This window comes from Moraxella tetraodonis (genome assembly GCF_022359095.1).
Taxonomy (GTDB): domain Bacteria; phylum Pseudomonadota; class Gammaproteobacteria; order Pseudomonadales; family Moraxellaceae; genus Faucicola; species Faucicola tetraodonis.
The window spans coordinates 2,133,845-2,191,515 of sequence record NZ_JACSYB010000001.1; the positions used below are offsets into that span (position 1 = coordinate 2,133,845).

46 protein-coding genes, 2 tRNA genes and 1 pseudogene (1 of these 49 cut by a window edge) are annotated in these 57,671 nt (G+C 44.6%); 16 read left to right on the forward strand and 33 right to left on the reverse strand.

Annotated features, from left to right (window positions below; all coding sequences use genetic code 11):
- Positions 1-30 precede the first annotated feature (30 nt).
- Entirely contained in the window at positions 31-3,798 is a 3,768-nt protein-coding gene (metH, locus tag H9W84_RS09395; RefSeq protein ID WP_239743231.1) for a methionine synthase, read from the forward strand.
- A 133-nt stretch (positions 3,799-3,931) separates the two neighbouring features.
- Here metH and H9W84_RS09400 read toward each other — a convergent pair whose 3' ends face one another.
- The 9 genes from H9W84_RS09400 to epmB form a co-directional block, all read right to left on the reverse strand.
- Complete coding sequence (locus H9W84_RS09400) at positions 3,932-4,903, reverse strand: Abi family protein (RefSeq protein ID WP_239743233.1); 972 nt, start codon at positions 4,901-4,903, stop codon at positions 3,932-3,934.
- A gap of 227 nt (positions 4,904-5,130) precedes the next feature.
- Positions 5,131-5,913: an SIMPL domain-containing protein gene (locus tag H9W84_RS09405; RefSeq protein WP_239743236.1), complete on the reverse strand. Its 783-nt coding sequence runs from the start codon at positions 5,911-5,913 to the stop codon at positions 5,131-5,133.
- Positions 5,914-5,985: 72 nt separating this feature from the next.
- A complete protein-coding gene (locus H9W84_RS09410) occupies positions 5,986-8,082 on the reverse strand; it encodes a transglutaminase TgpA family protein (RefSeq protein ID WP_239743238.1) in 2,097 nt (698 codons plus the stop codon).
- Positions 8,052-9,068, reverse strand: coding sequence for a DUF58 domain-containing protein (locus tag H9W84_RS09415; RefSeq protein WP_239743240.1), 1,017 nt, complete (start codon positions 9,066-9,068; stop codon positions 8,052-8,054). The genes H9W84_RS09410 and H9W84_RS09415 overlap by 31 nt, the downstream gene beginning before the upstream one ends.
- 96 nt (positions 9,069-9,164) lie before the next feature.
- Positions 9,165-10,121, reverse strand: coding sequence for an AAA family ATPase (locus tag H9W84_RS09420; protein ID WP_420846658.1), 957 nt, complete (start codon positions 10,119-10,121; stop codon positions 9,165-9,167).
- Positions 10,122-10,208: 87 nt separating this feature from the next.
- A complete protein-coding gene (locus tag H9W84_RS09425; RefSeq protein ID WP_239743242.1) occupies positions 10,209-10,649 on the reverse strand; it encodes a c-type cytochrome in 441 nt (146 codons plus the stop codon).
- A gap of 42 nt (positions 10,650-10,691) precedes the next feature.
- The gene (locus H9W84_RS09430) at positions 10,692-12,881 is read right to left on the reverse strand and encodes a GGDEF/EAL domain-containing response regulator (protein WP_239743244.1); all 2,190 of its coding nucleotides are present in this window, start codon (positions 12,879-12,881) and stop codon (positions 10,692-10,694) included.
- A gap of 223 nt (positions 12,882-13,104) precedes the next feature.
- Positions 13,105-14,868 (reverse strand): hypothetical protein, encoded by a 1,764-nt coding sequence (locus tag H9W84_RS09435; protein ID WP_239743246.1) that lies wholly within the window; start codon positions 14,866-14,868, stop codon positions 13,105-13,107.
- Positions 14,869-15,022: 154 nt separating this feature from the next.
- Positions 15,023-16,024: an EF-P beta-lysylation protein EpmB gene (epmB, locus tag H9W84_RS09440; protein WP_239743249.1), complete on the reverse strand. Its 1,002-nt coding sequence runs from the start codon at positions 16,022-16,024 to the stop codon at positions 15,023-15,025.
- A 154-nt stretch (positions 16,025-16,178) separates the two neighbouring features.
- Here epmB and efp point away from each other — a divergent pair, with 154 nt between their 5' ends.
- Positions 16,179-16,751 carry an elongation factor P gene (efp, locus tag H9W84_RS09445; protein WP_065253446.1) on the forward strand — a complete coding sequence of 191 codons (573 nt, stop codon included), beginning with the start codon at positions 16,179-16,181 and terminating at the stop codon, positions 16,749-16,751.
- Between the two features lie 302 nt (positions 16,752-17,053).
- Complete coding sequence (locus H9W84_RS09450) at positions 17,054-18,283, forward strand: toxic anion resistance protein (protein WP_239743251.1); 1,230 nt, start codon at positions 17,054-17,056, stop codon at positions 18,281-18,283.
- 79 nt (positions 18,284-18,362) lie between these two features.
- Here the strand turns inward: H9W84_RS09450 and H9W84_RS09455 are convergent, their stop codons facing one another.
- The 4 genes from H9W84_RS09455 to H9W84_RS09470 form a co-directional block, all read right to left on the reverse strand.
- Entirely contained in the window at positions 18,363-19,520 is a 1,158-nt protein-coding gene (locus H9W84_RS09455) for a 5-(carboxyamino)imidazole ribonucleotide synthase (protein WP_420846670.1), read from the reverse strand.
- A gap of 155 nt (positions 19,521-19,675) precedes the next feature.
- Complete coding sequence (locus H9W84_RS09460) at positions 19,676-19,981, reverse strand: hypothetical protein (RefSeq protein ID WP_007117138.1); 306 nt, start codon at positions 19,979-19,981, stop codon at positions 19,676-19,678.
- A gap of 324 nt (positions 19,982-20,305) precedes the next feature.
- Complete coding sequence (locus tag H9W84_RS09465; protein ID WP_239743254.1) at positions 20,306-20,944, reverse strand: MarC family protein; 639 nt, start codon at positions 20,942-20,944, stop codon at positions 20,306-20,308.
- 142 nt (positions 20,945-21,086) lie between these two features.
- The gene (locus H9W84_RS09470) at positions 21,087-22,898 is read right to left on the reverse strand and encodes an ABC transporter ATP-binding protein (RefSeq protein ID WP_420846671.1); all 1,812 of its coding nucleotides are present in this window, start codon (positions 22,896-22,898) and stop codon (positions 21,087-21,089) included.
- A 369-nt stretch (positions 22,899-23,267) separates the two neighbouring features.
- Between H9W84_RS09470 and H9W84_RS09475 the strand changes: the two genes are divergently transcribed.
- A complete protein-coding gene (locus H9W84_RS09475; protein WP_239743256.1) occupies positions 23,268-25,088 on the forward strand; it encodes an acyl-CoA dehydrogenase C-terminal domain-containing protein in 1,821 nt (606 codons plus the stop codon).
- A 101-nt stretch (positions 25,089-25,189) separates the two neighbouring features.
- The gene (locus H9W84_RS09480; RefSeq protein WP_239743258.1) at positions 25,190-26,095 is read left to right on the forward strand and encodes a polyprenyl synthetase family protein; all 906 of its coding nucleotides are present in this window, start codon (positions 25,190-25,192) and stop codon (positions 26,093-26,095) included.
- On the opposite strand, the gene H9W84_RS09485 is transcribed toward H9W84_RS09480, so the two are convergent.
- From H9W84_RS09485 to H9W84_RS09495, 3 genes are all read right to left on the reverse strand, one after another.
- Positions 26,096-26,722, reverse strand: coding sequence for an RDD family protein (locus tag H9W84_RS09485; protein WP_239743260.1), 627 nt, complete (start codon positions 26,720-26,722; stop codon positions 26,096-26,098).
- Between the two features lie 293 nt (positions 26,723-27,015).
- Positions 27,016-27,092: transfer RNA gene (locus tag H9W84_RS09490), tRNA-Arg, on the reverse strand.
- Between the two features lie 103 nt (positions 27,093-27,195).
- Positions 27,196-27,285, reverse strand: a tRNA-Ser gene (locus H9W84_RS09495).
- Positions 27,286-27,622: 337 nt separating this feature from the next.
- Here H9W84_RS09495 and H9W84_RS09500 point away from each other — a divergent pair.
- Together H9W84_RS09500 and H9W84_RS09505 are read left to right on the forward strand one after the other, a co-directional pair.
- Positions 27,623-28,432 (forward strand): hydroxymethylpyrimidine/phosphomethylpyrimidine kinase, encoded by an 810-nt coding sequence (locus H9W84_RS09500; protein ID WP_239743755.1) that lies wholly within the window; start codon positions 27,623-27,625, stop codon positions 28,430-28,432.
- Between the two features lie 10 nt (positions 28,433-28,442).
- The gene (locus tag H9W84_RS09505; protein ID WP_239743262.1) at positions 28,443-30,095 is read left to right on the forward strand and encodes a phospholipase D-like domain-containing protein; all 1,653 of its coding nucleotides are present in this window, start codon (positions 28,443-28,445) and stop codon (positions 30,093-30,095) included.
- A 32-nt stretch (positions 30,096-30,127) separates the two neighbouring features.
- On the opposite strand, the gene H9W84_RS09510 is transcribed toward H9W84_RS09505, so the two are convergent.
- The 5 genes from H9W84_RS09510 to H9W84_RS09530 form a co-directional block, all read right to left on the reverse strand.
- Complete coding sequence (locus H9W84_RS09510) at positions 30,128-30,760, reverse strand: YggT family protein (RefSeq protein ID WP_060994533.1); 633 nt, start codon at positions 30,758-30,760, stop codon at positions 30,128-30,130.
- Between the two features lie 105 nt (positions 30,761-30,865).
- Positions 30,866-31,705, reverse strand: coding sequence for a pyrroline-5-carboxylate reductase (gene proC, locus H9W84_RS09515; protein WP_239743265.1), 840 nt, complete (start codon positions 31,703-31,705; stop codon positions 30,866-30,868).
- Positions 31,706-31,914: 209 nt separating this feature from the next.
- The gene (gene tilS, locus H9W84_RS09520) at positions 31,915-33,369 is read right to left on the reverse strand and encodes a tRNA lysidine(34) synthetase TilS (RefSeq protein WP_239743268.1); all 1,455 of its coding nucleotides are present in this window, start codon (positions 33,367-33,369) and stop codon (positions 31,915-31,917) included.
- Positions 33,370-33,505: 136 nt separating this feature from the next.
- A complete protein-coding gene (locus H9W84_RS09525) occupies positions 33,506-34,315 on the reverse strand; it encodes an acetyl-CoA carboxylase carboxyltransferase subunit alpha (protein WP_239743270.1) in 810 nt (269 codons plus the stop codon).
- Positions 34,316-34,421: 106 nt separating this feature from the next.
- Complete coding sequence (locus H9W84_RS09530; protein ID WP_239743272.1) at positions 34,422-35,945, reverse strand: Ppx/GppA phosphatase family protein; 1,524 nt, start codon at positions 35,943-35,945, stop codon at positions 34,422-34,424.
- 519 nt (positions 35,946-36,464) lie between these two features.
- On the opposite strand from H9W84_RS09530, the gene trxA reads away from it, so the two are divergent.
- Together trxA and rho are read left to right on the forward strand one after the other, a co-directional pair.
- Positions 36,465-36,788 (forward strand): thioredoxin, encoded by a 324-nt coding sequence (trxA, locus tag H9W84_RS09535; RefSeq protein ID WP_239743274.1) that lies wholly within the window; start codon positions 36,465-36,467, stop codon positions 36,786-36,788.
- 405 nt (positions 36,789-37,193) lie between these two features.
- Positions 37,194-38,462, forward strand: coding sequence for a transcription termination factor Rho (gene rho / locus H9W84_RS09540; RefSeq protein ID WP_007117155.1), 1,269 nt, complete (start codon positions 37,194-37,196; stop codon positions 38,460-38,462).
- 123 nt (positions 38,463-38,585) lie between these two features.
- Here rho and ypfJ read toward each other — a convergent pair whose 3' ends face one another.
- Positions 38,586-39,470 carry a KPN_02809 family neutral zinc metallopeptidase gene (gene ypfJ / locus H9W84_RS09545; RefSeq protein ID WP_239743277.1) on the reverse strand — a complete coding sequence of 295 codons (885 nt, stop codon included), beginning with the start codon at positions 39,468-39,470 and terminating at the stop codon, positions 38,586-38,588.
- A 588-nt stretch (positions 39,471-40,058) separates the two neighbouring features.
- On the opposite strand from ypfJ, the gene H9W84_RS09550 reads away from it, so the two are divergent.
- Positions 40,059-40,388, forward strand: a complete 330-nt coding sequence (locus tag H9W84_RS09550; RefSeq protein ID WP_239743279.1) for a hypothetical protein — start codon at positions 40,059-40,061, stop codon at positions 40,386-40,388.
- Between the two features lie 204 nt (positions 40,389-40,592).
- On the opposite strand, the gene ccmE is transcribed toward H9W84_RS09550, so the two are convergent.
- The 5 genes from ccmE to ccmA form a co-directional block, all read right to left on the reverse strand.
- Positions 40,593-41,078, reverse strand: coding sequence for a cytochrome c maturation protein CcmE (gene ccmE, locus H9W84_RS09555; protein WP_040404183.1), 486 nt, complete (start codon positions 41,076-41,078; stop codon positions 40,593-40,595).
- A gap of 87 nt (positions 41,079-41,165) precedes the next feature.
- Positions 41,166-41,372, reverse strand: coding sequence for a heme exporter protein CcmD (ccmD, locus tag H9W84_RS09560; RefSeq protein WP_239743281.1), 207 nt, complete (start codon positions 41,370-41,372; stop codon positions 41,166-41,168).
- A 113-nt stretch (positions 41,373-41,485) separates the two neighbouring features.
- A complete protein-coding gene (gene ccmC, locus H9W84_RS09565) occupies positions 41,486-42,277 on the reverse strand; it encodes a heme ABC transporter permease CcmC (RefSeq protein ID WP_239743283.1) in 792 nt (263 codons plus the stop codon).
- A gap of 105 nt (positions 42,278-42,382) precedes the next feature.
- The gene (locus H9W84_RS09570) at positions 42,383-43,051 is read right to left on the reverse strand and encodes a heme exporter protein CcmB (RefSeq protein ID WP_007117161.1); all 669 of its coding nucleotides are present in this window, start codon (positions 43,049-43,051) and stop codon (positions 42,383-42,385) included.
- An 11-nt stretch (positions 43,052-43,062) separates the two neighbouring features.
- Positions 43,063-43,725, reverse strand: a complete 663-nt coding sequence (gene ccmA / locus H9W84_RS09575) for a heme ABC exporter ATP-binding protein CcmA (protein WP_239743285.1) — start codon at positions 43,723-43,725, stop codon at positions 43,063-43,065.
- 284 nt (positions 43,726-44,009) lie between these two features.
- Between ccmA and H9W84_RS09580 the strand changes: the two genes are divergently transcribed.
- Positions 44,010-44,792, forward strand: a complete 783-nt coding sequence (locus tag H9W84_RS09580) for a YbjN domain-containing protein (RefSeq protein ID WP_239743286.1) — start codon at positions 44,010-44,012, stop codon at positions 44,790-44,792.
- Positions 44,793-44,860: 68 nt separating this feature from the next.
- Here the strand turns inward: H9W84_RS09580 and H9W84_RS09585 are convergent, their stop codons facing one another.
- Positions 44,861-46,966: an NADPH-dependent 2,4-dienoyl-CoA reductase gene (locus tag H9W84_RS09585; RefSeq protein ID WP_239743288.1), complete on the reverse strand. Its 2,106-nt coding sequence runs from the start codon at positions 46,964-46,966 to the stop codon at positions 44,861-44,863.
- A 321-nt stretch (positions 46,967-47,287) separates the two neighbouring features.
- Here H9W84_RS09585 and H9W84_RS09590 point away from each other — a divergent pair, with 321 nt between their 5' ends.
- From H9W84_RS09590 to H9W84_RS09605, 4 genes and pseudogenes are all read left to right on the forward strand, one after another.
- A complete protein-coding gene (locus tag H9W84_RS09590; protein ID WP_239743757.1) occupies positions 47,288-48,124 on the forward strand; it encodes a DegV family protein in 837 nt (278 codons plus the stop codon).
- A 157-nt stretch (positions 48,125-48,281) separates the two neighbouring features.
- Positions 48,282-49,922 (forward strand): annotated as a pseudogene (locus tag H9W84_RS09595) (acyl-CoA synthetase); the annotation flags it as partial.
- Positions 49,923-50,379: 457 nt separating this feature from the next.
- Complete coding sequence (gene recA, locus H9W84_RS09600) at positions 50,380-51,435, forward strand: recombinase RecA (protein WP_100285146.1); 1,056 nt, start codon at positions 50,380-50,382, stop codon at positions 51,433-51,435.
- A 105-nt stretch (positions 51,436-51,540) separates the two neighbouring features.
- A complete protein-coding gene (locus H9W84_RS09605) occupies positions 51,541-52,173 on the forward strand; it encodes a regulatory protein RecX (protein WP_076776466.1) in 633 nt (210 codons plus the stop codon).
- An 8-nt stretch (positions 52,174-52,181) separates the two neighbouring features.
- On the opposite strand, the gene H9W84_RS09610 is transcribed toward H9W84_RS09605, so the two are convergent.
- Together H9W84_RS09610 and ffh are read right to left on the reverse strand one after the other, a co-directional pair.
- Positions 52,182-53,270, reverse strand: coding sequence for a sulfate ABC transporter substrate-binding protein (locus tag H9W84_RS09610; protein WP_239743292.1), 1,089 nt, complete (start codon positions 53,268-53,270; stop codon positions 52,182-52,184).
- A gap of 179 nt (positions 53,271-53,449) precedes the next feature.
- Positions 53,450-54,916: a signal recognition particle protein gene (gene ffh / locus H9W84_RS09615; RefSeq protein ID WP_065253465.1), complete on the reverse strand. Its 1,467-nt coding sequence runs from the start codon at positions 54,914-54,916 to the stop codon at positions 53,450-53,452.
- A 165-nt stretch (positions 54,917-55,081) separates the two neighbouring features.
- On the opposite strand from ffh, the gene H9W84_RS09620 reads away from it, so the two are divergent.
- Positions 55,082-55,879: a cytochrome C assembly family protein gene (locus tag H9W84_RS09620; RefSeq protein WP_177343782.1), complete on the forward strand. Its 798-nt coding sequence runs from the start codon at positions 55,082-55,084 to the stop codon at positions 55,877-55,879.
- 99 nt (positions 55,880-55,978) lie between these two features.
- Here H9W84_RS09620 and acpP read toward each other — a convergent pair whose 3' ends face one another.
- The 3 genes from acpP to fabD all read right to left on the reverse strand — a co-directional run.
- The gene (gene acpP / locus H9W84_RS09625) at positions 55,979-56,221 is read right to left on the reverse strand and encodes an acyl carrier protein (RefSeq protein WP_007115622.1); all 243 of its coding nucleotides are present in this window, start codon (positions 56,219-56,221) and stop codon (positions 55,979-55,981) included.
- A gap of 183 nt (positions 56,222-56,404) precedes the next feature.
- Positions 56,405-57,133 carry a 3-oxoacyl-ACP reductase FabG gene (gene fabG / locus H9W84_RS09630; protein ID WP_100285149.1) on the reverse strand — a complete coding sequence of 243 codons (729 nt, stop codon included), beginning with the start codon at positions 57,131-57,133 and terminating at the stop codon, positions 56,405-56,407.
- Positions 57,134-57,150: 17 nt separating this feature from the next.
- Positions 57,151-57,671, reverse strand: partial view of an ACP S-malonyltransferase gene (gene fabD, locus H9W84_RS09635; RefSeq protein ID WP_420846672.1) — the 3' portion only. 427 nt of this gene lie beyond the right edge of the window; 521 of the gene's 948 nt are visible here — the last part of the coding sequence; its start codon lies off the right edge, out of view; it ends in the stop codon at positions 57,151-57,153.

Here is a 57,671-nt window from a genome sequence, read left to right on the forward strand (position 1 = left end):
ATGACAATTTGAATCAGGACAAGCCTTTCGATGAGTATCAGCACCAGTAACGCACCTACCAGTCACAAACCCCACGACCCAGCCAATTTTCAACTCACACCCCCTGCCAGCTTTCCGTATCAAGACCGTCAAGCCACCAATAGAGTCCGTTTAGCTGACCTGTTAAAGCAGCGGATTTTGTTCCTTGACGGGGCGATGGGGACAGAAATCCAAAACTATAAACTCATCGAGGCAGACTACCGTGGTGAGCGATTTGCAGGCTTTGGACGTGATGTCAAAGGCAACAATGACTTATTGGTACTGACCCAGCCGCATATTATCCGTGATATTCACCGCTCGTACCTTGAGGCAGGCGCAGATATCATTGAAACCAACAGTTTTAATGGCACGCAAATTTCGATGGCAGACTACGGCATGGAAAATCTCGTTTATGAGATTAACAAATCCGCCGCTGCCCTTGCCCGCCAAGTGTGTGATGAAGTCACTGCGACAAACCCAGACAAACCTCGGTTTGTCGCAGGCGTGATTGGTCCCACCTCTCGCACTTGCTCGATTTCGCCCGATGTCAATGACCCCGCATTTCGTAACGTCACCTTTGATGAACTTGTTGATAACTATACCGAGGCGACTTATGCTTTGATTGAAGGCGGTGCCGATATCATCTTGATAGAAACCGTGTTTGATACCCTAAATGCCAAAGCAGCGATTTTTGCGGTGACGGGCGTGTTCGAGACCATTGGGTTTGAATTGCCGATTATGATTTCGGGCACCATTACCGATGCGTCGGGACGTACGCTGTCGGGACAAACTGCCGAGGCTTTTTATAATTCAATCCGCCACGCCAAGCCGATTTCGATTGGGTTTAACTGTGCGCTGGGCGCAGATGCGTTAAAGCCGCATATCAAAACCTTGTCGGATGTGTGCGAAACTTTTGTCTCCGCTCACCCCAATGCAGGCTTGCCCAACGAGTTTGGCGAATATGACGAAACCCCTGAGCAAACTGCCACCATGGTTGCCGACTATGCCAAATCTGGCTTGGTCAATATCGTGGGCGGCTGCTGTGGTACCACCCCCAAACATATCGCCAAAATTGTCGAGATGACGTCACCCTTTGCCCCACGCCAGCTTCCAGACTACAAGCCAGCTTGCCGATTGTCGGGACTTGAAGCATTCAACATCACCCGTGATAGCCTGTTTGTCAATGTCGGTGAACGTACCAATGTCACAGGTTCAAAGAAATTTTTGCGTCTCATCAAAAACGAAGAATACACCGAAGCGTTGGATGTGGCTCGTGACCAAGTCGAAGGCGGTGCCCAAGTCGTTGATATCAACATGGATGAAGCCATGCTAGATAGCAAGGCGGCGATGATTCACTTTGTCAATTTGGTTGCCAGTGAGCCAGATATCAGCCGTGTACCGCTGATGATTGACTCGTCAAAATGGGACATCATCGAAGCGGGTCTTAAATGCACGCAAGGCAAATCTGTGGTCAATTCGATCTCGTTAAAAGAAGGCAAAACAGAATTTGTGGAAAAAGCCAAGCTATGTCAGCGTTATGGGGCGGCGATTATCGTCATGGCGTTTGATGAAGACGGACAGGCGGACAGCTTTGAGCGTAAAATCCAAATCTGCAAACGCTCATACGATATTTTGGTTGATGAAATCGGTTTTCCAAGTGAAGATATCATCTTTGACCCCAATATTTTTGCCGTCGCCACGGGGATTGAAGAGCATAACAATTACGGCTTAGACTTTATCAATGCCACCCGATGGATTACCGATAATTTGCCCAACGCCATGGTCTCAGGCGGTGTGTCGAATGTGTCGTTCTCATTTCGTGGCAATCCCATTCGTGAAGCCATTCACGCCGTGTTCTTGTACCACGCTATCAAAAACGGCATGACCATGGGGATTGTCAACCCAGCCATGCTAGAGCTGTATGACGATATCGAGCCAGACGCTAGAAATGCCATTGAAGACGTGATTTTGAACCGCAATCAAGGCGAGTCAGGTCAAGACGCCACCGACCATTTGATGCAAGTGGCAGAAAACTATTTAAGCGGTAAGAAAAAAGACAGCACCGTCGATTTGTCATGGCGTGAATTGCCCGTAGAAAAACGCATTGAACACGCGTTAGTTAAAGGGGTAACCACCTATATCAATGAAGACACTGAAGAAGCACGGCTAAAATTCTCGCGTCCCTTAGACGTCATCGAAGGGCCTTTGATGGACGGTATGAATGTGGTCGGTGACTTGTTTGGGGCAGGCAAAATGTTCCTACCGCAAGTGGTAAAATCCGCCCGGGTGATGAAGCAAGCGGTGGCATGGCTTAATCCGTATATCGAAAAAGAAAAAGTTGCGGGCGAAACCAAAGGCAAAGTGCTCATGGCAACGGTGAAAGGCGATGTGCATGACATCGGCAAAAACATCGTCGGCGTGGTGCTCGGCTGTAATGGCTATGACATCATCGACTTAGGCGTGATGGTGCCTTGTGAAAAAATCCTACAAGTCGCCAAAGATGAAAACGTCGATATCATCGGCTTGTCAGGTTTGATTACCCCAAGCCTTGATGAAATGGTGTATGTCGCCAAACAAATGCAGGAGCAAGGCTTTAATCTGCCCCTACTGATTGGGGGTGCGACGACTTCAAAAGCCCATACCGCGGTAAAAATCGAGCCCAACTATCAAAACGATGCGGTTGTCTATGTTGCTGATGCCAGCCGCGCAGTGGGCGTAGCGACGACTTTACTATCCAAAGAAAAACGCGTCGATTTTATCAGTGAGCTGCGTCAAGAGTATGGCGAAGTCCGTGAACGCCTTGCCAATCGCCAACCCAAAGCGGCGAAGCTGTCGTATGCAGAATCCATTGAGCAAGGTTTCCAATACGACTGGGCAAACTACACGCCCCCTAAGCCCAACCAATTAGGACAAGTCATTTTGGACGATTATCCGTTACAAAATTTATTGCCTTATATCGACTGGACGCCTTTCTTTATCTCTTGGGGATTGGTCGGCAAATATCCCAAAATCTTTGATGATAGCATCGTCGGGGAGGAAGCCAAAGACTTATTTGCCAATGCCCAAGCCATGATTGATAAATTAATCAAGGAAAAATTGGTCACAGCTAAAGCGGTGTTTAGACTAAGCCCTGCCCAACGTCCAAGCTCAGACACGGTGCAGGTACTGGACGACCAAGGCAATGTCGTGCATACCTTTGAGCATTTACGCCAGCAGTCTGATAAAGCCAGTGGTAAACCTAATTACAGCCTAGCAGATTTTATCAGTCCTGAAAAAACCGATTATCTCGGTGGTTTTACGGTGTCATTGTTTGGCGCAGAAGCACTTGCCAATGACTATAAAGCCAAAGGCGATGATTATAGTGCCATTATGGTACAGGCGCTTTGCGACCGCTTTGCTGAGGCATTTGCCGAACATTTGCATGAGTTGATTCGTAAACAGTATTGGGGCTACCAATCCGATGAAAATCTCACCAATGAAGAGCTGATTAAAGAAAAATATGTCGGTATTCGCCCTGCGCCTGGGTATCCTGCCTGCCCTGACCACACCGAAAAAGGCAAGCTGTTTGACTGGCTTGATACCACCAATGCTATTGGGACGTATTTAACGGAAAGCTATGCCATGTACCCTGCCTCTAGTGTGAGTGGATTTTACTACTCGCACCCAGAGAGTGAGTATTTTAATGTGGGCAAAATCAGCGAAGACCAACTGCTCGATTATGCAGCGCGTAAAGGCTGGGATAAAGCTACCGCAGAAAAGTGGCTAAATCCGAATTTATAATGTTTACCTTTTTGTAAAAATGCTTGCAGTGATATAAACATTTTGTGTAAACTACTGTGTAACAGCACCACTACCGCTATCTATTCTCTCTGGAAACATTGGTTTAGAATATGTAGTGGTTTTCTATTGCCTATCAAAAAAATCCTTGAATAAACCCCATATTTTCAAATTTAACGGCATTATTCTTTGGTTTAGGAAAGCTTAAGAGCAAGTCTTTGATATTTTCTCGCCAAAATGTATCCTTGCTAATTATATTCAATAGATGGTCAATAACAATCAAATAAAAAAATAGTCTTTTATTATCAAGATTGTTTAATCCCTTAATTTGATGGTCTTTTTTTCCAATAACATCAATATTCACATTCCACAGACGACTATGATGGGCACAGATATTACGAATGTAATTGAGTGAACGTAGCCAGCTGGCGAACACATCGGCATTTCTCACTTGATAACTTTGGGCAATTAGGGTTCTTTGCTTATTAGGTAATCCTGTATAAAGTACCGACACTGCTCCAAAGTCCAAGTGATCAATCGCTACCCAAATAGGAATGGCTTGATAGTTTGTGGCATGGTGTATGATAGCAGGACTCTTTTTTGCTCTTTCAATCTGTTGGTCAAATTTCTCTTTCCACCTATCATAACTAGTTTTACCTTTTTTATCTTTGTATTGAGTAAAGCTTTTATCAAAGCTCTTTGGGTCTAGGTGAGCAATGGGGCTAGTTCTTCCCATGAGATGAGCAATCTGTGTTCTAACAGACATTTCTATGCTTTCTAATGCTTGTAAGACTAGCAGACGTAAGTGTTTATCAAAATTATATAGGTTTAGTACGTCTTGAAAATTTGTATCTCTAATAAATTTATCTTGTCTTTGTCCAGCATTGTCTGTTTGACGAAATGGATACCAATACCCACTAAGTCGATAATAATTGATTTGGGAAATGATGTGCTCTGCTGATTTTTTATCTTCAAAGCACATACCACGACTTTCGAGTAGTTGGATTTGTTGTTGATATGATTTCCAAGGTTTGCAGGGTTTTAGTGGGTTATTCGTCATATTGTTTTTGATACCACGCTCTTGCTTGTGTTTACTTGCTTGCTGCATCGCCAATTCGACAAGATTTTCGGGGTTATGAGGTTGTATTTTGAATCTCTTAAAATAGTGCAATCCTAATCACCCTCAAATCCATCATTTTGGCGATAATATCGTGTGTTACAAGATTTTAACATATTTGATAAAATAGTAGCTTTGAAAGCGCCAAAGATTAAAAATAATATTAACCTAAAAAAACCTGCGAAATTGCAGGTTATAAGCTTTTATAGAAATTTGAATTACTGCTCAATCGCATAATCAATGGTGACAACGAGCCGCACCAATTTATCCACGCCATCTTTATCATACGTCCCGCCATAATCTGAGTCATCGGTATCAGGGTTATGCGCATCCAAAATATTAAACGACCCTTGCGACGCTGAGCGCATCACCCCCACTTTGGCATGACCGGTTTTGGCAAATTCTTCGGCGCGTTTGTTGGCATCATCGGTGGCTTTGGCAATCAAATCATGCTTGATTTTCTCAAGGTCATTGAGCAGATATTGCGGTTTTTCAAACGTCACGGATTCATGGCTGATACGATAATTTTGCACTTGAGCGAGCATATTGGTGATTTTATTGAGTTCTTGACTGCTAATTGACAGCGTTTGCGTGGCTTTATAGCCATTTTGGCGGGTGCGGGTTTGTCCCTGCTCATCCACATAATCTTCATTATACGGCTCAACGCTTATGGGCGTGACATTTTGACTAGATACGCTAAAACCTTTACTTGCCACAAATTGCTGCAGCGCTTTAAAGTCATTTTTACCATTGGCGAGCGCACCTGCATAGTCTTGCCCCCAAGCACTGACGCCCATTTGGATTTGGGCAAGATTGGCTTTGTAAGGGGCTTCCGCCAAGCCTTTGACGGTAATCGTGCCGGACTGTTTTAGATTCTTAAACTGCGTACCCAGTACAAATGCCGCAGCGATGAGACCGAGTGCCAAGATAATGCCAAAGATAATCAGCGGTAATGAGTTTTTATTATCGGTTTGTAGCGGTGGCGTAGGTAAGTTATTCATATCTGGTGAACCCTATATTTATTTACTATATTGATTTAAATCCTATAGAGGATAGCAAACAAATATTGAATATTAATGGGATTTTTTTAGCGCGATGGTTTTCGCCAAATTGTCTAATTGCCGCATGGGTTGTTTGTTATCCGTAGGCTGCTGATAGCGGGTTTGTCGATAAAGCGCGGCAAGTGCTTGAAGGGCTGCCTTATCAGTAACTTTTGGCTCAAGTCGAGTAAGCCAAGCCAGCACCCCTTCACTATCCTGCCTTGCGAGCGTTTTGTCTTTTTTTGCCAAGCGATTGGATAACTGCACCATAATCCAATCATGTCTATCCCACACCCGGCGGCGACGCCACCACAGCCACAATCCCAATAGCGCAAGGACGCTCACAAGGGTGACAAACATCACCATCACTTGCTGATAGACAGATTGGATATTGAGCCATTTAAACAGCGATGACCGCTGGCGGTCTTGGTCATAGCCGACCACATCGCGTTGCCAATAGTAGCTAGCTTGGTCAAACAAGCGGCGCGCTCGCTGCAGCATTTGAAACTGCTGATAGCTAATTTGCCCTGCCACGCCCTCACCAAACATTTTTGCCCCAGCATATTGGGTGACAGTGTCCATACCCTGCTCGACCCGATTGGGTGCGACAAAGCCCGTAGGATCTACCCGCACCCAGCCGCGCCCTTGCACCCAAATCTCGCTCCATGCATGGGCATCCATTTGGCGCACTTCCCAACTTTTGCCATCACGCCCTAATTGCCCACCTTGATACCCGGCTACCACCCGAGCAGGCACACCTGCCGCTCGCATAAGGTAAGTAAAACTTGACGCATAATGCTCACAAAACCCTGCACGGGTAGCAAATAAAAAATCATCGATGCGATTACTACCCAAGGTAGGGGGCGATAAGGTGTAGCGAAACTGCTGGCTACGCATCCATTGGGCGATGGCATTGGTATAGGCAATCGGGTCATCGCCTGCTTGGTGGTAGAGTCGCTGGGCAAATTGGCGACTTTGCGGATTACCGCTTGCTGGCAATGCTAAATTGACCTGACGCTGCTGGGTGGATAAGGCTAAATTGATAGGCGCATCATCTAACCAATGCACTTGATAAGTAAAACGCTGATTGACAGTATCCCAATACCGTAGGGTAAAATCCGACGTCAGCCCAATGCCTTTTTGGTTGGTTATCGGATAATCAAGCCCAAACAACCAATTTTGTCCCGTCTGCTCCAAAATCACCCGATAGTCAGGGGTAACAGCCAAGGTAAAGCGTTTACTCAGCTTCAACGTCGGCAACAACCAATCAGCAATCGGCTGATCGGGCGTCCAAAGCGAGGCGCTAGGATTGGCTCGCCACGTGGTGCCATCAAAATCAGAAAATACCAAACCGCGCCAATATAAATTTTGTTGGCTTGGCTGCTGATTGCCAAATTCCACCCGAAACGCCAATTCAGTCGATTGGCTGAGGTTGGCAAAATCGCCCGGTGACATACTATCTGACATGCCGGTCTTTGCTTGCGCGCCGCTCAAATGCACCGACCATAATGGCGGCAATCTAGGAAAAAATAAAAACAGAATAATGGTCAGAGGAATGGCTTGACCGACCAATAAGCCAAGCGTGCGGTAGCGTCCTGTACCATCATCATTTTGCGCAATCATGGCAAACAGCACGACCATCGTGCCGATCGCTACTTGTAGCGTTGTCATCAAATCTTGGTTAATTAACAACAGCCCTGCCAATACAAACAGTGATAAACTCAGCACCACATAGCCATCACGCCTGGTATGCAATTCAAGTAGCTTACTAACGGCACACAATAGCAAAAACGCGATACCGACATCCAATCCAAAGGCGGTGCGATAGGTTAAATACAGCCCCACCAAACTTGCAATAAAACCAGTGTATTGAATCAGCTGCAGACTGCGCGGACGATACAGGGATTTGGGCAACCAACGTCGCAGGGGTTGCAATTGAAAGATGATAATAAAAAAGGCATACACCGATAGCCAAATGGGTAGATTTTTGACGTGAAAAGCCACAATCAACAGTTGAGACAGCAATATCCACTGATACGCCGAGATTTGGTTTAGGCGCTGAGATAAGCTTAAGCTAGGGCGATTTGGGTTAGGGCGACTCATGGCGTTTTTGCCAATCTTAGCAAACATTGCTGACGAAATGCTTGTCCTTCACCTATTGCGCCTTCACCATCAGGCAGTCGCAATTGAAAAGCGATTTGGCTTTGGGTCAAACTATCCACCCCGTAGCGCAGCTGGCTGAGTTTTTCTTCATGCGTCACCGCAGGCATTTGATAGTAATCAAGCAATTGCTGCTGCCCCACACTCTCCACAAAACGTTTTGACATGAGTCCTTGCCCGCGCGCGACATGCGCCCACGAAATACGCGCCAATGATTCCCCTGCGACATAATTATCCAACTGGTCAAAATCTTCCTGCCCTGCTTGGGTGTGTAAGGCAGCAGTTTGCTCATCATCAGATGGCACAAACTGACTGGCTTTCATCTCATAGCTCAGTGGCGCAGGATACACCCACGCGTGTCCTTCAAAAAACACATACGACCAAGCTTGCAAAATCCCTAAGGGATATACGGTGCTCACCGTAAGTCTGGGTAACACAAATTTGCCGCGTTTGTCGGCTGCTAACCATAAGCTCACCTGTTGCGGCGCTTGTATTTGACTGACCAATAGCCAATCATTTGGTTCGGACTGTGCATTGAGTTTGCGGTGTATCGGCTGTTTAAAATCAAAGGCGTTGTTGGCAAAACTTAACCGAATTTGCCGATGCGGCTGACTTGACTCACTACTAATTTGCAGTCGCACTTGCACTTTGTCACTCACTTGTGTATCGCTGATATCCACCAGTTTGATTTGCAACCCTGCTAAGTGGGCAAAGGTATAATGGATAGTCACCACGAATAGACTACCCAACAAAAAGCACAAACCCAACACCAAATTATTGGCATAATTAATCCCTGCGACAAAGGTAATGATGAGTAAAAAAGCGTACAGCAATCCTTCTTTACTCAAAAAAACATACACGTTGCGCAGGTTGAGGGTGATGTCGCGGCTAATCGGCGCTCGACGCTTAAACCATGTTTGCAAGTAGTTTTCAAGTCGCTGGCGAATGGCAAACATGATAGGCGCGGGCTCTTAATTGGGATAATTTAATCAAATAATAAAAATACAGCAATGAGAAAGTTTTTAACGCTAAAATACTTTATACATCATGGTTTACACCAGTACTGGCACTTGGCGTAACAACTGGGTCGCAATCGATTGCGGCTGCTCACCGCCCAAATGATTAAATGGTATAAAAGCTTGCCCCAAGCGATGATCGACGACGGCAGCAAATACCGCTTGGATATCTTCTGGCGTCACTTCATTGTAGCCACCCAAATAAGCAAAGGCTTGTGCCGCTTGCTTGAGCGCTAGGACACCACGGGTAGATAGACCATGATAGTCTCGGCTCTCACGCGTTTTTGCTACCAATCGCTGTAAGTAGTCAATCACAACATCTGCGATATATATATCTTTGGCTTGCGATTGTGCCTGCTGCAATGACTGGGTATCTAACATCGGGGTAATTTGGCTGAGCATTTGACGTCTATCTTTACCGAGTAGCAACTCTCGCTCTGCATTAACCGAGGGATAACCCAGCGATAAACACATCAAGAAACGATCCAGCTGTGACTCAGGTAAAATAAACACACCCGATTGCTGCGTCGGGTTTTGGGTGGCAATCACAAAAAAAGGTTCAGGGAGTTTTCGTGTTACCCCATCTTGCGACACTTGCCGCTCTTCCATCGCCTCTAACAGCGCAGATTGGGTTTTTGGGCTAGAGCGATTAATTTCATCGGCAAGTAACAGCTGACAAAATATCGGGCCTGGCTTAAATTCAAATGTGCCAGTATCGGTTTTATACAGCGAAATTCCTAAAATATCGGCAGGTAGCATATCGCTGGTAAATTGCACCCGATTAAACGATAACCCTAAATGGTTGGCAATCGCGTGCGCCAGCGTGGTTTTACCCATTCCTGGTAAATCTTGAAGCAGTAAATGACCATTGGCTAATAAACAAGCGACCGCCAGCTTCACCACCTCAGGTTTATCCAAGACGATCTCATTAATACTTACTAGCATGGCTTGCAATCGTTGTTGTAACGACTGATTGTCTAAGTTACCTATCAAAATGTGGTCTATCCTTTAAAGGTTTAAATTTTGTTTATCAATCATGTTAACTCAAAATATCGCTTAAAAGTATAGCCACAAAGCGATTTAACGAAGTGTCGAAATATAGGCAATAATATCTTGGCGGACTTTGGCATCAGCAATCGGGTCAGAACGCATACGCGTTCCTGCGATGGTTTGTTTTGGATGGGCGATATATTTATCCAAATTTTCCGCTGTCCACGTCATATTGCTGTTTTTTAGTGCGTCTGTATATTGATAATCGGTTAATAAGGCGGATTTTGCCCCATAAATACGCATTAATTGCGGGCCTTTCTCGTTATTTCCTGGCTGCAACTTGTGGCATTTGAGGCAGGCTTCTTCGTATTGCTTTTTACCGTTATCGGCATCCCCTTGGCTATAAACGGGCAAGGTAACTGCGGGGCGCTGAGCGGGTGGCTGATGTTGACAACCTGGCGCAATGACGATACAAAGACCCAATCCTAGCATAGCCAATGGTTTGGTTTTATGAATGATTGTTTGGTGCATTTTGGCTAACTCGTTTTTATCTTATAAATTTAGCGCTTGGATTTAGCTGGTTTCATTCTCGATGTACATGGTGTCACTGGCTTTTTGCAAATAGGCCCCTTGCAAATAACGCGCACCGACTGTCCACGCCGCTGACATGGCGGCAGGGTCTTCAATAAAGGGCATCAAACAACTGGAGCCGCGCTCAGTGATTTCGCGCACTACCGTTGCCACGGTATTGACATTGTCATTATTGCTCAAATCTTTGATATAGCTGCGATCGAGTCGTACTAGTTGCGGTTTGACAAATTCCAATACTTCCATCGCATTGACCGCTGAGCCAAAATTATAAATGCCTAAGTGACAACCTATTTGGTTAAGCTCATTACTTTGTTTGGCTGCCACCGCTAGATAATCAATTACCATGGTTTCATTAAACTGCAACGTCAACACCCCCGGCTCGCTGGTCTCTAACGCTTGCATCAATCGACTCATAAAGCTTGGCAAGGTGGCATCGGCTAGTGATGTCGGGCTTAAATGCACTAATAATCTGGCACTGGCATCGACCTCATGACGGTAACGTTTTAAGTCTTTACAGGCTTGAATCAACATCCCACGGTCGATTTTATCCATCAACTGATGTCGGGTGGCCACTTCTAAGAATTTATCAGGTGCCATTAAGCTGCCATCTGCTAGCGGCAGGCGTAAAAATACCTCAAACATGTTACTGACATCGTTTTCCACGTCATAAATCGGCTGATATAATAATTTAAATTTGCTGTGTTCTAGCGCATCACGTAGCGATTCGTACAGCGCGCTGTCATCACTGCTGGCAAAACTACTTGGGTCATATAGATAGAATGAATCTTTATCGTCGTTGCTGTCTTTATTGGCTTTGGCTGCCATGCCGACGGCTTGGATGACACGGTTAATAATACTATTGGTATCAGGTGCACTGGCGTTGACTAAGGTTGCACCAATGGTTACTGTGGTCTTAACCGTACGATGACCAATTTCAATAATGGTGCTATTAATATCGGCAACCAATTTTTGTCCCAATGCTGTCAAATCTTGTTGTCGCATATTAGGGATAATTAGCATAAACATGCTATCATTAAAGCGGCTCAAATAGCCATTTTTCACCCGATTTTCCCCAATAATCTCAGTGAGATGTTGCTCAAGAATATTGGCGACGGCAACCACTACCCCATCAATTCCTTCAATCCCCACACTGGCATGGATTTTACCAATATTATCGACGCGTAACGCCATCAAACCCACAGATAGGTTTTTCTCAACAATCGCGTCACGCAGTCGGTGAAACAGGCTTTCAAAACCATGACGATTAAATAGCCCGGTGATTGAGTCAATGCGTTCCATCGTCTCAAGTTTTTTGGCAAGCTCAGCACTATTGGCTTGTTCGTTGGGCTGGATAATGACTTGTAGACACGGCTGACCGTCATAGGTAGCAGCCGCTAACTGCAGCTTAGCCGCGAAGGTGGTATTATCTTTTCTAACACTTTCAAATTTAAATTCGACGTTTTTACGGTTGCCTTTTTCAAAGTCTTTTAAAAACGTTTTGAAATCTTGGATATTATTGCTCGCAATCAAGTCAACGACCGGCACCCCCATCAGTTCATCGAGCGTTTTAAACCCAAACATTTCAAGATAGGGCTCATTGGCATAAATATGTAAACCATCTTCAATATAAGCCACCGCACTCTTGGAGTTGGTGATAAGAATATTGGCACGCTGTTCGGCATCACTCAACACCATTTTTAGCCGCTCAAGCTCGCGGACGAGTTTATGATGCTCGTGTTCATGGCAGATACGAATAGCCATGCGCAATAACCTACTTTTGGGCAAAGCATCCGCTGCGCCCCAATAGGTATATAAAGGTAATAACTTATGAGTTTTATCATTGTCGCTAACAAGCTGGGTCTGGGCTTGCTCATTGGCAGTTAATGCGTCTGGGTAAGCAGTCGCGTCATCAGGCAACACAGCAATGACGGGGATGTGAGCATCGTGGGCTTTTAAAATCTCTTTGACGTCTTTAAACGATAAATCATACGCATTTCCCACCAAAACAATGTCCCAAGACTGGCGCAATAACTTAATCAGCTCGTCTTTGGCATCCAAAAATCCTAAATTAACCTGTCTATAATAATGTTTTTCTAATAACCCAACCAACTGCTCGGCATACAGCTGGTTATCATCAATGATTAACAGATTGAGTTGGTTGTGTTTTTGCATCGATTCACTATCCCATTAAACGCTTGCCCATTAACGCTTGGTTTATAGAGCCATGTGCAAGCTATTATAAGCGAACTGTTTGATAAATTATTTATAATATTAGATTCAATTTCTTATTATATGATTAATCTTTCAAAACGGCTACAAGGATATGAAAATCTTTTATTTTTAATGAGTTAGAGTTAAAATGGCAGATTTTGTTGCCATTTCTTAGCGGTTAAGTTTACGGAATTCTTACAAAAGCGTATTCTTCGATATCATCAGTCATATCAAGTAGCTCAGTCAGACGCACGTTAATTTCCTTGCTCTCAATACGCACCACTAGCTTGTCTGCCACATGGTAGCCAAAGCGTGCCATCAGCAAACGGGGCTGGGTATCAGCGTTGTTTGGATCGCTAGGGATAATAAATGCCGCAACAAAATGTGGCTGACGGCCACCCGCATTTTGAAAGCGCACGCCACAGGGAATGGCATTTTGACAATGCACTCGCACTTGTGCCTCAATTTCTAAGTAGGTCTTGTTGGTGGGTTGACCGGTTGGCGTATCGATAAAACCTTGACGGTTATCTTTAATGTAGCCGAGCTGCCAAGTTTTTGCGCCATTAACCTTTCGCAGCGCAATTAAGCAATTGACTTGCAATTGCCTCAGCGGATGATAGCTATCGCCACGGCTGCTGCTTGGATATGGGTCAACGATTTGATTGGCGTAGCTAAACACGTGCGACAGGCACATGGATTGGGGATTTTCTTTGTTCAGCTCCACAACGGTAGATTTTTTAAGATACGCCGTATGTTGAGCTTTGGGTTTTAACCGCTCAGGCAACTCATTGGCATGAATGAGATTGCCCAAACTGGTTTTATTGGCAAGCATGTAATGGATATTATTAAATCCAAGTACCACTTCACATTTTGAATGGTTCTGATGATAGTCTGCCGCTGGTTTTAACCCATCTTGGATATTATTCAATACCAATTTGGCCTGACGCGCATTATTTTTTATCTCAGCCTCGCTACTGTTTTGACCTTGGCTGATGGTTTGATGTAAGTGTTTAAACAACCGGCTAAACATGACAAACAGGCAGTTGCTGGCTGCTGCAAAGGGATTGAATGTACCATCGATTTCTAGCAGTTTGGGCGGCTGCTTACCTTCTAAATCAATATACAGGTAAGGTTTTTCTAGCAAGTCTTTGCTAATTATTAGCGCTTCAATCCACTGGGTACTTACTTTTTGAATGGCTAACATATCGGCACGCCGACAAGCATACGGATTGGTGACCGCTACCGTCAAGCAATGAAAATATATTTCCTCAATCGATAGCGGTGCACCTTGTTTGCTATACTCATTGGCAGAATGCAGTTTGATTGGCAAGGAGATAGACTGCCAATCATTGGTGACTGCAAATCGATAGCAGGCATTCAGATATTGCCAAATCACCTGTGTATCTTTACGATAGCCGATATATTTTTCAAACAGCGATTGGCGCAGTAATAGCATGGTACTGTAGAGGGAGCGCTGAATGACTTGAGTGGAGGTAAGTGATTGAGGTGTTTGGCGAAATAGGCTAATGATGCCTTTTTTCTCAGCCACTTCAGGTCGAGCCGCTGCCCGTTGCCAGATGACATGGTAAAACATGATGCCTAGATAAAGCACTGATAGCACGGTATCTAAGCCTTGCTGTTTTTCTTCATCCAAAATCCCCGGCTGGGTTTGGTAATTCACCCGCAATTTGCCAAGTAATACGCTGACGGCTTTATTAACCTCATCAAATAATGCAAAGCGTTTGACATCGTCAATATCGGCAAACATCAACTGGTTTATCACGAACTTATATTCGTTATACATCTCACACGCCGACATACGATTAAATTGTATCTGCCAATCGGTCGTATCCTGCAACGAATCCTGGGTAACTTTGAGTTCAATAGGACTGGTCGGTATATCGTTTATGCGCTGTAAGAAATCGTCTAGTGTGAGATCCGTAACCATTTTTTTGCACCAAAATGCACAACATTTTTCGACTTATTTAACAACAATAAATAACACAAAAGCCATGTTTTATCTAGATATTTAAGATAATTGTACTATTTATCAGATAAGTAACAGATAACCCGTTATTTTAGTTGTTGTGTTTCAAAATATGTTAGTGGTTATACAAGTCAATCGGTGTTTTAAATGGCTTATTAGGTAACTCTCGCACCAATTTTGGCACCAAGTAGCCAGCACATTTGGCAAGTAACTCCCAGTACAGAGCAACTGCTTGCTCATCTGAGATATAAAAATGGCTCGCCCCGGCAACTTTATCAAGCACATGCAAATAATAGGGTAAGACGCCCGCTTGCCATAATTTTTCGTTCAAGCTTGCCAGCGTATTTGCATCGTCATTAATCGACTTAAGTAGCACGGTTTGGTTAAGTAACGTAACACCCGCTTTTTTTGCCTTAGCCAAAAATATTTGTGTTTCTTGGTCGATTTCATTGGGGTGATTGGCATGAATGACCATGACGATGTGACAGCGGCTGTTAGCAAATAGCGCAAGTAACGGCTCATCTAAGCGCTCAGGAATCATCACAGGTACACGGGTGTGGATACGAATGGTCTGCACTTGGGGTAGTGCTTCAAGGGTGGTGAAAATCTCCAATAAACGGCGGTTGCTCAGCGATAATGGGTCGCCGCCGCTTAAAATCACTTCATTGATGGCGGGGTGCGCTGTGATGTAGGCACTGATGGCTTGCCAATCGTTTTGGGTTGGTAAATTCTCGTGGTAGTCAAAGTGCTGGCGAAAACAATAGCGACAATTGACCACGCAAGCCCCGGTGACAGGAATCAGCACCCGTGATGCGTATTTATGGATGATGCCTTTGACGGGATTGGCGTGTTGCTCGTCGAGTGGGTCGGTGACAAAGCCGGTGACTTGTACCGTTTCTTGAAACGTCGGTAACACTTGCTTAAGCAATGGGTCATGGATATCGCCTTTCCCCATTTTTTGCACAAAGCGGCGTGGCACTTTGAGGGGAAATTGACCGACCTGACTATCAAAACTATCCATCGGCAAATCCAATGCTTGCGCTAATTCAGCAAAGCTCGTGATGGTATCAGAAAACGCATTTTGCCAGTTTTTTTGTGTCGCCAAATAGTTTATCATATAGTGTTTATCCAATTGTCAATGCCGCTTGCTGATAACGCCTGTTGCGGATAGGGTTACAGTGTTGGCAGCGCATTTATGCAAATTGGCTATTATACAAAGATTTGATTTACCTCGGTTATTTTTTAGTCGCAACACCTTATTAGGAAATTTTATGGCAACTTACTCAACCAATGAATTTAAAGCTGGCTTAAAAGTCATGCACGAAGGCAACCCCTTTGCAATTTTAGAAAATGAATACGTTAAACCAGGTAAAGGTCAAGCATTCAACCGCGTCAAAATGCGTAACCTAAGAACGGGTAAAGTATTAGAAAACACCTTTAAATCTGGCGATAGCCTTGAAGGCGCTGACGTTGTCGATACTGAAATGAACTACCTATACAACGACGGCGAATTCTGGCACTTTATGCACCCAGAAAGCTTTGAGCAGCTACAAGCCGACAAAAACGCCATGGGCGATGCGGCAAAATGGTTAAAAGAAAATAGCAACGAAGAATGTACCATTACCCTATTCAATGGCGTACCTCTAAGCGTTGCTGCACCAAACTTTGTTGAGTTAGTCATTACTGAAACTGACCCAGGTCTAAAAGGCGATACATCAGGTGGTGGCGGCAAACCTGCAACCCTTGAAACAGGCGCAGTAGTACGTGTGCCATTATTTGTCCAACAAGGCGAAAAAATCAAAGTCGATACCCGCACTGGTGAATACCTATCACGGGTACAATAATATATTTTATTACCAAGAATTTTGAAAAAATAAAAGCCCAACTAACTGTTGGGCTTTTATTTTTTTAACAGGTGATTGGAAAATTTTTTGTCACGCTATCACACTGACGTAGCGTTATGCGATAAATCATAAAAATCATTCGTCAAACGCGCATGGAAAAAATGATTACCCAAATAGAACAACAAATGAAATAATTCACCAAGATAATCAAACTAGCGTTAGCTCAAACCGCTAAAATACAAACACAAATTAAAAGGCAAGTTAACATACAAACACCAATATAGACAACTCAAGGATATATCATGCCAGAACTCACCCCGCCAGAAACCAGCCCTGTCATCACCCTTGAAGCGCCGCAACCCGTTGCCGTTGTGCCACAAGACGAAGCCGACCAACTGGTCAAACTTGACCTAACCAAAGTGCCTGAGCTTGATGCCAAAGTGAACGATTTTGTGATGCATGTATTACAAACCCCTGTCAACACGTCTGTATTCGATGAGAAAGTCAACGCCATTCATCAGCTGGGTAGTGCCGAAATTCGCGCTTCCGCGCAGATTGCAAATCGCATGCTCGATCGTCCCGCCAAAAGCATGGACAAAGCCTTATTTGACAACTCCCCGATTGCCAAATCCTTGACTGAGCTACGCAGCGTGGTCGAAGACCTAGATCCAGCCCGACAAGGTTCGCTGTCAAGTCCACGCAAATTTTTGGGCATCATCCCGATGGGCAAATCCGTGCAAGATTATTTTCGCAAATACCAATCTTCGCAAACCCATATCAATGCCATCATCGAAAGCCTGTATCACGGCAAAGATGAGCTGATGAAAGACAATGCCAGCATTGAGCAAGAAAAGGTCAATATGTGGGCACTCATGCAGTCGCTCCGTCAATATATTTATGTCGGTCAAAAAATTGATGAACGTCTAGAGCACAAAATCGGTGAGCTTGAAGCCACCGACCCTGAAAAAGCACGCGTGGTCAAAGAAGAACTGCTGTTTTATGTCCGCCAAAAAAACATGGATTTTTTGACCCAACTGGCGGTGAACATCCAAGGGTATTTGGCGCTTGATATGATTCGCAAAAACAACTTAGAGCTTATCAAAGGCGTTGACCGTGCCACGACGACAACGATTGCTGCGCTACGTACTGCGGTGATGGTGTCACAAGCGCTGAGCAGTCAAAAACTGGTGCTTGACCAAATCAATGCGCTTAACTCAACGACCAGTAGCTTGATTGAATCAACGTCAGTCATGCTCAAACGCCAAACCGCGCAAGTGCATGAGCAAGCCAGCGGCAGCTCACTGGACTTGGAAAAACTGCAAAAATCCTTTAATCACATCTATGAGACCATGCATGCCATTGACGCCTTTAAAGTCAAAGCACTGGGCAATATGCAGCAAACGCTCAATGTACTGACCCAAGAAGTTGACCGCGCACAAACCTACCTTGACCGCACCAATCACCAAACGGTGAGTGAAGTTGCCAACGAGCTACAAATTGATGAGGAGAAACTGGGTAATGTCAAACTTTAATCCCCGTTTGATTTGACTATGCGCAACCTCACGAATGATTGCGGTGTTTTTGCTGACACATAGCCTTAGTCACATGGCTTTAGTCAGACAATTTATTGGGTAATTTTGCAACCACTTGCGCGACCGTGTTATCCAGTTGACTGCTATCACTCGGCATGACAGTGATATGAGCGATTTTGCGACCTTCGCGCTCTTCTTTATCATAATTGTGCACGTGCACGCCAGCGATGGCTAGGACTTCGTCCAGTTTTGGGTACTCTCCGATGACGTTCAGCATGACAGAGGGTTTGACGATGGCTGTGTCTCCCAATGGCAGTCCTGCCACCGCACGCATATGATTTTCAAATTGACTGGTTACCGCGCCTTCAATACTCCAGTGCCCTGAGTTATGTACGCGGGGCGCGATTTCATTGGCAAGCAGTTTTTCAGCGCCGCCTTCAGATGTCACAAATAATTCTAACGTCAGCACGCCCACATAATTTAAATGTTCGAGCAATTTTTTGATATTACTTTGGGCTTGTTCGGTCAATTGCTCGACGTTCGGTGCTGGGGCGGTTGATTTTGCCAAAATACCATTACTATGTTCATTTTGCACGAGCGGATAATAGCGGATTTCACCGTTTTGACCGCGCACGGCAATGATAGATACTTCACGCTCAAAATGAATAAAGCCTTCGGCAATAAGCGGCGCTGTTTTGGTTGCGTCACCAAGTTCTGCCCACGCGGTGTCAATTTGGTCAGCGAATTTGACCACAAACTGCCCTTTGCCATCATAGCCCCCGCGTGTGGTTTTGAGCACCAAGGGTAGCCCCAATTTGTCGGCGGCAGCTTGGATATCGGCTTTGCTATGCACCGCCATAAAAGGCACGGTGGCGATATCTAATTGATTAAACAAGTTTTTTTCATTTAACCGATCTTGTGCCACCGATAGCGCAAATGATGATGGGTACAAGGTTTTGGTCGATTCCAAAAACTGGGCAGGTTTGAGCGGGGTGTTTTCAAATTCTAAGGTAAAAATATCGCAGCTTTGGGCAAAATCTTCAAATTGCTCGCTACTAAACACTTTGCCCAGTAAGCGTGCCGGGCAATTGGCACTATCTTCCAAAAACACGCAGCGGATACCGAGTGGCAATGCTGCTTGCGCCAACATCATACCCAGTTGTCCGCCACCTAAAATCCCAATGGTTTTGACAGGATAATTGGAATGATTGATGGTATAAAAATTGGCGGTTTGCATAGGCATGGTGGCGGCTCTTTTTGATAAGTGAAACACAGAAGAAAAATTATGGCTAATTATAAAGGATTTGCCCACAAATAAAAAATCCAAGCACAAAAAAACCCATAAGTCTTTAGTCTTATGGGTTCAACAAATCAATGAATAGGCGTTACGCATTAACTATAATGCACGGGTTCTTCGTCATACACATTGGCATGCCACTGCGAGAGCTGCTTTTGCATTAAGGTTTGAATGGCAGCATGAATCATGCTTTGACCAATCAACTGGGTGTCCTCTCCCAACAGTTCTTTCACTTTGTCAGAAAATTCAATACTTACCAAGTTTTCTGATTCGTCATTCGAGGTACGTAGTACCATTTTGCCATCAGCTTGCTCAATAAACTCTAGCATCATCGCTTCTGCTTTGGCCTCTTTTGCCGCTTGCAGTAGGCTTTGGTAATCTGTTTTTGCATCTTTTTGCATCGTCGCTCCTCAATCTTTTATCCGCCCCAGTGACTATTTTGGTTACTACCTTAGTAGCTATATTATGAACTAGGCTAAGAAACCTGTTAGTCACCCTGTGATATCGCTTTCATCAACGTTAGCATGGTTTAACGCTTGCATCTTTTTAAAAGCTGGTTGATAGCTTATTAACAGGGTTTGGCATATTGCATGATTATTAAAATGGCGACTTTAACGGTAAAAATCAAGCATAATTTGTGATATTAACACAGCCACTACAATGCATAATGCTTAAGGGTTGCTGTGATAAATTATTGAGCGACCCGATTTAGCGACCCGGTGAACTTACAACAACTGCGGGAATACACTTTTTAAACCGCCAACAAAAATCTCTACTGCAACGGCCGCAAGTAGCATCCCCATGATACGATTGAGCACATTAAGCCCGGTATCACCTAAAAAACGACTCACCTGCCCCGCTGCCATAAAGCTTAGATAAGTAATAATACTGATAATCAAACCTGCGGTGATAATCGCTAGCATATTAAAATAACTATGACCGCTCGCGGCGTAAATAATCACGGTAGAAATCCCACCAGGCCCAATCACCATCGGAATCGTCAATGGTACCACGGCAGATGCCGCCCCTTGAAACGCCACGCCATTTAAATCCCCTGACTTGCCGACATGCGGTTTGGCAACATTGCCAGCGCCATTCATCATGCCAATGGCAATAATCAATACCAAGATACCGCCTGCGATACGAAATGACCCAAGCGAAATCCCCAGCAGCTTTAAGATAGGCTCGCCTGCCAACGAAAATATCGCGATGGTCACAAACACAGTAATGGCTGAAATCAGCGCAACTTTGCGAGTTTGTTGTCGATTGGCGTCTTTGGTGATATCAATAAATAACGATAACGCGGCAAATGGATTGACCAGTACCACCAGTGCCAAAAATATTTTTAAGACTTGAGATTCCATGAGTATTGACTAACTTGTTGGATGAAGTTGGGTGAATATGACAAAACAGTTATGGTAGCATAAATTTAAGTCAGCAGGGTTACGGCGTTAATCCGCTTAGGGCTACCAGTACGCATGCTAAGCCTGCATGATAAACCCGAAATTAATGGCTGTCTAACGTTTGGGTGATTTTATCAAGATTTAAACTATCGGACATGGCATTAAAAATCTCATAGTATTTGCCTTGCTTGCGGTATAGTTCATCATGCGTTCCTGTCTCCACCACGCGCCCTTGCTCGATGACCACCAAATCATCAGCGTCAATAATCTGCGCGATATTGTGCGACACGATAATCACCGTGCGGTTTTGTTTGATTAAATCCAAACTGCGCTTGATTTGCTGGCTGGCAATGGCATCTAGACTTGCAGTCGGCTCATCCAAAAAGACAATTGGCGGATTTTTGAGAAACATACGTGCCAGTGCAATACGCTGCTGCTGTCCACCTGACAAGGATTTGGCTTCGCTTTGGTAGCCTTTGGGCAGCTGGGTGATTTGTTCATGAATAGAGGCTTGTATTGCTGCCTGCTCAATCTGAGCTTGACTGGCAGTTAAATCGCCATAACGAATATTTTCTTCAATAGTCCCGCCAAAAATATGGTTTTTTTGCAACACCAAACCGATTTGTTGGCGTAGCTCATGGGTATCATAGTCTTGCAAATCCTTGCCATCGAGCAAAATTCGTCCCTGCGTGGGCTGATAAAATTTTACCAACAGATTGATAATGGTGCTTTTACCTGCGCCACTCAAGCCGACCAACGCGGTAATTCGGTTGCGCCGAATGCGAAAGCTGACATCTTGCAAGGCTTGGTTGCCATTGGGATAAACAAAATCCACGTGCTGAAGTTCGATATCGCCCTGCACCGTCGCAGGATTGACACCGCCTACCACTTCGATTTGGCTATCATCTTCTAAGATATCAAAAAACCCTTCGGCATAAGTCAGGGCATCATTTACCTCATCGTAGATACGATGCAACTGGCGAATCGGCGATGCTACGTTTTGAAACAACAACACATGAAACATAATCATGCCAATGGTCATCTGCCCATCAAGCACAAAATACGCCGTTAAAATAATAATCGCCACGACACCAATCTGCTCGATAAAGCTTTTGAGTGCATCATAGCCAAAGCCAATACCGCGCGTTTTAAGTTGGTTATCAGTCATCTCTTTTTGAATAGCAAAATGTTTTTGCGCTTCAATCGGCTCGCGTACAAAGGATTTGATCACGGTAATAGCGTTAATCAGCGAAATGATTTGCTCGCTTTTGCTCTCCCGGTAGTGGCGCATCTGCCGACGAAAGCCTTGCAAACGCGTGGCTTGTTTTTGACTGATATAAAAATAAATCGGCACAATGACCAGCCCTACCATCCCCACCCACACATTGGCGCTAAACATCACTACCAGCGCTACAATCGCATTGGCAAATAACGGCAACATATCAATAAAAAAGTTTTGCACCAAACGCGTCAGACTACTGACACCCAAATCAATGCGCGTCTGCAGCTTACCACTGTCATTATCAGGGTGGGTATAAAACCCCATGCGGTAACTTAAAATACGCGCCACGACTTTTTGCGATAAATCCCGAGATAAATTAATACGGATTTTTTCACCAAAATAGCGCTGTCCAAAGCTGATTGCCGCGTACAACAATTCTTTGAGCAGTAGCACGATGCTGATAGTCGTGAGCAGTTTTGTACCTTCCTGCCACGGATCGCTAAGTTTGAGAATCTCGGTCAAATGGTCGACGGTGTAACGCAGTACAAAAGCATTGACTTGTGCGGCAAATGAACCAACCACCGTAAGCAGCAACGTCGCTATGATTAATGAATGATAAGGTTTTGCAAAAACGGATAATTTTTTGATAATTGACCACAGCACGGCGCTGCGTTCGCGTTTGTTGAGTGATATCGGAGCAGGTTTGGCTGGCAGTGTCGATGTATCAGGGAGCGATGGACTAGGCGATTGGTTGGGAGATGGGTTGGGAATATTTGGCAAGAGTGGCTCACAAATGATTTTTCAATACGTTTGGTTGTTTAATATCTTTGGTAAAGTTTAAATAAAACGAATGCGTTTAAGGTAGTTGGTAATTGTTGCATTCTTGTCCATGCGAAGCTTTGCACCACAAAATCATAAAATAATTTTATGATAATTAGTATTATTTATGAATATTTATTATGATTTGAAGCTTTTAGCGGGAAATACCTTTATACTGAGCGGACTTATTTTTACCTTTCCCTTTTTATCTTAGTTAATAGCCTATTAAAAGGATTTCAGCGTATGCCATTATCATATAAAGCTCCCCTGCGTGATATTCGCTTTTTAACCAATGAAGTATTTAATTACCCCGAACACTATAAAACCTTAAAATCTGGTGAAAATGCCGATCCGGAAACCGTGGATATGATGCTTGACAGTTTTGCGGATTATTGTAGCAATGTGTTGATGCCACTGTACCAATCAGGCGATGCTGAAGGTTGTCATTTTGACAAGGGTGTTGTCACCACGCCAAAAGGCTTTAAAGAAGCTTATGATATGTTCGTTGAAGCTGGGTATCAAGCCATACCGTTTCCTGAAGAATTTGGTGGCTTGAATATGCCAATGTCTGTCAACCTCATCAAAAGTGAAATGATGGGCACAGCAAACTGGGCATTTGCCATGTATCCAGGGCTGTCGGTAGGCTGTATGAATACCATCATGCAATACGGCACCGCCGAGCAAAAAGCCACTTATATGCCAGGCTTGGTAGAAGGTCGTTGGTCGGGCACCATGTGTTTGACTGAGCCACAATGTGGTACCGACTTGGGTCAAGTTAAAACCAAAGCCATCCCACAAGACGATGGTACTTATAAGATTAGTGGTACCAAAATCTTTATTTCAGCTGGTGAACATGACCTAACAGAAAATATCGTGCATATCGTATTAGCACGCCTACCCGATGCGCCTGAAGGTACCAAGGGTATTTCGTTATTTATCGTGCCAAAATTCTTGGTCACAGAAAACGGTGACATTGGTGAGCGTAATCCCGTTAACTGTGGCTCAATTGAGCACAAAATGGGTATCAAAGCATCAGCCACTGCGGTACTCAACTTTGATAATGCGACAGGCTATTTAATCGGTGAGCCGAATAAAGGCTTAAAAGCCATGTTTACCTTTATGAACACTGCCCGCCTAGGTACAGGTATGGAAGGCTTAGCGCATATGGAATTGGCTTTCCAAAACTCATTGCCTTACGCCAAAGAACGCCGCTCCATGCGTACCCTTTCAGGTACCAAAGAGCCAAACCAAGTGGCTGATGCGATTATCCATCATGCCGATGTTGCGCGCATGCTACTTACTCAAAAAGCCTTCTCAGAAGGGGCGCGCTCAATGATTTATCACGCATCACGCTATGCTGATAAAATGTTTGAAGGAGCGATGCTCGGTGACGATGCTGAATTCCACAAATGGGATGATAAATTGGGCTTTTATACCCCAATACTTAAAGGCTTCTTAACTGAACTAAGCATTGAATGTGCCAAACACGGTATGCAAATCTACGGTGGTCATGGCTATATCAAAGAATGGGGCATGGAACAAATCGCTCGTGACGCGCGTATCTCAACCTTGTATGAAGGCACCACAGGCGTACAAGCGCTTGACCTACTAGGTCGTAAAGTGTTAATCCAATCAAAAGGCAAAGTGCTGCTGGATTACACCGCCAATATCATGAAATGGTGTAGTGAATACGCCCTAGACAAAGGCATGCGTAAATTCGTTTGGGAATTGACCAAATACTGTGCGGAGTGGAATACCCTTACCACACGTATCATGTTGACGGCGCGTAAAGACCGTGAAATCGTTTCAGCGGCATCTGATGATTATTTAATGTACTCAGGCTACGTCATCATGGGCTATCACTGGGCACGTATGGCAGCGGTAGCGTATGACAAACTCAAAAATGGCGGCAGCGAAACCAAAGAATTCTATGAAGCCAAAATCAAAACCGCTGAGTTCTATTTTGAAAAACTATTGCCACGCGCCTCAGGTCACTCAGAGAGCATGTTGGCACCAAGCGAGTTAATGGCGATGGATTTAGATAGCTTTAATTTCCTAGACTAATGGGTTAAACTTGTTGCGCCATTTTGCAAAAAGGCTGCTCAACCTTAATGGGGGCAGCTTTTTTATTGCTCAAAATTTTAACACATACAAAAGAATTGATTATGGAATTTACTGCTTTTTCGCGCCAAGTCATTGACCAACTAGAATCGGATATCACAGCCTACCTCCAAGCCTGCAAGTTACCCTCAAAGCTGCATGAAGCGAGCCTATACGCGATGACCAATGGCGGCAAACGGGTACGTCCTTTACTGGTTGCCGCAACTTTTGCCACGGTAAAAACCGACAACAGTCTTGCCCACCCATCCTATCAATTGTCTAATGACGTGCGCCGTGCCATGATGGCGGTGGAGTGTCTACACGGCTATTCGCTGGTGCATGATGACTTGCCTTGTATGGATGATGATGCGCTGCGCCGAGGTCGCCCTACCACCCATATCGCCTATGGTGAAGCCGCTGCCATGCTTGCCGGTGACGTACTACAGACCTTGGCGTTTGAAGCCTTGACCCATACGTATTTTGGTGAAAACAGTGAGTTTGCTACCCCGCTTTCTGCCACGTTTGCGCCACGGGCACGGCGGATGGTCATGGGACAAATGCTGGATTTAAATGGCGAGCACCAACAGCTTAGCCAAACTGAGCTTGAAGCCATCCACCGCGACAAAACAGGCGCGCTCATTGAAGCGTCAGTATTGATGGGTGCCATCTGTGCCAACGCAACTGACAGCGAGCGGCAAGCACTCAATAGCTTTGCCGAGCAGATTGGTTTGGCGTTCCAAGTACAAGATGATATTTTGGATGTAACTGCCGATACCAAGCAGCTTGGCAAACCCGCTGGCAGTGATGAGAAACTTGATAAATCCACTTATGTCAAATTACTGGGGGTGGAGGCTGCCAAGACTTACGCGCAAAGCTTATTTGATACCGCTAAAAATGCGGTGATTGCTGAATTTGGCGATGATAACTATTTGCTCGATTTGGCAGACTGGTTGTGGGCGAGAGACAAATAGTTATTTCTTTTTAAACCCAGCAAACAAGCCTTCGTGGTTAATTTTTGGCATTTTCATGGTCACGGTGTTTGACAGCAAATCATGCAGCGCCAAGCCTTGCTTATTGACCCATGCGAACCAATAATTAAACAATAGCCCGATAAACATACTAAAATACAGCGCACCCACCGACTGGTGGATAAGATAGCCTATCATCCCGCACACCACCGGCAATAAACACGCGGCTAATATCCGCATCATCGATTGCCGCCAACTTAGCAATGAGCCATCACGGTTCATGGTTTTAAGCCGCCAAGTCTGCATACCAAGCGTCTGCCCTGCCTTACGCCAAAATACCCCATAAAACCCGACCAAGATAATCACAAAGGCGGGGATTTGCACAGCATTACGATACCATAGCGGTAATGTCGCCGCTTGCTTCATATCCGTCCCTGCCAACCCTAGCAGTTTAGTCCCCAATACAATAAGCAGCATCTGCACAAAAAATAGCATCGCCAAAATCAACATACCATCATACAGCATAGCAATCAGCCGAGTAGCCGCTTTTGCCATCACCGGTTGTTGTTCTGGCAATGGTGCTGATGGCATGGATTGCGGCTGGCTATTGGTCTCAGCTGTTTTTAACATTGGGGTTTTGGTCTTAGGCATAGGTATGGCGGGCGAATGATAGTAGTAATTAAGCGAAATTGTAGCCTAAATACAACCAAAACGCTATGACTCAAACGCAAACTAGAGACCCATCAGCGCATGACTCAGATGAACATAACTGGGATGAAAATGCCTTAGGCAATAGTGAGGCAGTGGTGAAAAAAATGGAACGGCCAAATAACCCGCCGAGCGATATGAGGTATAAAAAAATAAGACATAAAAAAAATCGCCTAAACTCAAAGAGTGGCGATTAATTTTAACAAAGTAATTAGTGGTGCGCTTGGAGGGAGTCGAACCCCCGACCCTCAAGTTCGTAGCCTGATGCTCTATCCAACTGAGCTACAAGCGCTTAACTAATGTCTTCGTTTGAAGTGGGCGCTATTATAAGTTAGAATATTTATTTTGTCAAACTTTATTTTAAATAATTTTAAAACTAATTTTGATTCAATAAATGGCGGTGACGGAGGGATTCGAACCCTCGATACAGTTTCCCGTATGCAGCCTTAGCAGGGCTGTGGTTTCAGCCACTCACCCACGTCACCGAATTGGTCTTACTTATCTATAACACCGTACAATAATTTTAGTCAATGTCGCCATTAACCTCAAGTATTGTGGGTGGGCATTATAACAAACCAATCCAAATTTGCAAGACTTTTTAAAAAAATTATGTGAGAATAATTGCAGCACCTTGGCAGTGGCACCGTGCCTGCCCAGAAACAAGTCGACTGCCCATGACCCAGTCGTTATGTGATAATCTGTTTAAAACTAATGATTAAAAAAACCACTTAACCAATCCTTTACAAGGATTGATAACCAGCCTGTGAGAATCTTATGTCAACCCCTGCTACCCTTGCCCCTATTTTAGCACCCAGCATGACACTGCGCCCCACTGTATTGTGTTTTTCGGGGTTAGATCCATCAGGCGGCGCAGGCTTGCAAGCGGATATTGAGTCGATTGGGCAAGCAGGGAGTCATGCAGCGATTGCTTGTACTGCAGTGACCGTTGAAAGTTCACAGCAAGTTTTTGGGTTTGAGGCATGCGCAAGTGGGCTGGTAAGGGCGCAAGCACTGGCGGTGCTCAATGATTTGCCTGTCAAAGCTATCAAGTCGGGGATGCTTGGCACCACTGACAATATTGCAATGCTCGCGCAGCTTTTCAGCGATGGCAGTATTGCAAAAGATACGCCGTATGTGCTTGACCCGGTACTGGTGGCCAACAGTGGCGGTGCTTTAGGTGACAAAGACACTTTGGTGGCTGCCTTTGCCCAGTTGACCCCTTTTGCGACCCTAATGACCCCCAACAGCATTGAACTACGTGATTTGACAGGCATCGACAATCTACACGACGCCGCCAGAGATTTGTGTCAACAAGGTGCCAAAGCAGTGCTAGTCAAGACGTCTCACGATAGCCAAGCCTCTGGTATCGAGCAGTATTTATATGTTAATGACAACCAAACCTGCCGACTAGCCTATCAAGCGATTTTGCCAAGACTGGCGGGTGAATATCATGGCTCAGGCTGTAGTCTGGCAAGTTATATCGCAGGTCGTTTGGCACTGGGTGATGAGCTTGTGACAGCGGTACAATGCGCAGATATTTGGATACAACACGTGCTGAAAGTCGCTGACATTGTCCACCCTCATGGTCAAAGAATTCCCAAGCGCTTTCATTACACCTCAATGCTAGGTTAGGCAAGCTAGAATGGGGTTATTATTGGAGTGGTCGATTGTCAAGACGTTGCTATTACAGCTAGGTGTTATCGCCCATTTTCTCATCACGCTTTGGCTAGTGGTGCGGGTTATTCAACAGCAGCGCCACCAAAGCGTGGCAATCGCTTGGATTGCGGTGTTATTTGCCCTGCCTGTTGTTGGCATCATCGGTTATATGTTATTTGGTGAAATCAATATTGGGCACCAGTACCGTAAGCGCAGTTTGATGGCGCAAAAATTACTGCGTGACTTTGCCAATGCCCAGCATATTGATTTTAATGAAATTTCCAAAAACTTAGACACTGAAGCACGGCAACTGAGCAATATCGCCCTACTAAAAACTGGGCTTGGCGTGTATGACCATCATACGCTGACGCTGATGACAGACGCTGATGCTATTTTTGCCAGTTTATTAGCCGATATCCGTGCGGCAAACACGATGATTTTGCTGGAGTTTTATATTGTGTCGCCACAAGGCCGGGTGATTGAGTTATTGGAAGCGTTGATGGCGGCTACCCAGCGCGGCGTATCCGTGCATTTGCTCGCTGATAGCGTTGGCAGTCATGCTTTTTTTCGCAGTCAGTGGGTAAACAAACTCAAAGACGCTGGTGTTTTTGTGCATGAATCGCTGCCCGTAGGTTTGTTCAAAACTATTGTCAAACGCATTGATATCCGCAATCATCGTAAGCTGGCTATTTTTGACAACTGCTATGGCTATACGGGAAGTTTTAATTTAATCGACCCCGATTTTTTCAAACAAAACGAGCATGTGGGCAAATGGATTGATGTCATGATACGGGTGGAAGGTCATGATAACGTCAATTCGGTGAAAGCCATGGCACTTGTCACGACCACGGATATCAGCGCAGAAACCAACGCCAATTTTTCCGGCCTTAAAAAAATCGTTAATCGCTTTACCAAGTCGTTCTATACCAAGTCGCTGTATATTGGCACCTCAAAGCTGCATCATCACAAATTACAACACGTGACTAACTCGCGCGGTGTAGGTCAAAACGCTAACACGCATGTCCCTCAGCCGCCCCTGCTTAACATTTTGCCGCTGCAAAGCGACCTACAAGCTTACCCGTCGGTGAGTCAAGTCAGTTTGCAGCTGATTCCATCGGCGCCAGAATTAACCGGGCATGTCATCTACGAAACCTTGGTATGTGCAATTTTTGCTGCCAAAAAACAAGTGGTTATTACTACGCCTTATTTTGTGCCAGATGATGCGCTGCTGCTCGCTATCACTACCGCTGCCAAGCGTGGGGTCAAGGTTATTTTAAATGTACCCAAAAAAGTAGATTCGCTGTTGGTACGGTTTGCCTCACAGGCTTATTTTGAGCCGCTGTTGTCAGCAGGGGTGCAGATTTATTTGTTCAATGCCGGCTTGCTACATGCCAAAATTTTGTGCGTGGATGACGATTATTGCTTGTTTGGTACCGTCAATATGGATATGCGCAGTTTTTATCTGAATATGGAGGTGAGTATGGCAATTTATAATCGTACCATGACCCAGCAAATGCTTACTTGCCAGCATGAATACCTGCAACAAAGTGAGCCATTACAGCGCGATGGATGGCAGCAGCGTAGCTTTGGGGCAAAATTCTTGGACAACGCTATTCGCCTGTTTAGCCCACTGCTTTAAAGCTTAATCATTTAATCGTCGTTTGGGAAAGACTATAGAGTTAATAGATAAACACCTACGGTTTGCACCAAGGTTTCTAACAAAATAATCAAGAAAAAACCCAGCATAGGTGCCAAATCAAGCATGCCTGTGGCAGGTAATACTTTGCGAAACGGCTGAATAATTGGCTCACTAAGCAGGGTGAGAAGGCCAAAAATCGCTGGCATTTTTTGGGTAAAAAGCATCACCCAACCCCCGATAAACGAGCCAATAATGATGTACTGACACATTCTTAAAAAATCAATCAGCAAGGTCACCGCCGCCACAAAAAACATCATGACGGGTGAAAAATGCCGCGATAGATAATCGACCATGGCTAAGTTCACCTCTGGCATATAAAACAGCCCAATATTTTGACTATTAATGCGCATCATGCCAAGCACGCCCCAAATAAAAATCATCCGCAGCAAAAACAGTAGCACCAAACTTGCGGTATTGATTCTGCCATCGCCAAGGGTTGGGAAAATACGTCCAAACACATCGACAATGCGTGTCATACGATAAATGGGTTTGGCAAACGCATCCTTTGCGGTAATGCCAGCAAACTGCAGCATAAATCGAAAGAAAACCAGTATCATCGCCGCCGCGACGACGATATCAAACAAACCTGCCAAAAGATTAGTCATGCCCTGTGTTTATCCTTATTTGCTGCTTACACACTTGTTAACGATAAGACGTTAAGATAGTCAATTAAAATTTGCTGTTGTAGCCAATGTTATAGCCAAATCGAGTTATTTGCCAAACGCTTGGCTGAGCTCACGGGAGCGCTGCTCACATGCTAGCATGGCATCGGCAATAATTTGATGCATTTTTTTTGCATCCATCACTTCAATTGCTGCTTGGGTAGTCCCATTGGGCGAGGTCACTTTGCGACGCAGCTCAGCTGGCGTATCATGACTGGTCAATGCCATTTGCGCTGAGCCTAGTGCCGTTTGCATTGCCAAAGCCGTGGCTTGGGTTTGAGTCAGTCCCAATTTTTCACCCGTGGCAATCATGTTTTCTAACATATAAAAGAAATACGCAGGCGCTGACCCTGAGATAGCAGTCACGGCGTGCAGTAGCTCTTCGTCATCTACCCATAACACCAGTCCTGCCGCGGACATCACTTGCTGCGCGAGTTGCTGCTCCGCCTCGCTAACCCCGGCTGTCGCGTACAGGCCTGTGGCACCCATTTGAATCATCGCAGGGGTATTTGGCATCGCCCGCACTAGCTTAACTTGCGGCCCCAACCATTCGGCTAAGCTGTCGGTAGCAATCCCTGCGGCAATTGAAATAACCACTTGCTCACCCCAGCTATCTTTGACTGGCAGTAGTACATCTTTAATGACCTGCGGTTTGACGGCTAGCACGACCACATCAGCTTTTTCGATGGCGTGCTTGGTATCGTCGATATTGCTCGCATTGTAAGTATTTAACCCTTGGGCTTGAAAATCCGCTAACTTTTCAGCATCGGTTTCAACCACATGCAGTAGGCTACTTGGCTGACCTTTTGCCAATAGCCCTGCGATAAGTGCCGATGCCATATTACCGCCACCAATAAAAGCGATATTAAGAAAAGTTGTGGTTGCCATAGATGTCCTTTGTAGTCATTTTTTGTGGGGTGACGAAAGCAGTTAGAAGAAAGTAGTTAAAGGGTTCGCCCTCGCTATTATTCGCAAATAAGTCTACCATACCTACTGCAAATTTTGATGACAAATTTACACAGTGTAAATTGGTGTGCATGGCGCAAATTCAAGGGATTATTGGTGGTTTGATAGTCTTAGTCCATGACAGTCTTAAATCAATGAGACTCACCATCAAGACTGTCTGCCCAAGCCAAGTGCCACGGACAAGCTGCTTGGGTAGCCAAATTCAGCTCACGGGCATCTGCCAGCCAAACACTGATATTCGGCAATAATAAAGCGAACTGTTTTGGTATTTGAGATGCCGTGAGCACCTTTTCTTCGTCGTCATTCATGATGACCACTTTGGCAAATTGTCGCTCCCAGCTAGGAATATCAAATCGTTGACAAAGTTTTTTAAACGATTGGTGAAAAGATTGTGACAATAATTGAAAAGACTCATTGGGCAACACGGCTCTGCTAGCAAGCGACAATCCTAGAGATAGCCCCACAGATAATCCAACAGATAATTCCACATCAGCAGCCAAATTGGCTAATACCCTGTAGTCTGACTTGCCATGAATCGCCTTTACATAATCGGCATCAAGGCGGTATAACGTATCGCGGTATTTTCTAATTTCAATCCCCTGCCACTGCAAAATGGCTTGCTGGTCTGTTTGCGCTGATTGTAGTAACTGCTCAATTTGTGCAATCCATTGCCGAGTGGGGGCAAATTTTTGCGAGCCTTTGACCCAATGATGCAAAAGGTTAAGGCGTCTGGCTTGGCTCAATGATTTTAGATTGGGGATATGCAAACATTGCTGATGACTTGTCCAGCCATTTGAGCGCTGACATAGCGCCAAATCTTGTTGATATTGGTCATCGACTATACGCTGGGCTTCGCTTAGGTTTTGCTGGGTGCGGGTGATATTTTGCACTAGCTTATGAAAGCGCTCATCAAGGAGTGGCAAAATCTGATTACGTAAAAAAGCGCGCTGATTAGTTACGCCAAAATTGGTAGGATCATCGACATAAGGGATATGTTGCGCCGCTACAAAGTCGCTAATCTCATCACGCGTTACCCCAAGCAACGGACGCCATAACCAAATGGGTTTGCCAAATTCGTGTTGCACCCCAAACGCCGTCATGCCTGTCAGCCCTGCCAATCCTGTCCCTTGGCATAGGTTCATCAACAAGGTTTCCACCTGATCGTTGGCGTGATGCGCCAAGGCAACAATGGCGTTTTCGCCTGCAATCTGTATGATGGCATGATAGCGGGCGGTTCTGGCTTGTTGTTCATTGACTTGTTGTTCTTGGCTGATTGTGCTATCGGCTCCATAAACTTGCTGCGATTGCCAATCGATACAAACGCTGTCATAGTCGATGTGGTGCTTGTGGCAATAGCCTTCTACCAGTTGTTGCCAGTCATCACTGACTTTTTGCAATTTATGGTTGATATGAATCACATGAATCGGTAGTTGTAGCTGCTGACAGGCGAACAGTAATGCCATCGAGTCTCGCCCGCCACTGCACGCAATATAAATTCTAGTGGCAGCCTTGGGGTGCGGGTTGATATGGGTTTGATAACTTTGTTTAATCGCTTCAATGACAGGTGACATAGGGACAGATGACATAGGGATAGAAGACACAGTGCTCAAGCTCATGCGGCAAGAGAAAAACAAGGGAATAAAACAAATGCGATAAAATAATGGGCGCCTCAATAAACGCCCATGAATCATTAAAAATTAAAATAGGTTAAATCACTGACAATCAAGCAGAGGCTTTTGGTAAGGACACCGTAGAATTAAAGCTCATCAGTTTTTCATAGCGTTGTTGCAGACGCGTTTGTTCATCAAGCTTTTCAAGCTGTCCTAGTTGCTGTTCGAGCGTGGCTTTAAGGTTGGTCATAGCCACATCGCTGTTGATATGTGCGCCCTCGCCTTCCCCAATGACTTCATCAATCAAGCCAAGTGATTTTAAATTTGTCGCACTGAGTTTCAACGCCTCACTGGCTTGGGGCGCTTTTTCAGCCGTTTTCCATAGAATCGAGGCACAACCTTCTGGCGAAATCACGGAATAAATGCTGTTTTCTAGCATATTGATACGATCAGCGACGCCAATCGCCAGTGCACCACCTGACCCCCCTTCACCGATTACCGTGGCAATCACAGGCACATTCAATGATGAAAATACCGCAATACTTTGGGCAATCGCTTGGGCTTGACCACGCTCTTCTGCACCTACGCCAGGATATGCGCCTTGGGTATCAATAAAAGTAAACACCGGCAATTTAAACCGTTCTGCCATTTGCACCAGTCTAACCACTTTGCGGTAGCCTTCTGGGTTTGCCATACCAAAATTGTATTCTATACGCTCACGGGTGCTGCGACCGCGATGTTGACCAATCAGCATGACAGGCTGGTCGTTAAACATCGCCATGCCCCCCAAAATCGCTTTGTCATCGGCATACGCGCGATCCCCTTGCAGCACATCAAATTCCGTGAACAGCTGGTTGGCATAATCCAAAAATAATGGTCGTTTTGCATGACGTGCAAGCTGTACTTTTTCCCAAACACTCATTGTCGTTATTCCCTTGTTTTATTACAACTGTTGTCATCTCAATATCGTATGACAGACCTAAACGCTTAACTTTATTTAAAATTTAAAAAATTGTTTAGCTATTTACTTAGCCAATAGCTGGCTCGTAGGTGGCAACGGATAAGCTCATCCCCCACTTTTGCCAAATATCAATTTCATCTTGCAAATCTGATAGCACAAGACTTGCGTTATCATCCGCTAAATTTACCGAAACTTCCCAAGTATGGTTATCTTTAGCGGCTAGCTGAATCGGTAGCGTATCATGTTTGCTACGGCTGTGATGCACCAGTACCGCCAGGCGTAAAATCAAAGTTAAATACACCAGATTGTCACCGCCGACCATTTTGACTTCATCATAACTATCAGGTTTTAATTTACGGCGATGGTGCATCACGAGCTGCGACAAGCGTGTTTTATCGACTTGTGAGAACCCATCAATATCCGAATTTTCCAGCAAATAGGCACTGTGCCTGTGATAGCTACTATGGCTGATGGCAAGACCAATTTCGTATAAATAGGCACCACGGCGAAGTAAATCCGCGTCTTCTTCATCAAGCCCCAAGCGGTTTTTCACTTGGTCAAACAGCTGCTGCGCGGTACCTACCACACGTTTTGCTTGTTTTCTATCCACCGAATAACGCGTCATCAAGGCTTGTACACTGCGATCGCGCACATCTTCACTGGCAAAACGCCCGAGCATATCGTACATGACGCCTTCGCGCAGCGCACCATCTGAATAAGAGATGGTATCAATGCCCAAAACATTCATCGCTGCCAACAGCACTGCGACACCAGCCGGCAACACTGCTTTACGGGTGTCTTTAATATCGGCAAAATCAATATTGTCGATATGCTTTGCTTTAATCAGTAATTTTTGGATTTCTTTGACACCGCTGTAAGTCACACGAGCATTTTCATCGGCAAGTCCAAGTTGTACCAAAATTTGATTGACCGCTTTAATCGTACCACTTGAGCCCGTGACACTGTCCCAACCCGTTTTTTGGTATAAACGGCTAATACCAAGCACTTCTTTTCTCGCCGCAGCAATCGCTTTTTCAAACGCTTTTTCGGTGATAGCGCCGTCAGTAAAATAGGATTTGGTAAAGGCAACACAGCCCATCTGTAGGCTTTCGGTCAAAATCGGGTCAAAGCCTTTACCAATAATAAACTCCGTCGAACCACCCCCAATATCAATCACCAAGCGTTTGTCGGTACTGGCATTGGTATGAGAAACTCCCAAATAAATTAGACGCGCTTCTTCTCGCCCAGCAATGACTTCTAAGGGTTTGGGTAAAATTAAATTGGCTTGTCGAATAAATTCATCCGCATTCTTGGCTTGGCGCAGGGCATTGGTAGCCACAATCCGTAACCGCTGTGGGGAAACAGCGTCTAGTCGTCCAACAAAACGGGTCAAACAATCCAGCCCGCGTTTTTGTGCCTCAAGCGACAAATAGTTGTTTTCATCAAGTCCAGCGGCAAGCTGCACTTTTTCTGACATTGATGCTAATTTGCGTACTTCCCCATGGTCTAACCGCGCGATGGCAAGATGAAAGCTATTTGAGCCAATATCAATGGCGGCCATAAGTTCGTTGTTAGCAAGTAAGTCAGGCATATGTCACTTAGTGTCGGTTAAAGTCAATAATTCGATTAGACACCATTTTACGCATTTTCATCCCTGAGTAAAAGCCATTTTATTGCAACTGCCATTTTTGCCTCCCTCCATGCCTGTCTATCGATAAAAAAAATTGACTTTAATATTTTCTAAAAACTTCCATCGTTACAATCATTTAGATACGATTAGTTAGATACCATTAATGTTTCTTATCATAACTATCAAAACAATTAACCATACCCATACCCTGTTTTAGGGTTGTGTTATGCTAAGATGACCCTATCATAATAAGCACAATAAAGTAATTTGCCGTTGGGTGTCTGTTTAATAGATTTCACTATCCTATCATTGTTTCTATCACTTCAATGTTTCTATCACTGTTTGATTGTATCCAATATTAAGATTTTTTTATTAGGCAAAAACAAGCACTGGGCAAAAACAAGCGTTTGGGTCATTACTTAACCGTAATCCAAAACCTAACAGTTAACAACATCAACACGTAAACACGTAGGAGTTACTATGTCTTCAGTTATTCATGCCGATGAAAGTACTTTTGAAAAAGCAGTACTACAATCAGATACTCCAGTATTGGTCGATTTTTGGGCAACTTGGTGTGGACCATGTAAAGCCATCGCCCCTGTATTAGACGAGCTTTCTTCAGAATATGAGGGTAAAGCGCGAATCGTTAAAATCGACGTTGACCAAAATCCAAACCTAGCCGCACAATATGGTATCCGTAGTATCCCTACCTTATTTATGTTCAAAAACGGTGAAAAAGTGGATGCCACTATGGGTATGCAACCAAAAGCCCAATTGACTGCCCTTATCAACAAACACTTATAATCGCTAGGGTAAGAATCACCAGCGTAGGTTAAATTAAATGGTTACATTGGTAACTGTCTGTTTTTTGATAGCAACCAGTGAGATTCGCCGCGATTTTGATACTTATCAGTAAAAAAATCGCGGTTTTTTATGCCCATACATTGACAAATGAATATGTCAAGTCGTATAGTGTGTTTCACAAAATAACTATCTTATCGATATGCTTAACGTTACGTTAGCAGGCATTTACTATTATTTGGTTTAGTACTTGGTATTGTCTGTTTGCAACGCTCAGTTAATCATTTCAAACGTTTCTATTTTTTTCTCTTTATATTCTCTTCACACCCTACTGTCTTAAAACGATGCAGCGCCTTTGCTCGACTCACGTTTTGAGGTGGTTCAAAATTAGTTATTGATGATTTACCTATGAATTTGACTGAACTCAAAAAAAAATCGATTGCTGAATTGTTGTTGATTAGCGAGCAAATGGGTCTAGAAAACATGGCCCGTAGTCGCAAACAAGATATCATTTTTGCCATTTTAAAAACCCATGCCCGAAACGGTGAAGCTATCTATGGGGATGGCGTGCTTGAGATTTTGCCCGATGGCTTTGGTTTTTTACGATCGTCGGAAGGCTCTTATCTAGCAGGTCCCGATGATATCTATGTGAGTCCGAGCCAAATTCGCCGTTTCAATCTCAAGACGGGTGACTCTATCGCTGGTACGATTCGCCCACCCAAGGATTCTGAGCGTTATTTTGCCCTATTAAAAGTCAACGAAATCAACTTCGACACCCCAGACCGCTCTCGCCACAAACTGATTTTTGAAAATTTAACCCCACTTTTCCCCACCCAGCAGCTTCGCTTAGAGCTTGGTAACGGCACCACAGAAGACTTAACGGGTCGTATTATTGACTTGATTGCCCCGATTGGTAAAGGTCAACGCTCGATTATCGTCGCTCCACCAAAAGCGGGTAAAACCGTATTGCTACAATCTATCGCGCAATCCATCACCAAAAACAACCCAGAATGTTATTTGATAGTGCTGCTCATTGACGAACGTCCTGAAGAAGTGACCGAGATGCAGCGCACGGTGCGTGGTGAAGTGGTCGCATCGACCTTTGATGAGCCGCCAGCCCGTCACGTACAAGTCGCCGAAATGGTGATTGAAAAGGCCAAACGCTTGGTTGAGCACAAACAAGACGTGGTGATTTTACTTGACTCCATTACGCGTCTAGCTCGCGCTTACAATACGGTTTTGCCTTCATCTGGCAAAGTACTAACGGGTGGTGTCGATGCCAATGCCTTAGAACGCCCAAAACGCTTTTTTGGTGCCGCGCGTAATGTCGAAGAAGGCGGTAGCTTGACCATTATTTCAACCGCTTTGATTGACACAGGCAGTACCATGGATAAGGTGATTTATGAGGAGTTTAAGGGGACAGGTAACCAAGAAATTACCCTTGAGCGAGACATTGCCGAAAAACGGGTATTCCCTGCCATCAATATCAAAAAATCGGGCACTCGCCGCGAAGAGCGGTTGATGGATGAGGCGATGCTACGCAAAGTATGGATTCTACGCAAACTGCTACACCCAATGGATGAACTACAAGCCACTGAGTTTTTGCTAGAAAAACTTAAAGACTCAAAAACCAATGATGAATTCTTTGAGCAAATGACGCGTAAAGATAAATCTTAATCATGTTACCGCTTAATCGTATTAATTAGCTGACTTATAAAAATAAAAAAGCTCAACCTGGTGTTGAGCTTTTTGTTGGCGTCTTTTTTATTAGCGTCCTTTGGGCTTAAATCGCACCGCCACTTAAATTGCACCACTAAAAGTATCGCATTGATTGATATCACCCGATTTTAGACCGCGTGAAAACCACGTCATACGTTGTTGACTGGTACCATGGGTGAAACTATCAGGCACCGCTGCTCGACCACTGGCTTGGGCTAAACGGTCATCACCGATTTGCTCCGCCGCATTAATCGCTTCTTCAATATCGCCTTGCTCTAAGAATTGAACACGTTGTTGGTTACGGTTTGCCCAAACACCGGCAAAACAGTCCGCTTGCAGCTCTTGACGCACTGATAAATTATTGGCTTGTGCTTGCGTGGCACGGCGACTGGCTTCATCTACTTTTTGGCTAATACCTAACTGATTTTGTACATGGTGACCCACCTCATGAGCAATCACATAAGCCTGTGCAAAGTCACCTGCTTTACCTTGGTTTTGCGCATCACCTGAGCCATTTTGGTCACCTGTGATACCCAGTTTTTGGCGCATTTCTTGGAAAAAACTGGTATCAAGATAGACGCGTTGGTCAGCAGGACAATAAAAAGGTCCTGTCGCTGAAGATGCATTACCACAACCTGAACGTACCATACCATTAAATAACACCAACTTAGGCTGTTGGTATTGCATATTGTTTTCACTAAAAATTTGACCCCACACTTCTTCTGTGTCTTTTAACACCACCGAGGCGAATTTTTGGTCGCGATCAGCCGTTTGCTGGTCAAGGGTTTGTTGACCACCACTATTTCCACCGGTAATTGCAGAACCTGTTTGCATAGCAGTCATAGGATTCATACCAAACACCAGCCACAAAATCAAACCAATGATAATACTACCGATACCGCCACCCACGGCTTTACCACCGCTGACCAATACATTCGAACTACCACTACGATCTTCCCACTTCATACCAATACCTCCTTAAATACTGTCTTACTTTTATAATATGCTTATACAATATGCTTATTTTGGCATTGTAGCATTTTGCCTAAAATTTACTGTGTGAAATCGTAGTTTTATACAGATTTTTGACAATAAACCCTAACAATATACCACTAATGTAACTTATTATTACCTATCTAAAATCTGCGAAACCTGATTAAAACTAACCATTTATTGCGATAAAAATTTATTTTTCATATATTGTTTCATTCAGCACTTCAAATAGAAAAATTTTGTAAATTTACAAAAATAAAGATATCCTTCATAGATTTTTATGCGTATAATACGTCATTTTCTGCGAAAAGCTAAAAAAAGATATCTTTTTCGTACGATATTAATAAGCCTAAAAAGTTGTGTTTGTGGTTACGGTGTTATTTTGTTACAACCTTTTATCAGATTTATTATATTTTTTTATACGAAAGTTATTTTATCTTGACTAAGTTTCAGCTACAATATTGCCAGTTTCATGTCCCGTGTGTCTTTAATTCTAAATAAACGCTTTATTTAGAGTATCGTCGAGTGAATACGGGGTTATTTTCTTTAGGAGAACACGTAATGAACGTTAAATTAATCGCTGTATCAAGTTTAGTTGCTGCATCTTTAGCTATGACTGCATGTAGCAAAAAAGAAGAAGCTGCACCAGCTGTTGCATCTACTACTGCTTCAACTACAGTTGCTTCATCAACTACTACTACCACTGTTGAAGCTTCTGCACCAGCAGTAACTGCATCTGCTGCAACTGTTAACGCTTCTACTGTTGTAGTAGAAACTGCATCTGCTGCTGCACCAGCTTCAGCTGCTGCTGACGCTGCTAACCAAGTTGCTGATGCTGACGCTTCTGCTGCTGCAACTGTTGCTGACGCTTCTGCATCTGCTGCACAATAATCAGTTTTTTAAACTGAACAAAAAGGAAACCCAAGCGGTTTCCTTTTTTTATGGTTAAAGATTTTGTATGGCATAAATTTTTTAACACTATTTAGATATTAAAAAATTTAGATATTAAAAAAGTGGGTCATTGCCCACTTTCTTAGCTCCATGGCTTTTTAGCCGGCTGGTTTTTTAGCTAATTAATTTTTTAGTTAAGTCACTTTATTGTTTAACAGGGGTAGCCGGCATAAACTGCGCTTGGTTGACATCCGTGCCATTGGCTTGATGCTGGGTTTTTAATGATTTTGCTACTTCTGGCGGCATATAATTCTCATCATGCTTTGCTAGTACTTCGCTTGCTACAAAGGTATTGCCTTCAAGCGAACCTGTGGCTACCACGCCCGAACCTTCGGCGAATAAATCTGGCAAGATGCCTTTATAAGATACCGGCACGGTGGATTTAAAATCGGTGATTTTAAATTTGACATTGAGCGGGTCTGTGCTATCTCGCTCGACACTACCACGCACGACCATGCCCCCTGCTCGGATACGGGTATCTTCAGGTGCCTTGCCTTGACTAATGGCTGTGGGGTCAAAATAATAGTCGGTTTGTTGTCCTACCGCATAAATCACAAGAACGACGGCAATGATTGCGCCAAATAAGGTTGCCATCACCCACATTAATTTTTTTTGTCGAACTTTATTCATCGCTTTTTTTCATCTCACTTTTGATGAACCAAACCCTATGGGGCTACTTGTCTATTATAACACCGATTAGGCCGATAGATACTATTATCACCTGCCCTTAGCGGTACGCTGTTGACGCTGTCGTTGGCGCGCCTGCTGGGTAGTGATATCTCGGTAGGTCGCTTTACGCTGACTACGACTAAAAAAGACAAGCGCGACAATGCCTAGTAAGGTCAGTAGCCAAGTTGACCACACATAGCTACCATGCCCACCCATGGCGATAAACTCGGCAACATTATGAAAATACGGGCTCATTGGTGACCTCAGATTTGGATTTAGGTTTAGAGAATGGATTGATGCCATAGAATTAAAGCTATCGCTAGTTAAATGGCGACAACTTTAGCTAGGATAAGCTTAGCAATAATACTTTAACGATATAGCCGTTTGCATTCATCAATCACCCACTGCTTGCTACTTTCGCGTTGCAAAATCAAGGTATTGGTACGATAGATTGTCAGTGCAGCCACCAAAAAATAGCTGCCTAACATCATCAGCAACAACGGCATATACATATCAGGCGGCATTTTTGGACGCTCAGTTACGGTAAATGTCGAGCCTTGGTGTAGGGTGTTCCACCAGTTGACAGAATATTTGATAATCGGCAAATTAACCGCACCGACAATCGATAAAATCGCCGCCGCTTTACCACGACTGGCAGTATGTTCAAATGCAGTAAATAGCGCCATCACGCCTGCGTATAAAAACGCCAAAATCAGCATAGAAGTCAGACGCGCATCCCATACCCAGTATGTGCCCCAGGTAGGTTTTGCCCAGATAGAGCCTGTGAGTAGACTTAATACACAAAGCATAAAGCCAATCGGTGCAATCGCTTGGGCAACCAAATTGGCGGTTTTAATTTTCCAGACCAAAAAAATCACCCCCAAAATTGCCATACCCAAATAAATTGACATGGCCAGACTGGCAGTGGGGACATGGATAAAGATAATACGATAGCTATTACCTTGCAAATAGTCGGGTGGCGCAAACGCTAATCCCCAAACGGCACCCACCGCTAATAGCAGCGCAGCAATGACAGCCAAGTATTTCACCCAAGGGGCAAAAATACGATAAAACTCTTTGGTGCCAACAGTTTTAAGAAACCCTTGCCAAAGGCGAGAAAAAAAGCCAGTTTTGCCAACGTTTGGGGTAATTTCTGCCATGGAATGCGCCTTGCTTTTTTTTCTAAAATGAATGTAAGCCATCAACAATAAGATATTTGTTCGCTTATTTTACTGGTATTTTGGGATTTTTTCATCTAAAAATCATCAGCTTAACCAAGCCAGTTTTAATGAAAATGCAATCACAAAAGGCGTGACGATGACTGCCAAAATACTGCCCGCCAGTAATAGGGCTAAAATCGGATAACCGTTAAGCCCCATGGCAAATTGCCCCACTGCCCCCGTGGCAAAAATCAGTACAGGGAGCTGCATCGGTAACGAAATCAATGGCACTAACACCGCGCCGTTTTTTAGCGATAATGTCAAGCTGCTGGCAATCGCTGATAAGCATAGCAAAATCGGACTACCCACCAAAATCGAAGCACTCAGGGCAATGGCTGCTTGGCTGGTCAAACCAAAAAGCGGCATCGCTAAAAATGCGAGCAGACATACCATCCCCGCACTGGTCAGCCAATGCACGATAAGCCGTACTAAAACCCAAGTGGGAATCGAGGCGCGAGCGACAACCAATTGCGCCAGTGTACCGTTATCGAGGGCTGGGCGAAATAAGTTTTCCATACCCATAATCAGTGATAATAACGCTGCAATCCATACCGCAGGCACGCCTAGTTGCTGCAATAATTTTGGCTCCGTGCCCATCGCCAGTGGAAATAAGGTGATGATAATTAAAAACAACACCAGTGGATATAACCACTGCACTTTGTTTTGCTGCTTGATTTGCCATTCGCGTTGCCACAGGGCAGAAAAATCAATCATTGCAGTTGCCCCTAAACCATATACAAGGTTAAATCTAATTGCTTGTTGGCGACGGCGACAGTTTGGTGACTGGTCATGAGTACTGCCCCGCCGCGCTGAACGAATGTCTGCATCAAGTGTTCAATTTTGGCAATCATATTGATATCAAGCGCGGTCAGCGGCTCATCAAGTAGCCAGCAAGGAAATTGCGCTACATACTCCAGCGCAAACAGCAAGCGTGCCAAACCCACGCGGCGCGTCTGCCCTGCCGAGAGTTGATAGCAGTTGATTTTCTCATAACCTGCTAACCCAACCCAATCGAGTGCTTGCTCAAGGGCGTCTGCGCTTGGTTTGATGCCATACAAGGCTAACAAAAATCGCAAATTTTGCTCAACGGTGAGTTGCAAATGAATACCCAATTGGTGCGCCACATAAAATGGCTGCACAGGTAACCCTGCCTTGCCCTGCCAGCTGATATCACCCGTCAAAACAGGAATCAACCCTGCAAGCTGCATCAAAAATGTGGTTTTTCCGGTGCCATTTTCACCCACCAAATGACAAATATCGCCACGGTTTAGCACCAAATTCACCGCTTCACACAGCGGAAATTCGCCACGTTGTATGGTGACATTTTGACAGTTTAGCAGCGAACTGGTCGCCGAGATAGTCATAGCAGTGGGTGTTGGATTTGGCATAGCATTGGTTAAAATTTGCAAGTCATTAAATAGATAACAGATTAAATTGATAAATCACAGCCTCATACCCATTGTATAGATAATTGGCTAAAGTTGTGTAGAAAGCTTATTATATACTAACTTGCGATAGGTCTTTGCTATTATCAATATAAAGTATCCATATAAAGCTTGGTGATAGCGTCAAAGTTTTGCCAACCTGTTTGTTAACTTTTTTGTTTTTTAACTGTTCTGCTTTTCGTTTTTCTTTCTATTTTTAGCTATTTTTTCTTGGGTAAGTGAAATCAATGTCCAAAAATCCGAAGCGTTTATGGCAACGCCTAAAACTGTTGTTTACTGCTGAAAAATCAGCGTCACTCCCTGTAGCCGATAAAATAACTGACTCTGGTCATTGTGCTGAGACAGGCGAGCATACCGAAGCTACTGGCTATCAGCCTTTTGCCAAAAATCCAGTCAATGCAGCTTTTGATGAGCATAGCCATTCACAAGATGAACCGATTTTAGCCAGTGAGTCGCCCGAGTCAGATGACGAATTAGAGCTACAACCGATTACTCCCGATGATATAGAGCATATCTTAGCCAGTATGGGTTATCAATTTATGTATCACCCAGCCAGCGAACAAGATGAGCAAAGTATTCATCATTATACGATGCAAGTGTCAGATAAAGAGCGGCATTGGGGTTGTATGATTCGTTTTTTTAGTGAGCAGCAATTGATTGCGGTATACAGTGTTTATCCTACTGCGATTGCTGAAGCCAATCGCCCAGAGATGCTCGCCATGCTCGCTTATCTGAATTATGATTTGATGATTGGCAATTTGGAAATGGATGTGATGGATGGCGAGCTGCGCTTTAAGACGTCGCTTGATTTAGAGGTGACGGGGGTGAGCGAGCTAATTATGAGTTATTTGCTACAGAGTAATTTCTCGTTGTTTTCACGGCTGTATGACACCATTCGCGAGATGATTGAGCAGCCGCATACTACGCACGATTTGCAAGGTGCTGTAGACAAACTGATTGACTCTCAGCAAGCGCGCAATTTTTTCTTAGCATCTGATGCCATTCAATAACACGCGGTCGATATAAACAAAGGCGGTGACATTCATTCATCGCCTTTTTTATGACATAGTAAAAGCTGCTACAACATGGCAGCGACTTCCGCGCCTTCGCGAATGGCACGTTTGGCGTCCAATTCGCCTGCCAATTTTGCCCCACCAATCAAGTGATATTGGGCTGTCAAGTCATCACCCACGGCCGGCATTAAGTCATTGACCGATTCTTGCCCCGCGCAGATAACGATACTATCAACGCGCAATAATTGGCTATGACCGTCTGGGTTAGTAATCCAAATCCCTTCATTGGTAATTTTCTCATAGCCAATGCCGCTCACCTGTTTGACGCCATGCTTGTTGATATGAGCACGGTGCACCCAGCCTGAGGTTTTATTGAGACCTGCCCCCAAGCGACCTTTTTTACGCTGCATCAAATACACTTCACGGGTCGGGGTAATGGGCTCTGGTTTTACCAGTCCACCTTCGCTGTCATAGTGTGGGTTGGTGTCCACCCCCCACTCACGTTTCCATGAGTCTACGCTTTGCGGATGGGGTTGATAAATCACGTTACCTTGGGCATCTTTTTCAAACGGTTTAACATGGGTGGAGGTCAAATATTCGCTGACATCAAAGCCAATTCCGCCTGCACCGATCACCGCGACTCGCTTACCTGCAACTTTTTGACCCGATAGCAATTCGGCATAGCTCATCACTTGCGGTAACTCCACCCCTTCAAAGTCAAGCGCCCGTGGCACAACGCCTGTCGCAATAATCACATCATCAAACTGACCCGACTCTAGCTCTTCTTTGCTTACTTTGTGATTGAGCTTAAGCTCAATGCCTAAGCTGTCCACCAAATTGGTAAAGTAACGGATGGTCTCAAAGAACTCTTCTTTACCGGGAATCACTTTGGCATAGTTAAACTGGCCGCCGATTTTATCCTGTGCTTCAAACAAGGTGACCTGATGACCGCGTTTGGCGGCGACCGTCGCCGCTGATAAGCCTGCCATGCCTGCGCCCACTACGGCAATTTTTTTGGCTTTTTTGGCAGGTTTATACACCAGTTCAGTTTCATAACAGGCTTGGGGATTGACCAGACAGGTTGAGCGTTGGTTCTCAAATGTATGATCTAGACACGCTTGGTTACAGCCGATACAAGTATTAATCAGATGGGTCTGCCCAAGGCTGGCTTTTGTTACCCAATCTGGGTCTGCCAAGAACGGACGCGCCATTTGTACCAAGTCAGCTTGGTTATCTGCTAGCAGCTGCTCGGCAGTCTCTGGCATATTGACACGGTTGGCAGCAATCACAGGGATAGTCACGTGGCGTTTGACTTCAGCAATCACATCGGCAAATGCTGCGCGTGGCACCGACGTGACGATAGTGGGAACACGCGCTTCATGCCAGCCAATCCCCGTATTTATTATGGTCACACCGGCTTTTTCGATGGCTTTGGCGATAGTAATGACTTCATCCATGGTGTTGCCATCGGGCACCAAGTCAATCATCGACAAACGGAAGGTGATAATAAACGCTTCTCCCACCGCCTCGCGTACCGCTTTGATGACTTCAAGCGCAAAACGCATACGGTTCTCTAAACTACCGCCCCATTGGTCGGTGCGCTGATTGACGTGATTGCTTAAAAACTGATTGAGTAAATAGCCTTCTGAACCCATGATTTCAACACCATCATAGCCCGCCATTTGTGCAAGTTTGGCAGTTTTGGCATAGTCTTTGATAGTCGCCAAAATATTTTTTTCACTCATTTGACGGGGTTTGAAGGGTGAAATAGGCGACTTGATGGGACTGGCTGATACCGCCAATGGATGATAACCATAGCGACCGCTGTGCAGAATTTGCAAGATGATTTTGCAGTCATATTGGTGCACAGCTTTGGTGACTTTACGATGGTTTATCACATCGCCTTTGTGATTGAGCGTCCCGCCTGCCGGCACTAACCAACCTTCACGATTGGGCGAGATACCGCCCGTAATCATCATGGCAACACCCCCTTTGGCGCGCTCGGCAAAATAAGCGGCTAGCTTTGGATAGTTAAAAAACCGATCTTCAAGCCCTGTGTGCATCGAGCCCATCACAATACGATTTTTTAACGTGGTAAATCCTAAATCTAGGGGCTCAAAAATATGCGGATAATGGGTGTTATGAGTAGATATCCGGCTGTTATTTGACATAAATAATCCTTGGCAGTAATTTCCTTTCACTATTTGGTCACATTAAGGAATTAATCTTGTCACTTTGTCAAAGAGCTCGTTATTATAATCAATTCGTTAATGTGGGAATTCGTCAATTTGGTCACGCGATGTAGCTGTATCAACATACCTTAAGCATACATCAAACCAAAAATAGGTCAACCTATTATAAATAGTCATCTTTGAAAGCATAAGGCAAATTTTGTCCCGATGAGTCTACAAAAAAATCATGCTTATTTTTGTGATAATGCTAATATCAAGCTAGGATAAAAGTACAACCGAAGGGAAATTACTGTGAAAAAAATGATTGTCAGCACGTCCACGTCTTGTCTTGACGACCTTGGCATTCCAGAAAATGTCAAAATGTTGCCAATGAATATCCATATGGGCGGTGCCAATTATCTAGATGGACAAAACCTAAGCTTAGACAGTCTATCGCGTATTCTACTCGATACCCCCAATATCGACATCAGTACCTCTGCCCCCACTGAAAATCAGCTCATTGAATTCTTTTATCAGCTCATCAAAGAAGACGTGCAAGAAGTTTTATTCATCTGTTTGTCCTCTTCTTTAAGCCAGACCTACAAAAACTTGCTCAATATCAGCTCGATGTTTAGTCATCGCATGAAAATTTATATTTATGATTCACGCACGATTTCACATGGCGAAGCGATTCTTGTACAAGAAGCCTCACGCTTACTCAAAAAAGGCACAGAAATCCCTCAAATCATCACCGAAATCAACCGCCTGCGCGATAAAATCCATATCTATTTGGCCGTTGATAACCTTAAAGGCATGATTCGTACCAAGCGTATTTCAGCCCCAGTCGGCTTTTTTGCCAATTTATTCGGTATTAAACCGATTGTAAAAGTCGAATACTCAGGTCAAATAGTCGCCTTTGAAAAGGTGCGTAGTTTTGAAAAATGTATTGAGCGACTCGCCGATGCTATCATCACCGCCGCCAATGGCAAAAAAGGTACAATGTATGTGCTTAGCGGCAATTTAAACCCTCATACCAAGTCATTACTCAACTATTTATCGTTACGCGGTTATGCTAAAACCGAAGTTCTTCCTGCCGCCAGTGTTTCTATAGCAAATATCGGTGTGTTTACACTTGGCTGCGTATTTGTCGAAGACTAAACCCTGACTGTGTTGTGCTAGCTTGTAAAACACAGTCAAGGCTTATCTATTTTGGTCATTTTTTTATATTTTATCAAAAAGCACACTGATATATAGGATTTGGTCAAAATCCTTGTTATGATAAAGGCGTTTATTTGTTAACTACAGGGATGTCGTTATGCCAAACTTCCATACAGGGCTGGAAAAAAATCCTGCCAACTATACCCCGCTTACTCCCATTGATTTTATTGAGCGTACTGCTAGCATCTATCCCGATCAAACGGCGATTGTGTATAAAGATTATGAGCACAATGACTTACGGCAAACTTGGGGCGAGACCTATAATCGCTGCCGCAAAATGTCGGATGCCCTAAAAAAATTGGGCGTCGATAAAGACGATACCGTTGCAGTGCTACTACCCAATACCCCAGCCATGGTTGAAGTCGCGTTTGGCGTACCGATGTCTGGTGGTGTGCTATGTACCTTAAATACCCGTTTGGATATCAATGCCTTGGTCTTCTGCCTACAGCACAGTGAAGCGAAAGTATTGATTGTTGATACTGAATTTGAACAGCATATTGCCCTGGTTCAAGAGTCATTTCCTAACTTAATTATCATTCATGCCACCGACCCTGCGGTCACGCCCACTGAACAATTTGGCAATATGACGTATGAGGAATTGATCGCCTCAGGAACCGACTTAGACAACTGGGAAAAACCAACTGATGAATGGGATGCCATCGCGCTCAACTACACATCAGGTACCACAGGTATTCCAAAAGGCGTGGTGTATCACCATCGTGGTGCCACCTTAAATGCCGTCTCTAATATTTTAGATTGGGATATGCCAAAGCACCCTGTGTATTTATGGACGCTCCCCTTGTTTCACTGCAATGGCTGGAGCTTTCCTTGGAGCATTGGCGAGCGGGCGGGTACCAATGTGTGCTTACGCAAAGTTGATGCTGATTTGATTTTACGGTTGATTGGCGATGAAAAGGTCACCCATTATAGCGCAGCGCCTATCGTGCACAACATGATTGCCAATGGTAATGAAGCGCTGAAAAAAGCCATTAAACATGAAGTACGTTGTAATGTCGCAGGCGCGCCACCCCCTGAGTCTTTGCTCGCCAAAATGGAAGAAATGGGCTTTAAAATCACCCACGTCTACGGTTTGACAGAAGTATATGGTCCCGTCACCCTGTGTGTCGAGCGCCCAGAATGGGATGATTTGACTGTCAGTGAACGCGCGCAAAAAAAATCCCGCCAAGGCATGAACTCACATCTGCTAGCGGGATTTGATGTATTCAAACAAGGCACCACTACCCCAGTTGCAGCCGATGGTAGCGAAATTGGTGAGCTGGCTATCCGTGGCAATATGGTGATGAAAGGCTATCTAAAAAACCGCAAAGCCACCGCAGAAGCCTTTAACGGTGGCTGGTTTAAGACCGGTGACTTGGGCGTCAAATACCCGGATGGTTACATTAAAATTATGGATCGGCTCAAAGACATCATCATCTCGGGCGGTGAGAATATCTCAAGTATCGAAGTGGAAAACGTGCTGTATCGTATGCCAGAAGTGGAAAGCTGTGGGGTGGTTGCTGCTCCCCATGACAAATGGGGTGAAGTACCGGTAGCCTTTATCGAAATCCGCGAAGGCTCAACGCTAGATCGGGAAGACATCATTGCCCATTGCCGTAAATATTTGGCAGGTTTCCAAGTGCCCAAACATATTATTTTTGCGCAAATCCCAAAAACCTCGACAGGTAAAGTGCAAAAATTTGAGCTACGTCAAGCGGCGCGCTCACTGGCGCATGAAGAAGCAAAAATCACTCACCATCATCCGCAAAGCTATTTGGCAGCGACAGCCGACTCAAATCCGAGCACTGCTACTGCTATGCCTAGCTCTGCCATACCTAGCAACACCCAAACCCCACCCAATGACTCACCAGAAGATGAGGCACACTAAGGCTCAATATTGGCGACTCACATTGCATATCCTCACTCTACTAGTCGGGATTTTTGTTGCAACTTATAGCTTGAAAACACCCAAAAAACACCCATTTATATAGAGATTTTCTCATGTCATTTTTAATTAATTATTAACAATAATAAGCGACAATATATGTCGTATATCAGTGATTTAGCCCTATAATTTTTCGTATATTTTGTTATTATAGCCTTATCAATTCACTTCTTTTTTAACTTATCCCTAGTTTTAAATTTTTCCCTTTTTTATTAACCTTTTTTATCAACCTTTTTTATAATAAGGAGTCCTTATGGACGACAATAAAGCCAAAGCTTTAACGGCCGCTTTATCACAAATTGAAAAACAATTTGGTAAAAATACCATCATGCGCTTGGGTGATGAGTCAGCAAAAATCAATGTGGATGTAGTTTCCACAGGCTCATTGGGTTTGGATATTGCACTGGGCATTGGCGGTTTGCCAAAGGGTCGTATCGTCGAAATTTATGGTCCTGAAAGTTCGGGTAAAACCACTTTGACCTTGCAAGCAATCGCCCAATGTCAAAAGCAAGGCGGTACCTGTGCCTTTATCGATGCTGAGCATGCGCTAGACCCTATTTATGCCAAAAAATTGGGCGTTGATGTCGACGCTTTACTTGTCACGCAGCCTGACAACGGTGAACAAGCGCTTGAAATCACCGATATGCTAGTGCGCTCAGGTGCGGTGGATATGATTGTTGTTGACTCGGTCGCGGCCCTTACCCCACGCGCGGAGATTGAAGGCGAGATGGGCGACAGCCACATGGGTCTGCAAGCGCGCTTGATGAGCCAAGCGTTACGAAAAATCACCGGTAACGCCAAACGCTCTAACTGTATGGTAGTATTCATTAACCAAATTCGTATGAAAATCGGTGTCATGTTTGGCTCGCCAGAAACCACAACCGGTGGTAACGCCCTTAAATTCTATGCGTCGGTGCGCTTGGATATTCGTCGTATTGGTGCGGTTAAAGACGGTGAAAACATCATCGGTTCTGAGACCCGCGTTAAGGTAATCAAAAATAAACTGGCGCCGCCGTTTCGCCAAGCAGAATTTGACATCATGTATGGGACAGGTACCAATCATCTAGGTGAAGTGGTTGACTTGGGTGTCGATATTGATGCGGTCAAAAAATCGGGCGCTTGGTACAGCTACAATGACAGTAAAATTGGTCAAGGTAAAGCCAACGCCATTAGATTCTTGGAAGAAAATCCCCAAATCGCCCAAGAGATTGAAGCCAAAGTGCGCGCTGCTAAGCTTGGTAATGTCGAACCTGTGCCAGAAGAAGCGCATGATGTTGAACCCCCTGAGTTTGTCGAAGGTATGCAATAATTGCCTAGCTAACCAAAACCCTAGTTTTTACTGGGGTTTTTGTTTTTATACTGCTCAACTTGTTCCCCCGCCTGTTAGCTTTTTTTAGTCACGGTTAAAACCGCTATGCCAGATCCTAAATCCTTGTTAAAAAATATCGAAAATCAGTTAATGACTGATGAACAACGCCAAGCTTACCATGACAAGCTTAAAGCTGAGAGCTACATGCGTTGGCTGGCGTTTTATTATCTTGGGCGGCGTGAGCAGTCTAAAAAAGAGCTGCGGGATAAACTGTTGGCAAAAGGATGTGATGCGGCGGCTATCGAAACGCTTTTGACCGAATTTGAAGCAGAAGGCTATCAAAGCGATGAGCGTATGACATCTGCATTAATCAAAGAAGGTATCGGCAAGCAGCATGGTACCCAGCGGATTTTTCAAACGTTAAAAAAACACGGCTTAACCACCGTCCGTTCGGTCAGTGCGATTAATGCATGGATTGAGATGCACAATGATTTTTTTGAAGATTTATTACTCAATGATATTGAATCAGACACGGCGGATGACGACCCAGATGAGGCCTATGAAGTGGATTGGCTTGCCCAAGCAGTGGCAGCACGGGTACGAAAATACGGTGATGCCATCCCGACGGAGCCTAAAGAAAAAGCCCGTCAACTGCGATTTTTGCAATATCGGGGCTTTGCTGCCGATGTGTGTTTTGATGCCTTAAAGTATGACTTAACTACCCTCGCCAATCGCTAGAGCCACGGTTATTTTTTTACCGCCAATTGGTCAAAAATTGCGCCATCTTTAAAAAACTTGCTCATGATCTCATCCCAACTACCAAAAACTTGATTTGGCTCAAACGTGGCAATTGCAGGAAATTGGCTTTGGTATTTTGCCAAAGTCGCCGCATCCACAGGGCGCAAATAATTCTTGGCCATAATCTCTTGGGCAGGCGTATCCCACAAACCTTTTAAATAGGCTTTTGCCAATTCAGTGGTACCTTTTTGCTCGGTAACCGCATTCACCACAGCGACAGGGTTACTAATCTTGACCGAATAACTGGGATAAATAATCTGTAAGTTTTTATCGGCAAATTCTTTTTTGGTGATTTGTGCTTCATTCTCTGTGGTAATCAGCACATCACCGATTTCTCGTTGTAAAAAGCTTGTTGTCGCTGCCCTTGCGCCACTGTCATACACTGCCACATTGCTCAAAATTTGCTTCACCAGGGTTTTGGTTTTGGCTTCGTCATTATTGAAGTGGTGCAATCCATATCCATACGCACCCAAGAAACCATATCGCGCTGTACCACTGGTTTTTGGATTGGCAATCACGATACTGACACCGGGTTTTGCCAAGTCATCCCAGTCTTTGATTTGCTTGGGGTTGTTGTTGCGAACTAGTAGTACCATGGTGCTAGTATAAGGTATCGCGTTATTGGGAAACGCTTGTTGCCAGTTTTTATCCACCAAGCCTTTTTTCACCAGCAGTTCTACATCTGAGGTTTGGTTCATGGTCACCACATCCGCTTTAAGCCCATTGGCTACGCTCAAGGCTTGTTTGCTTGAGCCGCCATGCGACTGCTGGATAGTGATGGCTTGTTTTTGCTGCCCCGTAAAAATCGGGTTGTATTCTTTATACAACTCGCGGGACACGTCGTAAGATACGTTTAGCAAAGATACACCATTGCCGTTAGCGGCTGAAGCGCTGGCTGCACTCTCGTTTTTGGGCGGGGCTTTTTGGCAGGCAGTTAAGCTTGCCACTGCCATCACTGAAATACCGGCTAATGCCAAGACTTTGCCTTTAGATTGCGTACGGGTGGTGAATGGGTGAGTTTGGGTTGCGTTTGTCATGTTTTCCTCATAAGTTTTCAAAGTGCCACGCTAAACATCCAATGGCTTAATGATTGAAAATATAGTAAGGATTTTTATTTATACTGTCTTGGAATATTTAATACTTTCATTATTCCTTAGATGAATAAAAAGCCCGTAATGCATACGGGCTTTGAAAGTACAATTCTGCGATTAAAATTTTAAAAACGGGTTTTAAATTTTGGCGCAACTGGATTGGCTTGACCGTTAACTGTCGTAGTATTTGCGCCTGCTTGGTTGTTTTGTCCAAATAATGGACCACCGCCACCGCCCATGCCTTTGGTCAACCCTTGCACCGCTTTCATCATTTTGCTGATGCCCGATGGGTCAGATAGCATTTTCATCATTTTTGCCATTTGCTTGTGCTGCTTTAACAGCTGATTGACGTGCTGTACGTCTTTACCCGCGCCTGCCGCGATACGGCGTTTACGGCTTGGGTTGATTTTATCGGGGTTTTTACGTTCAAATGGGGTCATTGAATGAATGAGTGCTTCCATTTCTTTGACCTTTTCTTCTGGTTTGGCATCTGATACCGCTTTTTGCACATCCGCACCGCTCATGCCTGGCATTTTATCCAAGAAGCCCGCCATGCCGCCCAAATTTTTCATTTGCTGGAATTGGGTTAGCAAATCCTCAAGGTCAAACTCGCCGCCTTTTTGGATTTTTTTCGCCATTTTTTCGGCTTTTTCACGGTCAATTTTTTGCTCAACTTCTTCGACCAGTGACAACACGTCACCCATGCCCAAGATACGCTGTGCCACACGCTCAGGGTGGAAGGGCTCAAGCGCATCAAGTTTTTCACCACGACCCAAGAATTTGATCGGTTTGCCAGTGATGGCACGTACCGACAACGCCGCGCCACCGCGCGCATCGCCGTCAGTCTTGGTCAAAATCACGCCGGTCAAAGGTAACGCATCATTAAAGGCTTTTGCCGTATTTGCCGCATCTTGACCGGTCATTGAGTCAACGACAAATAAGGTTTCTGACGGAGTGACGGCTGCGGTTAATGCTTTGATTTCGTCCATCATGGCTTCGTCGATATGCAGACGACCTGCGGTATCGATAATCAAAATATCTTGAAACTGTACTTTGGCTTGTTCGATGGCGCGTTTGGCGATATCAATCGGGTTTTGGTCAGCACTTGATGGCACAAAATTGGCTTTGACTTGCTCAGCGACTTGCTCAAGCTGCTTGATTGCCGCGGGGCGATAGACGTCCGCAGAGACTAGCATGACTTTTTTCTTATGGCGCTCTTGCAGATATTTGGCAAGTTTACCGGCTGTGGTGGTTTTGCCCGCGCCTTGCAAGCCCGCTAGTAGATAGACAACCGGTGGTTTGCCTGTCATTTCAAGTGATTGGTTAGCACTGCCCATCATCTCGGTCAGTTCATCATAGACGATTTTGACAAAGGCTTGACCTGGGGCGAGTTCTTTAAGGACTTCTTGACCTAGGGCTTTGTCTTTTACCCGTGACACAAAATCGCGCGTCACTGGCAAGGCGACATCCGCTTCTAGTAGTGCCATACGCACTTCACGCAAGGTGTCTTTGATGTTGTCTTCAGTTAGCTGCCCTGTACCAGAGATACTACGTAAACTCGTCGACAGGCGTTCGGTTAAGGTTTCAAACATATAATTTCTCTAATCTATTGCTATCAATTTTATAATCTTACTATTTTATGCTAAATTAGCTAAAACTGCTAATATAATACCGATAAAATCGCGATTTGTTACATGGGTCATGCTAGTATAACCATCGCATTTTGCACGTATTTGATGATTTTTGATGAGGCTAGGGTGTTTGTAATCTTTGTACTTGCGTTAGTCTGTTATGGCTTAACTACCGTCTATTTGATGTGGGCAGTTACGCAACAAAAGCCCATCCGTAAAGGCATGGTGCTTGGGCAATTGCTGATTGGGTTATTGGGTCATGCGGTGGTGTTATATCCTGATATTATTACCCAAGGGGGGCTAAACTTTAATATTTTTAATGTCGTGTCGTTGACGACATTGTTTATGCTGTTATTTTATTGGGGATTTTGTCTTTATCGCCAAATTTTGCCGCTTGGGATTTTGGCAACGCCGTTGGCATTTTTGGGCATGATGATTGGTTTTTTTGGCGATGCACCGTATCACCCGCTATCAACCATCAGTCCTATCTTACAAGCTCATATCATTATGTCTTTGGCTGCCTATTCGGTACTATTTATGGCAGCGATTGCCGCGATTATGCTGCGGCTACAAATCAGCGAACTCAAACGTCAAACCTTTCACCGTGTCTGGGTCGATAAACTACCTTCACTCCAAAGCATGGAAGCCTTGCTGTTTGATATGATTACTGTGGGTTTTCTGCTATTGTCGATTTCGCTGTTGCTGGGCTTTATTGATACGACCAATTTACTGGCGCAGCATTTGGTACACAAGACTGTGTTTAGTCTGTTGTCTTGGTTGGTATTTGGGGCGCTATTGGTTGGACATTGGCGCTTTGGCTGGCGAGGTCAACGCGCGGCTAATATGACGCTGTATGGTGTGATTTTGCTTGGCTTGGCGTTTATCGGGACGAAGTTTGTGTTGGAGCTGATTTTAAACAAATAAAAACCCCAATTTTATCGCTAAAACTGGGGTAAACTGCTGCTAAACTAAGTAGCCGCTAAACTAAGTGATAAGTAAGCTGCTAAACTAAATAACTAGTAACTAGTTAGCCAATTTTGATTGTACGTAGCTGATAGCACTTTGCACCGTGGTCAATTGTGCGCTGTCTTCGTCAGGAATGGTAATACCAAATTCGTTTTCAAAAGACATCACCAATTCAACAAGGTCAAGTGAATCTGCACCGAGGTCATCCATAAATGAAGATTCATTTTTGATGTCTTCTGCATTCACGCCTAATTGCTCAGCTACTGCGGCTTTTACTTTTTGTTCGATTTCGTTACTCATGCTTCTCTCCTTGCATTGGGGTATATGATATATCGAGTAAACTACATATTAGAGCATATTATCATGCTCATTGCCTATTTCAAAATAAAATAATGCAACCTGTTACTATTTCAAAAACTGTATTTTAAGTTCAAAAACTGCATTTTAACGCTCGTTAGGTTGGTGTTTGGCAGGCTAAACCATTTACATGTACATGCCGCCATTGACGTCAAGCACGGTACCGGTAATATAACCTGCTTCTTCACTTGCCAAGAAATTTACCGCAGCGGCGATGTCTTCAGGTTTGCCCAATCTGGCTAGCGGAACGGTATTAAGCATGGATTGAATCAATGCTTCATCAAGCTCGCTGGTCATGTCAGTGTCGATAAAGCCCGGTGCCACGCAGTTGACGGTGATTTGGCGTGATCCAATCTCCCGAGCCAATGAGCGGGTAAACCCTTCAATGCCTGCTTTGCTCGCCGTATAGTTGGTTTGTCCGGCATTGCCCATCGCTGCGACTACGGAAGTGATATTAATAATGCGACCTTGCCGCGCTTTCATCATGCCTTTCATGGCGCGTTTACTGGTGCGAAACACCGAGGTCAAATTCACGTCGATCACACGCTCCCAGGCATTGTCGTCCATCCGCATGAGCAGACCATCTTGGGTAATGCCGGCATTGTTGACTAGCACCTGTACATTGCCGAATTCTTTTTCAATGCTATCAAATAACTGGTTGATTTGCTCGGCATCTTGCACATTGAGCACACGACCTGCGCCCCCCAATTCTTGTAGGTAATCATTGACTGCCGCTGCGCCTTTTTCACTGGTAGCAGTGCCGATGACAAGATAGCCTTCATTTGCCAGACGTTTGGCGATTGCTTGACCAATCCCACGGCTAGCGCCTGTCACTAATGCAATACGTTGAGTCATATACTTCCTTGGTTTTTTTATTGGGCTGATAATTGTTGTTTTATATTATCTAGTTTGGCCACTGTATCGGTCGCTAGAGTGTTAATTTTCTGCGCTTGACGTTTGGCTAGTCCTGTCAGCACGCTACCACTGCCACATTCGATTTGTAAGCTGACTTGCGCGTTTGCTAAATTATTCTCAATAGTCGACCATAACACGGGCATATTGAGCTGCTCAATCAAGGCTTGTTTGATTGCGGTCACATCGTTTTCCACTCGCGCATGGCGATTTTGTATCACCGGAATGCTGGGTGGGTTAAATGTCACGGTTTCTAATTCTGCGGCAAGCTTATCGGTGGCAGGCGTCATCAGCTGGCAATGTGACGGTACACTGACTTTTAGCGGCATGCTTTTTTTACCGAGTGAAGCAATTTTCTCTGACGCTAAATCCACGCCTGCCACATTGCCTGCAATCACCACTTGCCCTGGCGCGTTAAAATTGGCTGGGCTGACCACTGCCTGCGCATGCGCCGCTACCACAGCATCACATATTTGTTGTA

What these genes read in the sequence shown, in the direction of transcription:
- metH (WP_239743231.1), top strand. Translation starts at nt 31, where the DNA reads ATGAGTATCAGCACCAGTAACGCACCTACCAGTCACAAACCCCACGAC.
- H9W84_RS09400 (WP_239743233.1), bottom strand. Translation starts at nt 4,903, where the DNA reads ATGCAGCAAGCAAGTAAACACAAGCAAGAGCGTGGTATCAAAAACAAT.
- H9W84_RS09405 (WP_239743236.1), bottom strand. Translation starts at nt 5,913, where the DNA reads ATGAATAACTTACCTACGCCACCGCTACAAACCGATAATAAAAACTCA.
- H9W84_RS09410 (WP_239743238.1), bottom strand. Translation starts at nt 8,082, where the DNA reads ATGTTTGCTAAGATTGGCAAAAACGCCATGAGTCGCCCTAACCCAAAT.
- H9W84_RS09415 (WP_239743240.1), bottom strand. Translation starts at nt 9,068, where the DNA reads ATGTTTGCCATTCGCCAGCGACTTGAAAACTACTTGCAAACATGGTTT.
- H9W84_RS09425 (WP_239743242.1), bottom strand. Translation starts at nt 10,649, where the DNA reads ATGCACCAAACAATCATTCATAAAACCAAACCATTGGCTATGCTAGGA.
- H9W84_RS09430 (WP_239743244.1), bottom strand. Translation starts at nt 12,881, where the DNA reads ATGCAAAAACACAACCAACTCAATCTGTTAATCATTGATGATAACCAG.
- H9W84_RS09435 (WP_239743246.1), bottom strand. Translation starts at nt 14,868, where the DNA reads ATGGTTACGGATCTCACACTAGACGATTTCTTACAGCGCATAAACGAT.
- epmB (WP_239743249.1), bottom strand. Translation starts at nt 16,024, where the DNA reads ATGATAAACTATTTGGCGACACAAAAAAACTGGCAAAATGCGTTTTCT.
- efp (WP_065253446.1), top strand. Translation starts at nt 16,179, where the DNA reads ATGGCAACTTACTCAACCAATGAATTTAAAGCTGGCTTAAAAGTCATG.
- H9W84_RS09450 (WP_239743251.1), top strand. Translation starts at nt 17,054, where the DNA reads ATGCCAGAACTCACCCCGCCAGAAACCAGCCCTGTCATCACCCTTGAA.
- H9W84_RS09455 (WP_420846670.1), bottom strand. Translation starts at nt 19,520, where the DNA reads ATGCAAACCGCCAATTTTTATACCATCAATCATTCCAATTATCCTGTC.
- H9W84_RS09460 (WP_007117138.1), bottom strand. Translation starts at nt 19,981, where the DNA reads ATGCAAAAAGATGCAAAAACAGATTACCAAAGCCTACTGCAAGCGGCA.
- H9W84_RS09465 (WP_239743254.1), bottom strand. Translation starts at nt 20,944, where the DNA reads ATGGAATCTCAAGTCTTAAAAATATTTTTGGCACTGGTGGTACTGGTC.
- H9W84_RS09475 (WP_239743256.1), top strand. Translation starts at nt 23,268, where the DNA reads ATGCCATTATCATATAAAGCTCCCCTGCGTGATATTCGCTTTTTAACC.
- H9W84_RS09480 (WP_239743258.1), top strand. Translation starts at nt 25,190, where the DNA reads ATGGAATTTACTGCTTTTTCGCGCCAAGTCATTGACCAACTAGAATCG.
- H9W84_RS09485 (WP_239743260.1), bottom strand. Translation starts at nt 26,722, where the DNA reads ATGTTAAAAACAGCTGAGACCAATAGCCAGCCGCAATCCATGCCATCA.
- H9W84_RS09505 (WP_239743262.1), top strand. Translation starts at nt 28,443, where the DNA reads ATGGGGTTATTATTGGAGTGGTCGATTGTCAAGACGTTGCTATTACAG.
- H9W84_RS09510 (WP_060994533.1), bottom strand. Translation starts at nt 30,760, where the DNA reads ATGACTAATCTTTTGGCAGGTTTGTTTGATATCGTCGTCGCGGCGGCG.
- proC (WP_239743265.1), bottom strand. Translation starts at nt 31,705, where the DNA reads ATGGCAACCACAACTTTTCTTAATATCGCTTTTATTGGTGGCGGTAAT.
- tilS (WP_239743268.1), bottom strand. Translation starts at nt 33,369, where the DNA reads ATGTCATCTGTCCCTATGTCACCTGTCATTGAAGCGATTAAACAAAGT.
- H9W84_RS09525 (WP_239743270.1), bottom strand. Translation starts at nt 34,315, where the DNA reads ATGAGTGTTTGGGAAAAAGTACAGCTTGCACGTCATGCAAAACGACCA.
- H9W84_RS09530 (WP_239743272.1), bottom strand. Translation starts at nt 35,945, where the DNA reads ATGCCTGACTTACTTGCTAACAACGAACTTATGGCCGCCATTGATATT.
- trxA (WP_239743274.1), top strand. Translation starts at nt 36,465, where the DNA reads ATGTCTTCAGTTATTCATGCCGATGAAAGTACTTTTGAAAAAGCAGTA.
- rho (WP_007117155.1), top strand. Translation starts at nt 37,194, where the DNA reads ATGAATTTGACTGAACTCAAAAAAAAATCGATTGCTGAATTGTTGTTG.
- ypfJ (WP_239743277.1), bottom strand. Translation starts at nt 39,470, where the DNA reads ATGAAGTGGGAAGATCGTAGTGGTAGTTCGAATGTATTGGTCAGCGGT.
- H9W84_RS09550 (WP_239743279.1), top strand. Translation starts at nt 40,059, where the DNA reads ATGAACGTTAAATTAATCGCTGTATCAAGTTTAGTTGCTGCATCTTTA.
- ccmE (WP_040404183.1), bottom strand. Translation starts at nt 41,078, where the DNA reads ATGAATAAAGTTCGACAAAAAAAATTAATGTGGGTGATGGCAACCTTA.
- ccmD (WP_239743281.1), bottom strand. Translation starts at nt 41,372, where the DNA reads ATGAGCCCGTATTTTCATAATGTTGCCGAGTTTATCGCCATGGGTGGG.
- ccmC (WP_239743283.1), bottom strand. Translation starts at nt 42,277, where the DNA reads ATGGCAGAAATTACCCCAAACGTTGGCAAAACTGGCTTTTTTTCTCGC.
- H9W84_RS09570 (WP_007117161.1), bottom strand. Translation starts at nt 43,051, where the DNA reads ATGATTGATTTTTCTGCCCTGTGGCAACGCGAATGGCAAATCAAGCAG.
- ccmA (WP_239743285.1), bottom strand. Translation starts at nt 43,725, where the DNA reads ATGCCAAATCCAACACCCACTGCTATGACTATCTCGGCGACCAGTTCG.
- H9W84_RS09580 (WP_239743286.1), top strand. Translation starts at nt 44,010, where the DNA reads ATGTCCAAAAATCCGAAGCGTTTATGGCAACGCCTAAAACTGTTGTTT.
- H9W84_RS09585 (WP_239743288.1), bottom strand. Translation starts at nt 46,966, where the DNA reads ATGTCAAATAACAGCCGGATATCTACTCATAACACCCATTATCCGCAT.
- H9W84_RS09590 (WP_239743757.1), top strand. Translation starts at nt 47,288, where the DNA reads ATGATTGTCAGCACGTCCACGTCTTGTCTTGACGACCTTGGCATTCCA.
- recA (WP_100285146.1), top strand. Translation starts at nt 50,380, where the DNA reads ATGGACGACAATAAAGCCAAAGCTTTAACGGCCGCTTTATCACAAATT.
- H9W84_RS09605 (WP_076776466.1), top strand. Translation starts at nt 51,541, where the DNA reads ATGCCAGATCCTAAATCCTTGTTAAAAAATATCGAAAATCAGTTAATG.
- H9W84_RS09610 (WP_239743292.1), bottom strand. Translation starts at nt 53,270, where the DNA reads ATGACAAACGCAACCCAAACTCACCCATTCACCACCCGTACGCAATCT.
- ffh (WP_065253465.1), bottom strand. Translation starts at nt 54,916, where the DNA reads ATGTTTGAAACCTTAACCGAACGCCTGTCGACGAGTTTACGTAGTATC.
- acpP (WP_007115622.1), bottom strand. Translation starts at nt 56,221, where the DNA reads ATGAGTAACGAAATCGAACAAAAAGTAAAAGCCGCAGTAGCTGAGCAA.
- fabG (WP_100285149.1), bottom strand. Translation starts at nt 57,133, where the DNA reads ATGACTCAACGTATTGCATTAGTGACAGGCGCTAGCCGTGGGATTGGT.